Genomic DNA, 56,871 nt, shown 5'->3' with positions numbered 1-56,871 from the left:
CCCGCTCGTCCGCGGCAGGCTCTTCCAGCGTGGCGAACTGGCTGTCGACCAGGCTTGCGGGCATGAAATGGCCCTTGCGATTGGCGACCCGTCGCCAGGCGGTCTCGCGATCGATCTTGAGGTAGAGGAAGACGACCTCCGGACAAAAGCGGCTCAGCCTGTCGCGATAGGTCCGCTTCAGCGCCGAGCATGCCGCCACCGCTTTCCGCCCATCGGCAACGGAACTCGCGATGCGCGCGCCGATGGCGTCGAGCCAGCCCTCGCGCAGCGCATCCGTCAGCGGCTCGCCGCGCGCCATGCGCGCCACATTCTCCGGAGGATGCAGCCGGTCGCCTTCGATGAAGTCGGCGCCGAGAGCCCCGGCAAGCGCTTCGCCGACGGCCGTCTTGCCGCAACCGGCAACGCCCATCACGACGATGGCCGGCGCCGTCCGAAGATCGGTCATGCGAAGCTGCGGTCTTGCGCTTGCCTCATCCACGGTCAGCGGCTTGCCGGCGCGCGCCCGTAGAGCAGAAGCATGGCGACGATGACGACGCCATAGATGATCTGCCGCCCCGCCTCGGGCATCTGCATGACCGAGAGGATGGATTGCAGGAGCGTGATCAGGATCACGCCCGCCACGGTGCCGAGATACGAGCCGCGCCCGCCGAGGATCGACGTGCCACCCAGCACGACGGCGGCGATCGACGGCAGCAGATAGGCGTCGCCCATCGACTGCGCCGCCTTGGACGCATAGCCGGCCAGAAGCACGCCGCCAAAAGCCGACAGGCCGCCGGAGACGGCGAAGGCGATCAGCACGATACGGCGCGTGTCGATGCCGGAAAGATAGGCGGCGCGCTCGCGATTGCCGATGCCGTAGACGGCGCGGCCGAAGCTGGTGCGGGTCAGCACGAAGACCATCGCGGCACCGATCAGCGCCCAGATGATGACGGCGTTGGGAACGCCCGGGATGGTGAAACCGGTTGCCAGATAGCGCATCGCCGCCGTCGCCGAATCCTGTGGCGAGAAACCGCCCGTATAGACCACCATCAGCCCTTGCGCCACGGCATTGGTGGCCAAGGTGATGATCATCGAGGGAATGCGCAGATAGGCGACGCCGATGCCGTTGACGAGGCCGATCGCGACACCGCACAGGACCCCGAAAGGAATGGCCAAAGCGACGCCGACCGATCCGTAGGCGGCGGCCGCGCAGGCCATCATCGCGCCTGTGGCCACGGACCACGGCACGGACAGATCGATCTGGCCGAGCAGGATGACCAGCATCATGCCGGTGGCGATGACACCGAGGAAGGACGCGACCTTCAACTGTTGCAGCAGATATTCCGGCGAAAGGAAGCTGCGCGAATAGAGGCTGCCGAGCAGGAGCAGGATCACAATGCAGGCGAAGGAGGTGACAACAGCCGGATCGGCGCGTCGCAGAAACTTGGGCATGCGGCCGGCGATGCCGCCGATGGTCGTTTCGCTCACAGGAACCACTCCAGCCGGTTGCGCACCCGAAACAGCGCGAAAGCGCCGAGGCTGACCGCGATCAACAGGATAACGCCCTGGAACAGCGGCTGCCAGAGCGGATCGAAGTCGAAGACGAACAAGAGGTCGCCGATGGTGCGGAAGGCGAGCGCGCCGAAGATCGCGCCGATGGCGCTGCCCTTGCCGCCGAACAGCGAAACGCCACCGAGCACGACGGCGGCGATCGAGAACAGCGTGTAGGCGTTGCCGCTCGCATAGGCTGCCTCGCCCGTATAGGTGAAGAAGGTCAGGAACAGACCGCCGATGGCCGCAAGCAGGCCGGCAAGCGTGTAAGCCAGGAACTTTCCCCTGCGAATCGGCACGCCCGACATGTAAGCCGCCGTCTCCGACGAACCGGCCGCATAAGCGGCGCGCCCGAATTCGGAGCGGCTGAACGGCACCCAGACGACGAGCACGATGACGAGCAGCGCCACGAGGCTCGCCGGCACCACGCCGAAGAAACGCCCGGTCAGGAAATCCGCAAGGTCCTCATTGACCGAACCGCCGGGAACCGGCCGCAAAAGCAGCGCCAAGCCGAAAAAGACGGCGCCCGTGGCTATGGTGGCGACAATCGGCTGCAGCCGACCGTAGATGACGATCGCGCCGTTGACGGCGCCGCAGATGAGCCCGGTGCCGAGCACAGCCAGCACGCCAAACGCCGTCTCCAGGCCGGTGCCGATCACCAGCCATGAAGCCATGCAGTTGGTGAGCGTGAAGATCATGCCGACCGACAGGTCGATGCCGGCGGTGATCACCACCAATGTCTGCGCCATGGCGACGAAGGCCAGCAGCACGCCCTTGTTGGCCGCCGTCTGCACGACATTGGCGGTGAAGCCGGCCGGATGGTTGCCGCTGTAGATCGCGAACATGACGATGAAGATGCCGAAGGCCAGCAGCGTTCCGCGCTGCTCGGCCAGCCAGTAACGCCAGTCCTTCACGCGCCTACTCCCTGCCTCGGCCCGGCACCTTCGCCATGGATGTTGAGCGCGCTGGCGATCAGCGCGTGCTCGGTGATCTCGGCGCCGACCAGCTCGCGCTTGACCGCGCCGTCATAGAGCACCAGCACGCGGTCGCAGCAGCCGATCAGCTCGTCATAGTCGGTCGAATAGAACAGGATCGCGGCGCCCGCGTCGGCCAGCTTGCGCATCAGTTGGTAGAGCTCCTGCTTGGTGCCGACATCGATGCCGCGCGTCGGATCGTTGAGCAGGATGATGCGCGGCTGCCGCATCAGCCATTTGGCGATCACCACCTTCTGCTGATTGCCGCCGGAGAGCGCGCCGACAGGGATGTCGAGGCCAGCCGTCTTGATGGCCAAGAGCCCGACCATGTCGTCGATCAGCCGCTGCTCGGCGACGCGATCGATGATGCCGCCTTTCGACAGCCTGTCGAGCGCCGCGAAGGACAGGTTCTCGCGCACCGTCATCGGCAGCATCAGCCCTTCGGTCTTGCGGTCCTCGGGGATCAGCGCCATGCCGATGCGGTCGTGGCTTGCCGCGGTCGGGCTGGCGATCGAAACCGGCTTGCCGTCGATCAGGATCTCGCCTGAAAGGCCGCGCAGCACGCCGAAAAAGGCAAGCAGCAATTCGCGCTGCCCCTGTCCGTCGAGACCGCCGAGACCCACGACTTCCCCTGCCCTGACACTCAACGAGATATTGTCCAGGCGGTCGGCCCAGGAGAGGTTGCGCGCTTCGAGAACCGTCGTCGCGGCCGCATCTGGACCGGGTTTCGGCGGGAAGATATGGCTGTATTCGCGGCCGATCATCAGCTCGACCACTTCATTGTCGCTCTTCGAGCCGGCGGGGTAGCTGGCGACGTTGCGACCGTTTCGGAACACCGTGCAGTGGTCGGCGAGCTCGGCGATCTCGTTCATGCGGTGCGAGATGTAAAGCAGCGCCAGTCCTTCCGAGCGCAGCCGCTTCAGCACCTCGAACACCTTAGCGACGTCGGCCGCCGTCAGCGCCGAGGTTGCCTCGTCGAGGATCAGGATACGCGGTTTCCGGGCCAGCGCCTTGGCGATCTCCACCATCTGCCGGCGCGACAGCGGGAGATCCTTGACCAAGGCGCGCGGATGGATGTCGGAAGCTCCTGCGCGTGCCAGCGCTTCTTCCGCGATGCGCCGCTGCGCCTTGCGGTCGATCATGCCGAAACGCTTCGGCGGATCGGAAATGACGATGTTGTCGGCGACGCTCAGTTCCGGGATGAGCGACAGCTCCTGGAAGATGCAGACGATGCCGGCCTGATTGGCGGCCGCCGGTGAGGCGAAGCTCACCTCACGGCCATCGAGCGTCATCGTGCCTTCGTCGGGCGCCACGACGCCCGCCATGATCTTGATCAGCGTCGATTTGCCGGCGCCGTTCTCGCCCAGAATGGCGTGGATACCGCCGGCGGTGACCGTCAGGTCGGCCTTTTCCAAGGCCCGCACGCCGCCATAGCGCTTGGATATGCCTTCCATGCGGAAGAGCGGAGCCGCGCCGTCCATCAGCCCTCCCCGGCCGTTTCGAGTTGAGAACAAGGGGACGGTGCCGCGAGCTCGCCGCGGCACCGTCCGGTCAGACTATTTGTTTTCCTTGGTCTGGCCCATGATTTCCTGCGCGGTGAAATTGATACCGCAGGTCGGGAAGGAATTGCCGACGAAGAAATTGTCGGACTGGTCCGGGAAGAAATCCTGGCCTGCCTTGAAGTTCGGATCTTCGACGATGGCCAAAGGCAGCTTGACCGATTGCGGCACGACATTGCCTTCGAGTGCCGAGATCGCGGTCTTGATGGCAACCGCCACCTGTGCGGGGCCAGTGCCGGCGGACGAGCATTTCAGCCCATCGGCGGCATGCGCGGCGCAGAACTTGCGGAAGCCGTTTTCCGTTTCGCCGCCGAACGGCACGAAAGGATGCTTCGCGTCGATCATCGCCTGCACGATGCCGGTGTCGCCGCCCTGCCCCGTGATGCCGTCGAACGGTCCGCTGGTGGCGATGGCATCGGCCGTGGCCTTTTGCGCCACGCCGTCATCCCACTTGCCGACGACCTCCGTGACATTCCACTTCTTGCCCGATCCATCCAGCACCTCGTGGATGCCGTTGTGGCGATCGGTGTCGACCGAGGTGCCGGCAACGCCGCGCACCTCGAGCACTTTGCCGCCATTCGGCACATGCGCGACCAGCCATTTGCCCCAGAGCTCGCCCAGGCCCTTCTGGTCGACATTGACGTTGATGGCATCCTTCGTGTCGAGGATGTTGTCGAAGGCGACGAGCACGACGCCGGCTTCCTTGGCGCGCTTGATGACCGGCCCGAAGGCGGTCGGATTCTGGGCGTTGACGACGATCGCGTCAAAGCCCGAATCGATGAAGTTGTTGATCGCCGAAATCTGCGCCGGCACATCCTCACCGGTCGACACGACCTTGAATTCCTTGAGCTTCTTGGCGACATCCGGCTGCGCCGCGTAGGCCTTGGCCGTCTGGATCATCTGGATGCGCCAGGTGTTGGCGATGTAGCCGTTGGCAAGCGCGATGCGGTAAGGACCGTCTTTCTTCGGAAACTTGAAAAACTGCGTGTCGGCCGCCCATGGCGCAAAGCAGTCCGGCTCTGCCGCGGGTCCCTTGACCACTTCAGGTCCGGCAATCGCCGACGAACCCAGCATGACGAATGCAGTGGCGGCAATGACACCGCCAACGAGTGACTTGATCATCGATATTCCTCCCAGTTGCAGTTCTGCTTGTGATAAATCCTGGCGCTCACGGTCGGCACCTCCGCCCACCACACACGCCCACAGGGACGACCACGTCGCCCTGATCCTCCTCTCCCCCTCAGCGTTCCTGGCAATTTAGAAAACTATCATATTATACATAATAAACAAGCAACGACTGTTGCTTATGTATAATAAACAGCCTCTGATCCCACCGAATGTCGATTTTACAGACAAATGGTAGCGCTACCATGATTGACTGTAAAGCGGTGCCTTCGACATTTTTCCAGGCTCTTCAACGCGCGGTGCTCTCGCGCCGCATGAGCTCGAAACCGAGATCGACGATCCGCCGTTCCGGCCGGTTTCCGGCGATCGCCGCAAGCGCCATGGCGACGGCGCGGGTGCCGATTTCATAGCGGTGCGTGCGCACGCTGGTGATCGAGGGAAACGACACCTGCATCATGTCGAGATCGTTGAAGCCGACAATGCCGATCTGTTTTGGCACGTCGATGGAAGCGCGACGGCATTCGAACAGGACGCCGAGCGCGATATCGTCATTGTTGCAGAACACGCCGTCCAGCGTCGGCATCTTGGCCAGCGCGTCGCGGAACAGCTCGCGCCCGAGGCTCACGCTTGACGGCACCGGCGTCGTGGTGACCAGCCGCGGATCGAACAGCCCGGCAGCCTCCATGGCGGCGCGGTAGCCGGCAAGGCGCCGCTGCGAACGCGGATCCATCCTGGCGCCGATGAAGCCGATCTTGCGATAGCCGGCCTGCAGAAGGTGCTCGGTGGCCGTCCTGCCGCCGTCGAGATGCGAGAAGCCGACCATCATATCGACCGGGTCCGGCCCGGTCTCCATAACCTGCACCACCGGGCAGCCGGCATTCTCCAGCAACCGTCGCGCGCCGGGGGTCTGGTCGATGCCGGCCACGATCAGCGCCGCCGGACGTTGCGATCCGAAAACCTGCAGCAGCCGCTCTTCCTCCAGGCCGGAATAATGCGTGTTGCCGATCTGGATGCGGAACGGGCTGTCGGAAAGACTGTCATAGATGCCGCGCACCACTTCGGCGAAGACGTTGTTGGTGAGCGAAGGCACCAGCACGCCGAACACCTCGGCGCGCGCCGAGGCAAGCGCGCGCGCGTTCGGGTCCGGCACGTAGCCGAGTTCGTCGACCGCTGCCTGGATCTCCCGGCGAAGGTCCTGCGACACCCGTCCGGGCTCGCGTAGCGCGCGCGACACCGTGATCGCGCCGACACCCGCCTTGCGTGCCACATCGGCAATGGTCGGACGGCCGCCGCCGCGGCGGGAGCGCGGCTTGGTCAAGGGCGAGCCCCGTGCGGCAAATCCCGCCCGCTGCGCGCCCGCAATGCCATTGACCTTGGTGTCGCCATCTCGCAGTCCGCGTTCACTGGCCTTGGCGTCGCGCAGCCGCGATTTGTTGTCAAGCCGAGCGTATTCCCGGAAATGCCGGCACGCGCCGTCAGGCCACGACGATGACGCTGCGTCTTGCCTTCCAGAACACCAGAAGCATCACCAGGATGTTGAGCAGGTTCCAGGCAATCCCGTTCAGGAAGGCAGCCGAATAGGAACCGGTGAGGTCGTAGATCCAGCCCGACATCCAGCCACCGATAGCCATGCCGAAAATGGTCGCCATGATGACGATGCCCACGCGTTGGCCGGCCTCCTTGGCGGGCATGTATTCCCGCACGATGATCGCGTAGCAAGGCACGATGCCGCCTTGCGACAGGCCAAACACCAGCGAGACGACATAGAGCGAGGCAAGCCCGTCGAAGGGAATGTAAAAGAACAGCGATAGGCATTGCAGAACCGAACCGATCAGCAAGGTCCTAATCCCCCCGATCCGATCGGCGACAAAGCCGGAAGCAAGGCGGCTGACGACGCCGGCGGCCATCATGATCGAAAGCATGTCGGCGCCATGCGCGACGCCATAGCCGAGGTCCAGGCAATAGGCGACGATATGCACCTGCGGCATCGACATCGCTACGCAGCAGCCCAGACCAGCTATCACCAGCAGCATCTGAAGCGCCGCCGGCGACAATGCGATCGGCTGGACCGGGCGCGTGCCTGGCGAGCCTGCGACAACCGCCGGAGCACGCCGGCGCAGCATCAGAACCAGCGGCACCATCGTCGCCAGGCACGCGATGCCGATCGCCAGATAGGTGAAGCGCCAGCCCTCCGCCCGCATCAGCGGCGGTATGATCGCCGGCCAGACCGTTCCGGCGAGATAGCTGCCGGACGCAGCCGTAGCCACCGCAACGCCACGCCGGCGATTGAACCAGTGGGAGATGTCGGCGATCAGCGGTCCGAAAATAGCCGATGTCCCCAACCCGATCAGCAAGCCTTGGGCGAAGGTGAACTGCAGGATTGAACCGGAGAGCGACGCAAGCAGGAAGCCGGCAGCCAGCGCGGTTGAGGAAGCAAGCGCCGGGATCCAGTAACCGACACGATCGATGGCGCGCCCGACCAGCACATTGCCGGCAGCGAAGCCGACCATGGTCGCAGTGTAAGGCATCGAGGCCGCCGCGCGATCGACGCCAAACTCGGCCTGGACCGCCGGCAGAACGACGACCACCGCCCACATGCCGACGCCTCCAATGGTCGCCAGCAATACGGAAATGGCCAGCCTCGTCCAGGCATAAGCACTGTCTATGCCCGGGGGCGCTGCATTGCTGGAGATCGTCTTCAAGGCGTTCCTGTCCGCTGTTCTCGAAGTCGGCGGTTCGCCTCCACTATCGGCGCATTTGCCGGGCCGAGCAGCGCCACGACCGGCCAATCCGTGGCACCAGAACCGGGAACCCCTCTCATTTCCTGGAGTTCTGCCTCAGAGCAATTCCAGGAAAAGTGTCTAACGGTTTTCCGTCCGGAATTGCTGGAGACAAAGAAATGGAGCGGTTCGGCGGCAAACCGGTGAACCGCTCTGGCAAGGAGTTTCGCCATGACCGCAAAGAAGAAATGGTCGGCAGACGTGACCGAGCACAGCGATGCGCTGGATCTCGAGGAGCACGTCTTCGAATCCGACGACGCCAGGAAGATCGCCGCCTCGCTGAAGCGTTCGGCGGAGCACAGCGACCGCCGCAAGGCGGAGCCGTTCCAATCCGCCATGTCGATGCTGAATTTCTACATCAACCGCGCCGGCAGGAACCTGCCCGAGGAGCGCAAGAAGGTGCTGGAAAAGGCAAAGGATGAGCTGCGCGTCGCCTTCGGCCGCGAGAAGCAGGATTAAGGTGGTTGCTCGGAGCGACTAGCACCAGTTCCTTAACACAGGGATCTTAAATGATCGCAGACTTGTCGAGCAACGCCATCAACGTCCGTGGGGGTGGCCAGCGCAAACCCTGGCGATGAGCTGAAGGCTCCCGAACCTCGTCATTCCAGGGCGGAGCAAGGAGCGAAGCGACGCGCGCAGACCTGGAATCCATGCCGTTACCTGGACCGAGGTGTGCAACGGTGCAGAATTCTGGTACCGCCGCGGCACTCCCAAGTCACGGCATGGATCCTCGGGTCTGCGCGCGTCGCTTCGCTCCTTGCTCCGCCCGTGGATGACGACCGCGATAGGCGTCTCGGCCAATCGCCAAGGCATGGAATCTGCCAACGCACACATGGGTAGCGGTCAAAGTTTCTGTGCCGGAAAACTGGCCCAGTACAAGACCTTAGCGAGATTGAATGACTTCGTCGGTATTCGCCAACAACTTGCGGACCGCGTTGCGCGCCGCATCCGGTCTCTTCAGGCGGATATTCCTCTCGATCGCCTCATGCAGCTTCTGGACATGCTGCAGATCGTCCAGCTCTCGTGTCGTGTAGGCGAAGAGATGGTCGAAGGCGGATTCGATCAGCACGCCCAACGGCACCAGGAGGTCGTTGCCCGAGGCCCGCAGGATTGCGAGGTGGAAGCGCGTGTCGGCGCGGGTTCGCTCCTGCAGGTTGGTGGCCTCGCCCATCTCGCGGCAGGCCTGGCTGATCTCGGCCATCTGCTCGTCGGTGCGCCGCATCGCCGCGAAGGCCGTCGCCTCCGGCTCGATGATGTGGCGGAATTCCTGCACCGTCTTCAGGAAAACCTCGCGATCCGGCGACGTCGCGTACCAGGCGAGCACGTCGCGGTCGAGAAGGTTCCAGCGTTCCTTCGGCTCAACCCAGCTGCCGATCTTCGGCCGCGACGCCAGAAGGCTCTTCGCCATCAGCATCTTGATCGCCTCGCGCACCGCGGAGCGGCTGACGTCGAAGGTCTCCGACCATTTCGCTTCATTGGGCAGGATGGTGCCCGGCGGATAGTCGCCGCGCACGATGCGAAGCCCGATCTCGCTGGCCAGAGAGGTGTGCACGCTGGCGCCGGGGATGCGTGGCGCGTCTGCCCGGCGGAAGCCGGCCGGACGCTCCGCGGCCGCCGTCTTCATCGGCTTCTTTTCGTTATTCGGCTTCGCGTCCCGCATAGGTCCACAAAATCCCGTTTTCAGAGCCTGTCAAGCACGGCAAACCCGCTTTGCCACAACCTGCTGAGATGTGCACAGATCACCCCGCTCTTGGCCTCGCCTTAGGCCGTTTTGACGTATTTGCGCCAGCTGTGCTCAGGTCGGAAGCCGAGCACGTCGCGCGCCTTGCGGTTCGAAAGCAGCGTTTCATATTCGCCGAGTTCGGCCTTGACTGGCACCCCCGGATAGAAGCGCTTCAACAGCTCCGCCGTCGGCAGGTCCGACGAGGTATCGTCATTGGCCGCGTTGAACACCTGGTAGCCAAGGCCGTCCTTCTCGATGGCGCGCAGGGTGATCTGGCCGAGGTCGCGCGCGTCGATGTAGCTCCAAGCGATGCGCTTGCGGAAGCCGGGATCGGCGAACCATTTCGGGAATAGCGAATATTCATGCGGTTCGATGACGTTGCCGATGCGCAGCGCATAGATGTCGGCGCCGCTGCGCATCGCGAAGGCTCGCGCCGTCTTCTCGTTGACGATCTTCGACAGCGCGTAGGAGTCCATCGGGTCGACGTCATACTCCTCGTCGAGCGGAAAATGCGTGGGATTGCGCGGCTCGTTGGCAAAGACCAGCCCGTAGGTCGTCTCCGAAGAGGCGATGATGACCTTGCGGATGCCGAGCTTCACCGCCGCTTCGATGACATTGTAGGTTCCCATCGCGTTGATGCGGAACACCTCGTTGTCCGGCGTGATCATGATGCGCGGGATCGCCGCGAAATGCACCACCGCGTCGACCGGCTGGGCCCTCAGCGACGGATCGAATTCGTGCAGGCCCATATAGCTCGACAGCGCGTTGAACACCTGCCCGCTGTCGGTGATGTCGGTGATCAGGGTGCGCACCTTCGGATTGTCGAGCGGCCTGGTGTCGATGTTGAGGACCTGGCAGCCATGTTCGACCAGATACTGAACGACATGCCGGCCGGCCTTGCCGCTGCCGCCGGTGAACATGATCCGCTTCGTCATTTTGCTCTCCACAAGGCTCGGGAATTTAGTGTATTGTCAGACAATAAGGTATTCCGCAATCGCTTGCCAACCGCGATCCGCGGAAACCTTCTCGACAAATGCCCGCCGCGCGGGCGCGCCCAGCACCACGAAAGACGGGGAAGAGACGACATGAGCACCACCGCTGCCCGCGAGAATATCGGTTTCATCGGCCTAGGCCTGATGGGGCACGGCATCGCCAAGAACATCGTCGACAAGGGCTATCCGCTGACCTTCCTTGGCCGCAAGAACCGCAAGCCCGCGGAAGACCTTTTGGGACGCGGCGCCAGGGAAGCGGCCACCTCCAAGGAGGTGGCGGCGGCTTCCGACATCGTCTTCGTCTGCGTCACCGGCTCGCGCGAGGTGGAGGCGATCATCCGCGGCCCCGGCGGGCTGAAGGAAGGCCTGAAGCAAGGCTCGGTGGTCGTTGACTGCTCGACCTCCGACCCGGTCTCAACCGTGGCGCTCGCCGCCGAGCTCAAGGCGCTCGGCGTCGATTACATTGATGCGCCGCTCAGCCGCACGCCGAAGGAAGCCTGGGAAGGCACGCTCGACGCCATGGTCGGCGCGCCGGACGCGGTGTTCGCCAGGCTGAAGCCGGTGATCGAGACCTGGGCCGGCCGCATCGTCCATATCGGCGACACGGGCGACGGCCACCGCATGAAGCTGCTCAACAACTTCGTCTCGCTGGGCTACGCCGCGATCTATTCGGAGGCTCTGGCGCTGGCGCAGAAGGTCGGCATCTCGCCGTCGCGCTTCGACAGCGTCATCCGCAACGGCCGCATGGATTGCGGCTTCTACCAGACCTTCATGCGTTGGACCTTGGAGGGCGACCGCGACGCGCACAAATTCACCATCGCCAATGCCTTCAAGGACCTGACCTATCTGGAATCGATGGCGGGCGCGGCCGGCATCGCCAACCCGCTCGGCAACGCCACCAAGAATTCCTTTGCGACGGCGCATGCCGCCGGTCCCGCCGAGCAATATGTGCCGATGCTTGCCACTCACATCGGCAAGCTCAACGGCGTCGACCTGATGCCTTCGAAGGACGGCGTGAAGCAGAAGATCTGAGACCAATTTCTGAAAAAGTGAGGGGGCGCCTTGTGGGCGCCCCCTCGTTTTTTCGACGGTTCCGATGCAGCCTACTTCTGGATGCAGGTGTCGGCGGTTTCCTTGGTGCATTCGTCGAGGCCGGTGAAGACCGGATCGTCGACCTTCTTGCCGCCGATCAGGTCGAGCATTACCGAAGGCGCCTTGTAGCCCATTTCGAACGGTCGCTGGCCGACCAGCGCGGTCACGAGGCCTTCCTTGGCGATCGCCACCTCGTCGCCGATCGTGTCGGCCGCGCCGATGACGAACTCGTTCTTGGCGATCTTGTCGGCCATCGGCTTGAACAGGTCGCGATAGGGCTGCGGAGCGCCGAACAGCGGCCAGCCGCCCATGATGCCGAAGGCGTCGAGCTTCGGGTTGGCGGCAAGGATGTCGGTCATCGCCTGCACGCCCTTGGCGCCGTCGTCATTGGTGAACACCGGGCAGCCGGGTGCTTCGGTCCAGCCGCCTTCGCCGGCAAGTGCCGCGAGGCCCTCCTTGCCGGTCAGCGCGTCGCGCATGCCTTGCGCGCGGCGCAGGATGTTGTCGGCCGCCGGATTGCCCTCGATGGTGCAGATCGTGCCGCCATTCGGCTTGGCCTTCTTGATGTACTCGCCGATCTTCTTGCCCATCAGGTAGTTGTCGGTGCCGAGATAGGTCTTGCGAAGGGCGGCGTCTTCCTTGGTAAGGTCGGCGTCGACCGTCATGATCGGGATCGACGGATTGGCGCTCTTGATCGTCTGCGCGATCAGCGGCGCGTTCGACGGCGAGATCGCCATCGCGACCGTGTCAGGCTTGCTCAGCATGTCCTGCACGATCTGCGCTTCACCCGCCTCGTCCGAGGTCGATGCCGGGCCGGTATAGAAGCACTCATATTCCGAGCTGGCGTTTTCCTTGTTCCACTTCTCGCAGCCTTGATGGATGGCTTCGAAGAACGGATTATCGAGACCCTTCACGACGATGACGAGCTGTTTCTTGGCCAAAGCCGGCCCGGCGCCCAACGCCATTGCGGCGACGGCGGCAAGCAAAAGTGTTTTCCTCATATCAGTCCTCCCTTGAAACAGACGGACACCGCGTGCCCGCCACACCGATCAGACCGGATGCGCAAGAACGATGTAGAGCATCTTCCCAATGCTCGTGTTCCGGGCCGGACTGATAAGCATTTGCCGATCCGTTTGCGCCAGTACCGGCGCAGCCGAATCCTTGATCGTCAAGCCATTTGCCCCTTCCGCCCTATGCGCGCTCGGTGGGCAAATTATTCCTCCGAGGCTAGCTAATATCGGCTTTTCGCCAACGGTCAATTCCTATTTGTCCTACAAAACCGATTTTTTGTCGAGTCTCGAAATTAATCGTCAGACAATTGATTGACGGCTTTGCCGGCTTTTGCCTAAATGCATGTATCGCGCCGTTCGTGAGGAGATGGACGGGCGGAACGCAAGCGCTGCTGGCAAACCGGCAAACTGCTGCGTCAACATGGGGAGGCTTAAGGCTGGTGTCGGTTCTCGAACTCGCCAACATCTCGAAGCATTTCGGCGCCATCCAGGCGGTCAACGACGTCTCGTTCTCGCTGGAGGCCGGCGAGGTCGTCGGCCTGATGGGCGACAACGGCGCCGGCAAGTCGACGCTGGTCAAGATGATCGCCGGCAATTTCCGCCCAAGCCACGGCACCATGCATCTGGAGGGCAAGGAGATTGTCATGCACAAGCCGGCGGAGGCCCGCCAGCACGGCATCGAGATCGTCCACCAGGACCTTGCGCTGTGCAACAATCTGACGGCCGCGGCAAACGTCTATCTCGGCCGCGAGCTGCGCCGCGGCATCGGCCCGTTCCGCATCCTCGATTATGCGGCGATGTACAGGCGCGCCGGCCAGCTCTTTGCCGAGCTGAAATCCGAGACGCGGCCGCGCGACCTGGTCAAGCAGATGTCGGGCGGCCAGCGCCAGGCGGTGGCGATCGCCCGCACCATGCTGTCGCAGGCCAAGATCGTGCTGATGGACGAGCCGACGGCGGCGATCTCGGTCCGGCAGGTGGCCGAGGTGCTGAACCTCATCCGCCATCTGCGCGATCAGGGCATCGCGGTTGTGCTGATCAGCCACCGCATGCCGGACGTGTTCGACGTCGCCGACCGCGTCATCGTCATGCGGCGCGGCCGCAAGGTCGCCGACAAGAAGATCGCCTCGAGCTCGCCCGAGGAAGTCACCGGGCTGATCACCGGCGCCATCGAACAGGTGGCATGACTCACGGATTTGAACGGGTGGCGTGACGCACGGTGTTCCGCGTCCCACCTCAGGAAAGGTCGACAATGGCAGTCACCCTTGACCAGACGATCGCGCAGAAGCAGCACACTTTCCTGTCGCGGCTCCTCGCCAACCAGACATTCTGGGTGGTGATCGCGGTCATACTCGCCTGCCTGTTCCTGTCCTTCGCGACCGATTCCTTCGCCACCTCGAAGAACCTTTTCAACATCACCCGCAACGTCACCTTCGTCGCCATCGTCGCGCTGGGCATGACCTTCGTCATCATTACCGGCGGCATCGACCTGTCCGTCGGCTCGGTGCTTTGCCTGTGCTCCATGGTGCTCGCCGTCACCATGCATGCCGGCTATTCGATCGAGATCGGCATCCTGGCCACGATCGTCACCGCGCTCGCCATCGGCGCCTTCAACGGCGTGCTCATCGCCTATGTCGGCTTTCCGCCTTTCGTGGTGACGCTCGGCATGCTCTCGGTCGCGCGCAGCCTTGCCATGGTCGCCTCCAACAACACCGTGGTCTTCCAGTTCGGCCCGGACCACCAGAAGCTCCTGGCGTTGGGCGGCGGCGCCTGGGTCTTCGGCATCGCCAATCCGGTTCTCTACATGATCATCCTGGCGCTGATCACCGGCTTCATCTTGCGCTGGACCAAGTTCGGCCGGCACATCTTCGCCATCGGCGGCAATGAGCACGCGGCGACGCTGACCGGCGTTCCCGTCAAGCAGATCAAGGTCGCCGTCTACATGATCTCGGCGCTGTCAGCGGGGCTCGCCGGCATCATCCAGACCGGTTGGCTTGGCGCCGTCACCACCAATCTCGGCACCGGCATGGAGCTGCAGGTCATCGCCGCCACCGTCATCGGCGGCGCCAATCTTGCCGGCGGCGTCGGCACCGCGCTCGGCGCCATCGTCGGCGCGGCTTTGATCGAGGTGATCCGCAACAGCCTCGGCCTGCTTGGCATCAACGCCTTCTGGCAAGGCACCTTCATCGGCGGCGCGATCATCCTGGCGGTGCTGTTCGACCGCATCCGCAATTTCAGGCGCAGCGATTAGCTCCTATCGCCCAGTCTGAAAATCGGTCCGGACGGCCGATGCGAGTCGGCCATCATTCCCGCCCGCCTTGACGCAGCCGCACCCCCGCCGCACTATCCTCCGGCAGGCGAAGGGAGGCCAGTCGCCTGCGGGAGGAACGATACCCATGACGGACGCGATCAGGCTCTACTGGGGCCGGTTCGGGCATGTTTCCGTGCTGAATGTCGCCAACGACTTCGTCACCCATGCCCATGGCGAGGCGCATCTCATCATCTGGCTGGAAGGCACGGCAGGCGAAATGACCATCGGTCGGGAAACGGTGCGGCTTGGGCCCGGCACCGCGGCGGGCATCAACTCGTTCCAGCCGCACAGCCACGCGCTGTCGCATGACGGCAGGCCCGGCCTGTTCCTGGCTTTCTACATCGACCCGGACTGGGCGCGCCGGCGCCGCGACCTGCCCTCATCGGCGCCACTGTTCACGCAGGCCGCGATCACGCTGGAGCCCTGGCTGCACCAGGCGGCGGCCAACCTGCTCGATCATCTCGCCGACAATGAGAGCATCGACGACGTCGCCAATTACGAGATCGAGCGCTTCATCGATTCAGTGCTCGACGCAGCGGATGCTTCGTCGCCGCAGATAGCCCGCGCGCGGATCAATACGATGCTCGACTTCCGTGTCCGCAAGGCGATCCAGCTGATGAAGGCCAATGTCTGCGAGCGCATCTCCTTCGACGATGTCGCCCGTTCGGTCGGGCTCTCCCGGCCGCATTTCTTTGCGCTCTTCAAGGAGCAGACCAACCTGACCCCGAACGTCTACTGGAACACGCTGCGCATGGAGGAAGCCGTGCGCCAGCTGCAGTGGTCGCAGGAGCCGCTGATCTCCGTCGCCTGCAATCTCGGCTTCACCACCCAGGGCAATTTCTCGCGCTTCTTCCGCGACCATGTCGGCGTGCCGCCGACGCTTTACCGCGAAGCCGCTCGGGCGACGGCCTGAAGCGCCTGTTTTTCCGACTGTTTGATACGCCTTCAAGACGCATTGATAAGCGCAAGCTGACCGACAGCCTTAGCCTTCTCCAGATCTTTGGAAGGGAACCCGTCTATGGCGAAAGTCACCATCTCAAGCGTCATCGACGCGCCGATCGAGCAGGTCTGGGCGCGCATCCGCGACTTCAACGGCCTACCTGGTTGGCATCCGCGCATGGTGGAAAGCCACATCGAGGACGGCAAGGACGCCACCACGATCGGCTGCGTGCGCAATTTCAAGCTGGTCAGCGGCGCGACATTGCGTGAAAAACTGCTCGACTTCTCAGACGAGAATTTCCTGGTCAGCTACTCCATCCTCGAAACGCCGCAGCCGCTCACCAATCACAAGGCGACGCTGCAATTGCGGCGCGTCACCGACGGCAACCGCACCTATGCGGAATGGACGGCGAGCTTCGACGCCGCGCCGGAGGAGGCCGACAAGCTGGCCGAGGGCATGGGCGCCAACGTCTTCCAGGGTGGCTTCAACGCCCTGAAGGCCCATTTCGCCGGCAACAGTTGAACCTGGGAGCGCGCCATGTCGCTTGCGCTGCAGACTTTTTCGAGCGTGAAAGACGCCAACACCGCGCTGCAGGCCGCCGGCACACGTTATCTCGGCGGCGGCACGCTGGTGGTCCGGGCCGCCAATGAAGGCGACGTGTCCACCTCCAGCCTGGTCCGCGTCACCGATCCTGGCCTCTCGCAAATCGCTGTTGCCGGCGGCAAGGTCCGGCTCGGCGCCTCCGTCACCATGGCCGCGATTGCCAGCCATCCCGAGCTTGCGGCGCTGGCGCCAGCCGCGCGTGCCGTCGGCGGGCCGGCGATCCGCAACATGGCGACCGTCGGCGGCAATCTGTTCGCCCCTGCCCCCTATGGCGATTTCGCCGTGGCGCTGCTGGCGCAGGACGCGACCGTCGTCACCGAAGACGGCGAGACGCCGATCGAGACCTTCCTGGCAGGCCGCGATACCAACCGCGCCATCGTCACCGCTGTCGGCTTTGCATTGCCCAAGGCCGAGAGCTTCCGTTTCCTAAAAGTGTCGCGCGTCAAACCCAAGGGTGTGTCGGTGCTGAGCATCGCCGCGCTTCTGCAACTTGCGGCCGACGGCACGGTGGTCTCGGCGCGGATCGCGTTGGGCTGCATGGCCGATCGCCCGATCCGCGCCACGGCGGCGGAGAAGGCGCTGCTCGGCTGCAAGCTCACGCCGCGGGAAATCGCGCCGGCGCTTGCCGCCGCGGCCGAAGGCATCGCGCCGATCACCGACCCGATCGCCAGCGCCTGGTATCGCGCCGAAGTCCTGCCGGTCCATCTCGGCCGGCTCTTGTCGAATTAATCCGTGGGGGACGCGCGTCTGTTCGGTTCATCCGGGCAGGCGCGCAGGGAGGAAAAATGGCGAAAGTCCCGGTTCAATTCACGCTCAACGGCGCCGAAAAGGCCGAATTCATCGAGAGCGGCACGACGCTGCTCAACGCGCTCAGGGACAAAATTGGCGACACCTCGCCCAAGGGCGGCTGTCATCAGGGCACCTGCGGCGCCTGCTCCGTCATCATTGACGGCGAGCTGAGGCTATCCTGCCTGACGCTGGCCGAGACCTGCAACGGCGCCGATATCAAGACCACCGCCGGCCTTGCCGAGGGTGGCGTGCTGCATCCGCTGCAGCGCGCCTTCCTCGATGCTTTCGCCACGCAATGCGGCTTCTGCACGCCGGGCATGATCATGGCGGCAAAAGTGCTTCTCGACCGCACGCCGAACCCCAGCCGCGAGGACGTGGTCGAGGCGCTGTCCGGCAACATCTGCCGCTGCACCGGCTATGAGCCGATCATCCAGGCAGTGCTGGTTGCCGCGCGCGCCAACTCGCAGAACGCCGCTTGAGGGAACGAGCCATGGAACTGCGCAAGGATTATTTCGCCGATGTCCGCAAGGACGGTCTCAACGAGATCGGCCAGCCGCGGCCGCGGCTCGATTCTCCGGGACATGTCACCGGCAAGACCGCCTATTTCGCCGACCGGAGCTTCCCGGGCATGCTGCATCTGAAGATGGTGCGCAGCCCGCATCATCATGCCCGCATCCGCTCGATCGACACGTCCGAAGCGGAAAAGCATCCGGGCGTCGTGCGCGTGCTGACCGCCAGGGACGTGCCGCACAACGTCTACACCATCCTGATCCTGATCCAGGTGGGTCCCGAGGACGAGACGGTGCTTGCCGACGGCAAGGTGCGCTGGAAGGGCGAGGCCGTGGTGGCGGTGCTGGCCGAGACCGAGCGCGCTGCGCAGGAAGCCGCCGCCAAGGTCAAGGTCGACTACGAGGTGCTCCCGGCGGTCTTCGACATGGAGGAGGCGCTGAAGCCCGGGGCCCCCTTGGTCAACGAGTATCACGGCCAGAACTATTATCTCTACGACAGCGGCGAATGCCGCAAGGTGCGCTTCGGCGACGTCGAGGCGGGCTTTGCCCAGGCCGACCACATCCTCGAACAGCCCTATCAGTCCTCGCCGATCGAGCACGCGCCGACCGAGACGACCGGCTGCGTTGCGGCGCCCGAGGGCAATGACCGCTTCACCTGCTACACCAACACGCAGGCGATGTTCTTCACCCTCGACAACGCTTCGATCATCCTGCAGATGCCGGGTTCGAAGCTGCATTTCGTCGGCGGCACGGTCGGCGGCGGCTTCGGCGGCAAGGTCGACGTCATCGTCGAGCCGATCGCCATTCTCGGCGCCAAGCTCACGGGACGCCCGGTCTCCTTCGTCTACAGCCGCGAGGAGGAGATGCAGATCTCCTCGCCGCGCGCGGCCGAGAAGATCGTCATCAAGGACGGCGTGATGAAGGACGGCCGCATCGTCGCGCGCAAGGTGACCGGCTACACCGACGCCGGCGCCTATTCGCGCCACTCGCCCTACGGCGCGCAGAAGGGCGCCGCGCACTATCCCGGGCCCTACACGATCCCGAATGTCTGGATCGACACCTACTGCGTCTACACCAACCGCACCCCTTCATCGGCCATGCGCGGCTTCGGCGTCACCATCGGTGACTTCGCGCTGGAAGTGCAGATGGACAGGCTGGCGCGGCTGATCGGCATGGACCCGCTCGAATTCCGCTTCATCAACGCCTATCGCGACGGCGACATGAAGGCGCATCGCCAGCCGACCGAGGGTGCGGCGCTGATCGAATGCATGCAGGAAGCCTCGCGCGCCGCCAACTGGCCGGTGGCGGAGAAATACATGGCGATGTCCTCCTACAGGAAGGAAGCCTGAGATGGCGATCCGGCGTGGACGCGGCGTCGCCGCGATCAACTATCCGACCGGCATGAACCTCGGCGGCGACCCGACCCAGGCGCTGGTCCATTCGACGCCGACCGGCAATTTCATGGTCACGCTTTCCAGCGTCGATCTCGGCCAGGGCATGAAGCAGATCATGGCGCAGATCTGCGCCGAGACGATCGGCGTGCCGACCGACCGCGTCGTCATCGACACCGCCGACACCGACACCGGCCCCCACTGCATGGGCACCTTCGCCTCACGCGGCACGCACCGCGCCGGCAATGCCGTCATCCAGGCCGCCAAGGAAGCCCGCCAGGTGATGCTGGAAGTGGCGGCCGAGGAGCTTGAGGTGAACGCCTCTGACCTCGAGACCGACGGCCAGGGCAACATCCAGGTGAAGGGTGCGCCGCAGAAATCGATCTCGATATTCGATGTCGCGCTGTCGGCGCATTTCAAGCGCGGCCGCTCGATCTCGGGTCGCGGCATGTTCCTGATCCCGCGCTCCTATCCGGAGAAGGAGACCGGCGCGATGAAGCCGTCGACCTGCTATGCCCATGCCTGCACCGTGGCCGAGGTCGAGGTCGACGACGAGACCGGCGAAGTGACGGTCCTCACCGTGAAAAATGTCTTCGAGATCGGCCGCGCGCTCAACCCGAAGATGGTCGAGCAGCAGCTGGTCGGCGGCTCCTGGATGGGCATTAGCCATGCGCTCTACGAGACGACGGAGCCTTATTATCCGAACCGCGACCATGGCGGCACCGACTTCAACCAGTATCTGATGCCCGGTCCCGGCGACCTCGCCGAGACCGAGATCATCGTCTTGGAGCGTCCTTCCGCCGACGGACCGTTCGGCGCCAAGGGTCCGGGCGAGATGTGCGCCAACCCGCAGATCCCGGCCGTCGCCAACGCCGTCTTCGATGCGGTCGGCGTTCGCATCGACACGCTGCCGATCACGCCCGAACGCATCCTGCGCGCACTGAAGGCGCGGGCCGCGAGCTGAGGGACGATGACCAGCGCCGACGCCGTTGAAATCGCGGCATCCCCGGAGGCGATAGCCGAACGCCTTGCCGCCTCGCGCTATTTGGCCGACGACAGCCTCGCGACAGCTATCTTCCTGGCGATCCGGCTCGGCAAGCCGCTGCTGCTCGAAGGCGCGCCGGGCGTCGGCAAGACCGAAGCCGCCAAGGCCGTGGCCGAGCTGCTCGGCCGCGAACTGGTGCGCCTGCAATGCTATGAAGGCATCGACGCCGGGCATGCGCTTTACGAATGGAACTACCAGCGCCAGCTGCTCGCCATCCGCCATGCCGGCGAGCACGAGATCGACATCTATGACGACCGTTTCCTGATCGCCCGGCCGCTGCTGCAGGTGCTGCGCGCGCCGGTCGAGCGTGTATTGCTTGTCGACGAGATCGACCGTTCGGACCACGAGTTCGAGGCGCTGCTTCTGGAATTCCTCTCCGACTTCCAGATCAGCATCCCCGAACGCGGCACGATCCGCGCGGCGACGCAACCGATCGTCATCCTGACTTCGAACCGCACGCGCGAGCTGGCCGAGGCGCTACGCCGGCGCTGCGTCTATCATTGGATCGGCTATCCCGACGCCCGGCGCGAGGCCGAGATCATCATGCTGCGCTCGGGCGATGTCGCCGAGGCGACCGCACGCGCGGTTGCGAACGCCGTGCAGGAAATCCGCGCGCGGCCTCTCGCAAAGCCGCCGGGCATCGCTGAAGCGGTGGAATGGGCGAATGCCGCGACCATCCTCGAAAAGGGCGGCAGCCCGTGGCCGGAGGCCTTTCGGCGGGCCATCGGCGTGCTGATCAAGGACGAGGAGGATTTGTCGGCGATCACGCCGGAACTGGGGAGGATTGTCGAGGAGGCGCTGGCGTGATGGGCGACTTCGACAATCCCTTCTCCCCGTTCACGGGGAGAAGGTGCCCCGAAGGGGCGGATGAGGGGCAGCGCCATTCTGGGCAGAAGTCGGCGCTGCCCCTCACCTGCCTGCCGGCATCCTCTCCCCGTGAACGGGGAGAGGAAAGCTTACCTCGCGCCGCCGCGCCTTTCCTCGGCTTCGCCCGACTGCTGCGCCGCCACGCCTTCCCTATCGCCCCCGAACAAACCACCAGCTTTATGCGAGCGGTGACCCTGCTCGGCCCCCGCTCGATGAGCGACATCCGCGAGGCGGCGCTTGCGACACTTGCGCCCTCGCCCGATCGCCGCGGCGAATTCGAGGCGCATTTCCGCGCCTATTTCTACGGCGACGCCAAGCCCTTGATAGAGGGCGAAGAGGACGACGAGACCCGCGTCAAGGACGATCGCGGCGCGCGCGAGGAAGAAAGACAAACCATTCGCCAGGAAAAAGGCGGCGAGCTGTCCTCGGCGCTCGAGCAGCTGAGCAGCCGCGATTTCCAGCGCGACGCCGATGGCCTCAGCCCGTTCCGCCGCAAGCTCGTATCCGCCCTGCCCGCCCGCCGCTCCTTCCGCACCACCCGCACCCACTCGCGCGGCACGCTCGACCTCAGGCGTTCGCTGAGCGAAATCGTCAGCGCCGATGGCGACATACCCTCGCCGCTGCTGCGCCGCCGGCAGGCCGTGCCGCGCAAACTGCTCCTGCTCATCGATGTCTCCGGCTCGATGAAGCTGCACACGGCCGATTACCTCAAGCTCGCGCACGCCGCCGTGCAGGGCGCGGACCGCGCCGAGGTCTTCACCTTTGGCACGCGGCTCACCCGTATCACCTTGACCCTGCGCATCCGCGACCGCGAGCAGGCGCTCGCCCGCGCAGCGGCTCTGGTCGACGATTGGGACGGCGGCACTCGCATGGGGCCGACGCTGCTCGCTTTCCTATCCGTGCCGCGCTTCTCCGCCTTCGCGCGCGGCGCCTGCGTCGTCATCCTGTCCGATGGGCTGGAACGCGGCAGCCATGCCGACCTGGAGATCGCAATGCGCCGCCTCAGCGCCCGCGCCTTCCGCCTGTCGCTGGCGACACCGCTCGCCGGCGATCCGCGCTTTCGCCCGGCAACGACGGCACTGCGCGCCATCCTGCCTCTGTTGGATGATCTGGTCGACGGCTCGTCGATCGGACCCCTGACCGATTTCATCCTGTCGCTCGCCCGCCCCGCCCCGGCTGCCGAGACTATCTGGAAAAAGGTATTGTGATGCAGAAAGCCATCGACGCGCATTTTCACGTCTGGCGCCAAAAGGACCAGCCCTGGCTGGCCGGCCCGATGGTGCCGCGCATCTTCGGCCCCTACGAGCCGATCCGCCGCGACTATCCGATCACGGAATTCCTTGAGGACCAGAAAGGCTCGGGCGTCGAGAAGGCCGTCTATGTCCAGACCAACTGGGCCAAGGAGGATTTCGAGAAGGAAGTCGCCTTCCTGCAGAAGACGGCGCAAGAAACCGGTTGGCCACACGCCATCGTCGGCTATGCCGACATGACGGTCGATGACGTTCGCCCGCAGATCGACCGATTGATGAAATACAAGCTGCTGCGCGGCGTGCGCATGCAGCTGCACTGGCACGAGACTCCCGCCTTCCGCTTCGCCGCCTCGGCCGATCAGGTGATCGACCCGAAAGTGCGGAAGAACGTGGCGCGGCTGAAGGATTACGGCCTTTCCTTCGACCTGCAGCTTTTTCCCGCGCAGATGAAGGACGGCCTGACGCTGGTCGGCGAGAACCCTCAGACGAATTTCATCCTCACCCATGCCGGCATGCTGACCGGCATGGAGCCGGAAACGACCGAAGCATGGAAGGCCGGCCTGCGGATTCTCGCGATGGCGCCCAATGTCTACGCCAAGCTGTCGGGGCTTGGCACCTTCGTTCACCGCAACGACCCGGAGCTTATCGCCTACATCGTCGACAACGCGATCGATATCCTCGGCAGCGACCGGCTGATGTTCGGCTCCAACTTCCCGATCGAGAAGCTCTGGACCAGCCATGCCGAGCTTATCAACGCGCACCGCGCAGCGGTGGCGAGGCATGGTGCAAAGGCCGAGGCGGACATCTTCTGGAATACGGCGGAAAAGGTCTATCGGCCGGTGTAGCGCGACCTCCCCTTCTCCCCTTGCGGGAGAAGGTGGCTCGGCGCGCAGCGCCGAGACGGATGAGGGGTGATGGAAGGAATGAGGCGCCGCAAAAATCAAATGCTTTCAGCATTTTAGATCATCAGCGCCTCACTCCGCTGGAACACCCCTCATCCGTCCGAGCTGCGCTCCGCCACCTTCTCCCACAAGGGGAGAAGGGAAAGTCGGCGCCTCACTTCACCTCGAATTGCGGGTCGACCGGTATCTGCATCGCCGTCACCAGATGGTTCGTCTGCCCGGCGAGCCCGATGATCGACACCAGCTCGCCATGCTGCGCATCGGTCATGCCTTTGGCCCGCGCGGCGGCGGTGTGCGAATGGATGCAGTAGGAGCAGCCATTGGCGGTCGAGACGGCGATATAGATCATTTCCTTGGTCAGCGGATCGATGGCGCTGTCGGCGACCATCACCGCCTTGAGCTGCTCCCACACCCGCTTCAGCGCCGCCGGATCATTGGCCAGCCCGCGCCAGAAATTGTTGACGAAATCGGACTTCCGCGTCGCGCGGATATCGTCGAACACGGCCTTCACCGCCGGGATTTGCTCGGCCTCGGCGTCGCTGAGGAGTTTCGTGGTGGCCATGGTTCGGTCCTTTCGTTTGAGTCGTTGGGGGAATTCGTTGAATCAAGCGTTGCGCATAGACGGCTAACCCGTTTTTCCAGCTCAATTTTTAGGGCGCGAAAGCACGGGACCGCAGCGGTTGGTCGAAGCACCTCAACGTCGTCATTTTAGGGCGGAGCAAGGAGCGAAGCGACGCGGCAGACCCTAGAATCCATTCCGTGACCTTGGCCAAGGAATACAGCGGCGCAGAAATCTGCACCTGAGCAGCGCTCGAAGGTAACGGCATGGATCCTCGGGTCTGCGCGCGTCGCTTCGCTCCTTGCTCCGCCCGTGGATGACGACATGACGGACGACTCGGCCAATCTCCATGGGTATCGATCCAACCGTGCGATCATCCGTCGTCGCCACACACCCTAGTGCACCGCCGCATACATAATCTTCTCCTCCGTCGCCTCCGCCGGCGAGAACTCCTCGACGATGCGGCCCTGGCGGCAGACCAGGATGCGGTCCGACAGGTTCATGATCTCCGGCAGGTAGGACGAGATGACGACGACGGCGAGGCCCTCGTCGGCCAGCCGGTTGATGATCTGGTGGATCTCGGCGATGGCGCCGACATCGACGCCGCGCGTCGGCTCGTCGAAGATGACGATGCGCGGCTGCTGCACCAGCCCCTTGCCGATCACCACTTTCTGCTGGTTGCCGCCGGAGAGCTCGACCACGCGCGCATTGTCGTTGATCGCCTTGATGTTGAGCGTTTTGGTCCATTCGGCCGAGAGCTGCCGCATTTCCTGCTGGTTGATTACCCAGGCCTTTTCGCGGCCGGCGGCGAGCAACCCGCCGAACAGGTTCTCGGCGATGCCCATCGTCTCGAAGATGCCTTCGCTCTTGCGGTCCTCGGTGACGTAGACGATGCCGTCGGCCACCGCTTCACTCGGCACCAGATAGCGCACCGGCTTGTCATCGAGCTCGATCGCGCCGCCGCGCAAAAAATCGCGCTTGTAGATGCCCGACACGATCTTGAACGTCTCGGTGCGGCCCGAGCCGATGAGGCCGAACACGCCGGTGATCTGGCCTTCGAAGATCGAGAAGGAATTATTGCGCACGATGTTGCTCATCGAGATGTCCTGCACCGAGAGCGCTTTCTTGCCGGCCTTGCGCAGCTTCGCCTCGTCGCGCTGGCGGTAGATCTGCCCCGTCAGCGAACGTCCGACCATGGCGGCGACGATCCTGTCGCGGTCGAAGGCGGAGGTGTCATCGGTAATCACCAGTTCGCCGTCGCGCAAAATGGTGATGCGGTCGGCGATCATCAGCGCTTCTTCCAGCGCATGGCTGATGAAGACGATGGAGACGCCGCGCGCCTTGAGCCTCCGGATCAGCGCGAAGAAATGGCGCTTCTCCTCCGGCGTCAGGGTCGCGGTGGGCTCGTCGAAGATGATGATCTCTGCATTGTGGTGGACGGCGCGCGCGATCTCCACCATCTGTCGCTTGGCGGCGCCAAGTGTGGCCACCATCGCATTGGGATCGACCGGAAAATTCAGCGACTGCAGGAACTGCTGCGCCGAGATGTATGTGCCGCGCAGCCGGTTGAGGAATTTTTCAGTGCCGAGATAGAGGTTCTGCGCTACCGTCATCGACGGCACCAGACTGGTCTCCTGGAACACCATGGCGATGCCGGCTCCAAGTGCTGCATGCGGCGAGGCGTAAGCCGTCTCGACGCCATTGTGGAACATCTTGCCCGACGTCGCATCGACGACGCCGGCGATGATCTTGGTCAGCGTCGACTTGCCCGCGCCGTTCTCGCCGAGCAGCGCATGGATCTCGCCCTTCCTCAGGTCGAACGTGACGTTCTTCACCGCCGGTACGCCGCGATAGGTCTTGGTGACGTTTTCCAGTCGGACGATCGGTTCCATCAGAAACCTCCCGTATCGAGCGCCAGCACGCAGTCGCCGCCTTTCGAGGCGACGAAAAGGCGGCCATCCCGTTCGGCCACGCTGCAGATGCCGTGGCGCGTGCCATTGGCGCGGCTGTGCAGGCTGAATTGCGGCTGCAGGGCCGGGTCGAGCTTCACGACGAGCCCGTAAGAGCGGTTGGGCGACCACGGCTTGTGGATGCCCATGGTGCGGATGCCGCCGCATTGCAGCGGCTCGAGGAAGCTGCGGCTGGAGGCGAGCGCCGGCGCGATCCAATAGGCCGGCGGCACCTGGTCGATCATGTCCTGGCGATAATGCGTTTCCTGCAGCACGAATTCGATCAGCCGGTTGCGCGGCGCGAACAGCGTCAGCCAGGCGCCACCATCGCCGGCCGGCGACAGCCGCGCGGGGTAGCCGGGCAGATGCGTCAGCACCGTCGACCGGTTGCCGTTCGAGCCGTCGAAGCGCACAAGCTGGTGACGCCAGCTTTCGCTCACCAGCACATCGGCGCCGATCGGATGCAGCCCATAGGGAAAGGCGATGTCGCCGGCGATCCGCTGGAAACCGATACCCCCTGGCCCGCAGCGCCACAGCGACCCGGACGCGCCCTTCTTCATCAGGTCGGCCGCCCATTGCGGAGGCAGGTGCTGTGCCGAACCATTGGCCAGCCACAGCGTGCCGTCACCGGCATAGGCCAGCGCGGTGATGCACCTTAATTCGGCTGGCAGCGAAACCTCCTTGCCGGCAATGAGCAGCTTGCCGTTTTCCAATCCGACAGTCAGGTCTCCCTCTGGCGACAGTGCCAGCGCGGTGACGGGAGACTGAAAGGCCTCGACCACGACGGGCTGGGAGCCGGCCGCGATCGCAAAGACGGCGTTGCCGCTGGAGACGAGCAGCCGGCCGTCGGCCGTCAGCAGATTGTCCGGTTCTGCCAGTTCGGCGAAGGCCGGCGCGTCGTCCAGCCGCGTGTTGGGACGGAAGGCGCCGTCGAGCGGCGGAATGGTGACCGCCTTGCCGCGAAAGACATCCAGGATCGGGTCGAGGATCATGGCTTTGCTCCCCAATAGGAAGCGGGGCTGGTCCAGTTCGGGTCGGCGCCCGAAATCTTGTAGCGGCCGATGCGGTTGTTGAGGATGCCGCCGACGAACAGATAGCCCTTGTGCTCGCGCATCGACGTGACCATCGGATGCGCGTTGCCGGAAAGATCGCCGAGCGTCTCGACGATGCCGCCCTTCTCGTTGAACTTCACCACGCCGCCTGTGTTGATGTTGGGGAACAGCCATTCGTCCTGCGGCAGGCGCCGCGTCATGCGCTTGCGCATGTCTGGGTGGCGCAGCGACAGGTCGAAGCTCGGCGTGCGCATGCCGAGCCAGGCCATCCAGTAATTGCCGTCGGAGGCGCGATTGATGTTATCGGGATAGCCTGGCATGTCGCGGATGACGCATTCGGCGGTGCCGGCCTTCGGCCCTTCCAGCCAGTAGCGATGCACGCGGCAGGCCCAGCTTTCGGCGAAGAACAGCGACTTGCCGTCATGCGCCATGCAGACGCCGTTGGTGTAGCGGTAACCGTCGAGCAGCGTCTTGGTCGAGCCGTCCTTCGGATCGTAGACCAGCAGGCGTCCGGTGGCGCGGTTCTCGATCGAGTCCAATGCCCAGTCATGCGCGTCATAGCGCTTGGTCGAATCCGTGAAATAGATGCGGCCGTCCGGCGCGATGTCGCAGTCGTTCGGGTCGCGCAGGCGCGCATCGTCGACGATCGAGGTCCAGGAGCGCGACGTTTCGGCCGAAAGGCGCTTCACCTCGCGCTCCGGCGAGACCGAATAGAGCCCCATGGCGCCGACGCAGCTGATCAGATTGCCTTGCTTGTCGAAAGCAAGCCCCAGTGGAAAGCCGCCGATATGGGCAAACACCTCCGACTTGACATAGTCCGGCGCGAAGAAGCGGACGATCTCGCCATGGCGGGTGCCGCAATAGAGATGGTCGTCACGATCGAGGATGACGTCCTCCGGCCCTTCCAATTCACCCAACCCGATATGGTCCGCTGCCGACAGCCGGTTGTCGAGCTCGTAGGGCGTGCCGGAGCCGGGCGCGGCCGATTGCGTCTCGCCCATCTTGAGATAGACCGGCGCGACATAGACCTCGTTCAGCACCTTGTGGCGGTTCTTCAGCCAGCGGATGTCGATGGTGACGGCGACCGCGAGCAGAATGCCGAGCACCATCTGGTTGGTGCCGGTGCCGTAGCCGAGCCGGATCAAGCCATTGGTCATGGTGAGCACGATGATGGCGCCCATCAGGCCCTTGACCACCGAGCCGCGTCCACCGCCGAGGCTGACGCCCCCGACCACCGCCGCCGTCAGCGCCATGATCTCGAGATTGAGGCCGGTGCCCGGGCCCGCCCCGCTCAGCCGGCAGGCGATGAGAAACCCGCCGATCGACGAGCAGAAGCCGGAAAAGACATAGGTCATGAAGACGGTGCGGCGCACGCGGATGCCGGCATTGTGCGCCGAACGCCGCGAGCCGCCTACCGCCAGCACATGCCAGCCTGGCCGCGATCGCGTCAGCGCGATATGCGTGACGATGGCGAGGATGACGGCCAGCCAGACCGAGACCGAAAGGCCCCAGAATGTCCCGTCGCCGATAAAATCGAGCACGTCGGAGGCGGCCTGGGAAAGCTGCACGTCGGCGGCATAGGTGCTGACCAGTATGTCGAACAGCGCGCGCCCGAAGATGAAGGTGACCAGCGTGGTGAGAAAGGCGCGCAGCCTGAGATACCCTACGAGGTAGCCGTTGATGGCGCCGAAGACGAGGCCGGTGGCGAGCGCCGCGGCCAGGGACAGCCAGATCGACTGCTCGAGGATGAAGAAGACATAGACGGCGGAAAAGCAGGACAAAGCGAAGATCGAGCCGACCGAGAGGTCGATGCCGCCGCCCAGCATCACCACCGTCATGCCGATGACCACCAGCGAGAATTCGCCGAGCTGGCGTGTCGATTCCTGCAGCGAGTTGAGCTTGAAGAAACCCGGAATGATCGAGCCGAAGACGCCGAGCGTCGCCACCAGCGCCAGGAACGGTATGGCGTTGTCGGTCCAGCGCTTGGTCAGTATCTCGCCGACCAAATGATCGGGCACGAGATTGTAGCGCCAGGCCTGGAGGCGTTCACGAAAAGTCATCGGCGGCTGCTGTCATTCAGACGGGAAAAGAGGTGGCCGGAACGATCCGGCCACCTCGTGGATGCGTTCGGGAGCCGCGCCTTATTTCGCCGCCGCTTCCGCCTGCAGCGCCTTCAGGTCCCAGCAGCTGTCGGGCTTGAGATCCGCCTTCGTCGTCGCCTTCTCCAGCGTGTAAATATAGGTGTGCGAGGTGCCGGCCGGCTGGCCGCTCTGCAGCAGGAACTTGATGATGGCGTTCATGTCGCCCGACTGGCGGGCGAGGTCGGTCATCACCACGGCGCCATAGGTGCCGTCCTGGAGCTTGTCGCAGTCGGCCGTCTTCTCGCCGCCGCCGGTGGTGACCAGGAACACCTTGCCGTCGAGCTTGGCGTCGCGGATTGCGGCGGATGCCCCGGTGGCGTCGCCATCCCAGAAGTCGATGATCGAGCAGATGTCGGGGTGCTGCTGCAGCATCGTCGTTGTCACGTTGCGCGACGTGGTCGCGTCCCAATTGGAATCCGGCTTGGCGACGACCTGGAAGTCGGGATGCTTCTCCAGCACCTTCATGATGCCGGCATACTGGTAGAGGCTGGACGAGTTCGCCTGGTCGCCCTGCACAAGACCGATCTTCTTGGACGAATTCTCGCCGCAGCCCTTGATGGCCGCTTCCGCTTCGAGCTGGCCGAGCTTGTCCCAGTCGCTGCCGACGAAGGCATCGGCCGGGAAGTTGGCGGGATTGTCGACCAGGATCACATAAGTGCCGGCAGCCTGCGCCTTCTTCATCAGCTTCGAATAGGAGTTGAGGTCCGGCGCATGGATGATCAGAACATCCGGCCGGGTGTCGGAAGCGATGGCGTCGGTGATCGCCTGCGCGCCGGCATCGACCACCCAGTTCGGATCGCGGGTCTCGAACGTGCCGCCCCAGGCCTCGACTTCCTTCTTCAGGTAGTGCGCCCAGCCTTGCGCCAGGTCGAAGCCCATCGCCAGCGGAACCAGCATGACGCGCTTGCCGTTGAGCGCCTTGGCATAGGCGGCGGGACCTGGATCGTCGGCGGCGAAGCTCGGCGCCGCGAAGGCGGTAACGGCGAGCGCCGTGGCGGCGGCCATCAATGTTCTAAGTAGTCTCATGTCACACCTCTGGTTCGGTTTTCATTGCCGGGCGATCGTCGCGATCGCTCCGGGTACCCCAAAGCAAGATGGGCTGGCCCATCTGCTCTAAATATCGCCCTGTTGCGCGGTCTGCTCGTCGCGCGGGTTGATGATGCCGTCGACGATGATGGCTCCGAGCAGGATCGCCGCCTTGATCAGGTTCTGGTAGAGCAGCGGAATGTCGATGATGGTCATGGCGTTGAGCAGGATGCCGATCAGTGCTGCTCCCACCAGTACGTTGCGCACCCCGCCCCTGCCGCCCGAAAGGCCGATGCCGCCGATCACCGCCACCAGCACGATGTCGTAGAGCAGGGTCGAATTGACGACGCGCGTGTTGATCGAATGCAGGCTGGCCGCCGTGAGCAGGCCGGCGATCAGCGCCACGACCGCCGAAAGCGCGTAGCGCAGCACCAGCATGGGGCGCACCGGAATGCCGATGTTGCGCGCCGCGACCGGGTTGTCGCCGGCGAAATAGATGAAGCGGCCCCATTTGGTGTAGCGCAGGAACAGGAAGACCAGGAACGCCAGTCCGGCAAAGACGAAGACCTCGACCGGGATGTCGAGGAAGCGCAGGCCACCGAGCAGCTCCACCCAATGGCCCTGCGGCACCGGAACGGCATCCTGCGTGATCAGTTGCGAGCGCACATAGCCGAAGACGAAGGAGCCCGTGGCCAAAGTGACGAAGATCGCCGGAACGTCGGCATAGGCGACCAGAAAGCCGTTGAGCAGGCCGATGGCTAGAACGCCCGCCAGCACATAGGCGAAGGCCAGCCCGTCCGAGGTGCCGGTGTTGAGCAGTTGCAGGTACCAGGCGACCGACATCGCCATGATCGCCACTGCCGACAGGTCGATGCCGCGCCCGATAATGACGACCGCCATGCCGAGCGCCAGAATGCCGAGCACCGAGACGGAGCGGACGATGGCCACCAGATTGTCGGCGGTCAGGAACCCGGGCAGGCCGAGCGCAGCGGCGGCGAACAAAAGGATGGCGATGGCAAAGACAATGCCTTCCTGATTGAGGCGCCTCCAGTTCGGCCAGCCGATCGCGTTCATCGCTTTTGTCTTTCGCCCCGATGGCAAGGCCCTGCAAGCCGCCATCCCGCACGAAAGCTAATCGGCCCGACAGCGGCTCGTCAAATGAATCCGCGTTCAAGAACCGCCCCTCTCCGACTATTTTCCGAGTGGACGCATCGATTGCCGTAACTGGCGCAATAGGCGGAAACTCTTGGGCTTTTTGGCTGTTCGTTGCCCCAATCGCGCGGCCCGCGGAAGAACCCGTTCGAAGGCGACGCGGCCGGCGGAATTTGAGTCCGCGAAATCCCCGCGGCGCGACCTCAATCGTTCGTCGAATGCCCCGAAACCTCGGCGCCGGCATTGGCCGGCAGCACCAGGAAACGCATCGCCGCGGCAAGACCAAGCAGGCCGATCGCGACGAAGGTGATTCTGAAGTCGACGACATCTGGCAAGGCTTCGCCCCTGACGATCTGCGACAGGTTGAGGATCGCCGCCGCGATCGCCACGCCGAACAGCATCGAGATCTGCTGCAGCATGCTCGAGAGCGTCGCCGCCGAGCTGCGCTGCGGCGCGCCGATATCGGCGAAGGCAAGCGTGTTGAGCGCCGTGAACTGCATCGAGCGCGTGAGACCGGCAACCAGCATCAGCGCCACCACCAGCACCTGCGGCGTCTGCGGCGAGATCGCGCCGCAAGCCATGATCGCCGCCGATGCGATCGCCCCGTTCACCACCATCACGGTGCGGAAGCCGAAGCGCCTGAGTGTCGGCGTCGTGACCGTCTTCATGCCGAGATTGCCGAGGAAATACGCCAGCACCAGCAGTCCGGCATCGACCGGACGCAGGCCGAAGCCGACCTGGAACAGCAGCGGCAGCAGGAAGGGCGTGGCGTTGATGGCGACACGGAAGACCGTGCCCGCGGCAAGTGTCGAGATCGCGAAGGTCAGCACCTTGAAAGCCGAAAGGTCGAGCAGCGGATGCCGGGCCTGCAAAAGGTGGCGAACGGCGAACCAGCCGATCACGATGCCGATGCCGATTGAGCCTATCGTCGGCAGCAGGCCGTCCTGCGGATGTGCCAGGCGCTCGAGCCCGTAGAGCATCACTGCAAGGCCGAGCGAGGTGAGGAAAAAGCCCGGCCAATCGAATGGCTTCGCCTCGGAATCGCGGTCGCCCGGCACGAAGCGGGCAACGAGCGCAAGTCCGGCCAGCCCCAGCGGCGCGTTGATGAAGAAGTTCCAGTGCCAGGAGAGATAGGTGGTGATGAAGCCGCCAAGCACCGGCCCGACCACCGGCGCGAACAAAGCCGGCCAGGTTATCAGCGCCGTCGCGGCGATCAATTCGGACTTCTCGGCGTTGCGCAACACCAGGATGCGGCCGACCGGCGTCATCAGCGCGCTGCCAAGACCCTGCACGATGCGGGCGGCGACGAACTGGGTCAGGCTCTGCGAAAAGCCACAGGCGACCGAGGCCAGCGTGAACAGCGCGATCGCCAGGAGGAAAATATTGCGCGCGCCAAAACGGTCGGCAAGCCAGGCCGACAGCGGCACGAACACCGCCATGGTCAGCATATAGGCGGTGATGCCGATGCTCATCGCCACCGCCGGCACGCCGAAGGACTGCCCCATCTGCGGCAGCGAGGTCGAGATGATCGTCGAATCGAGCAGTTGCATGAAGAAGGCGACCGCCACGATCAGCGCGACACGACGTGACTGACGCGCGGGATTTGCGGGGGACACGGCTGCGTTGTCGGGAATGCTGGTCATGACGCGGTGGTTGAACAGCATAAGCCCGGTCCAGTCCAGAGCTTATCCAACAAACTTTCGTGTCGCCTCTCCGCCTGTTATGGAAGAGCGCGGGCCGGCCGAGGGAAACGCATGAAGCCTATCTACATCGACTACCTCAACGCTCTCGACATCGAAGCGCTTGCCATGACCGACGCCGAGATCATCGGCGCCGTCGAGGCCGGACTCGTCGCGCAGGGCAAGGGCCAGACCGTTATCGAGCCGCGCGTCCATCTCGAGCCGGATCCCTCCTTCCACGGCCACTTCAACGTGCTGCGCGGCTATGTGGCGCCGCTCGACGCCGCCGGCGTGAAGATCGTCGGCGACTATGTCGACAATTACATGCAGGGCCTGCCGTCGGAATTCGGCATCCTCAATCTTTTCGATCCGCGCACCGGCACGCCGCGCGCCATTCTCGACGCCACCGTCATCACCGACATGCGCACGGGCGCGGTCACCGCCATCGGCGCCAAGCATCTGGCGAAGAAGTCGTCCAAGGTGCTCGCCCATATCGGCGCGCGCGGCACCGCCTATTGGAACGTACGGCTGCTCGACCACCTCTTCGACTTCGACGAGATCCGCGTCCATTCGCGCAGGCCCGAAAGCCGTGACGCCTTCGCCGCGAAGCTCGCCGCCGACCTCGGCAAGCCGGTCCTGGCCGTGGCCAACTGGAAAAGCTGCGTCGAAGGCGCCGACATCGTCGTTGAGGCCTCGCGGCTGCCGGAGCCGCAGCCGCTGCTCAAGACCGAATGGATCAAGCGCGGCGCGCTGGTCGTGCCCTTCGGCACGATGAGCGCGGTCGAGCTGTCGCTCACCGACATCATGCAGAAGATCGTCGTCGACGACTGGGGCCAGTGCAAGGGCGGCAAGTTCGGCTCGCTGCGCGCCCATGTCGAGACGGGACGGCTGAGCGAGGCGACTTTGCATGCCGAGCTCGGCCAGATCGCCGCCGGCCTGAAGCCGGGCCGGCAAAGCGATGGCGAGACGATCCTGTTCTGGCATCGCGGCCTCTCGCTCTCCGACATCGCGCTCGGCAAGGCCATGCTCGCCAAGGCCGGCGAAAACGGCATCGGCCAGAGGCTGCGCTTCGCATGACCCCGCTCGTTCTCACCGGCGCCGGCGTCAGCATCGAGGATGTGGTTGCCGCCGCGCGCAATGCCTGCAAGGTCGAGGTCACCCCTTCCGTCCTCGAAAAGCTCACCAAGGCGCGCCAAGTCCTCGATGCCGCCGCGGCCGGCGGCCAGCAGATCTACGGGCTGAACACCGGACTCGGCGCCAATCTTGTCACCGCGGTCGAAGGCGACGCGAGCGCTTTCCAGCGCCAGCTTCTCGACGGGCGTGGCGCCGCAGTCGGGGAAGCGTTGCCGATACAGACCGTGCGAGCGGTGATGTTTGCCCGCATCGCCATGCTTTCGGCCGGTGGCTCCGGTCTCTCGCCGCATGTGTTCACGGCACTCGTCGAAGCCCTCAATGCCGGCGTCCATCCGGTCATGCCGTCGCTGGGCTCGATCGGCGCCGGTGACCTGGTGATGATGACGGCGATCGCGCACACACTGATCGGTGAAGGCGACGCCGACTACCAGAGCCGTCGCATGCCCTCTGCCAAGGCGCTGATGATGGCGCGTCTGGCGCCGGTCAGTCTGGCGCCGAAGGACGGTCTGTCGCTAATCAATGCCTCGGCGGTTTCGGCTGGCGCCGGTGCGCTGGCGCTTGTCGACGTCCTGTCGGCGATGGAACAGCAGCAACAGGCCGGCGCGCTGACCATGGAGGCGCTCGGCGCAAACCGCACCATTCTGGACCCGCGCCTGCATGTAGCCCGCCCTGCGGCATGCCAGGCGCTGGCCGCAAAGACGCTGCGAGAGCTGCTCGCGCGCGACCATGAACCGGCGCCGACCACCATTCAGGATCCGCTCTCGATCCGCTGCATGCCCTCGATTCACGGCGCGCTGATCCAGGCGATCGATCACGCCAGGCTGGCGGTCGAGATCGAGTTGAACGCGGCCGCCGACAACCCGCTGGTGCTTGCGGAGGACGCGCTCGTGCTGTCGACCGGCAATTTCCATACCTCGTCGCTGGCGCTCGCTTTCGAGACGCTTGGCCTAGCGATTGCGCAATGCGCGGCAGCCTGCGCCGCCCGTTTCATCCAGCTCACCGGCTCCAGCCGCCACGGCCTGCCAAAATATCTGTCGCCGATCGGCGGCGCATCAGCTGGCTTCGTGCCGTTGCAGAAAACGGTCACGGCAATCCTCGCCGCCATCCGCCAGAAGGCCAATCCAGCAATGCTCGACTTCCTGCCGGTGTCAGAGGGCGTCGAGGATCACGCCACCCAGACACCACTCACCATCGCCAAATGTGGCGAGATGATCGTGCTGTGGCGGCGTCTGATCGCCTTGGAGCTGATGGCGGCGGCCCAGGCCGTGGACCTGCGCGAAGGGTTGGTGCTGGCGCCGGCAACCGGGGTGATCCACGCAGCGGTCCGCTCTCATGTCGCGACGCTCAAGGAAGACCGGCCTCTGGGGACCAGTGCCAACACACTCTACGCCGCGCTCGCCGACGGAACGTGGCGAGCCTAAAAGCATGTCTCCCGACAAGTGGGCCCTGTTTCGGGATAAAGACATGCTTAAAATTAGAAACTTAAAGCAGGACCTATCGCCGCCCGTTCAGGTCTTTCCGTCCACCTTCTTCATGAAGAGGGTGAGCTCGTCCGGATCCATGTGCACGATGTGCCTGTCTTCCGGATAGGCGCCGCTGTTGACGTCGGCGACATATTCGGAAAACGCCGCGATGCGCTCCTGCTGCAGCCGGTCATATTCGGCTGCGAAGTTGCGGTAGACCTTCGAGTGGCGCGGCATGTGACCGCGATTGGCGCCGAGAATATCCTCGGCGAACAGATATTGCGCGTCGCAGCCGGTGCCCGCGCCCATCGACAGCATGATCAACGAAGTGCGCTCGGAGATCGCCTTCGCCACCTCCACCGGCACGACCTCGATTTCGGCGCCGATGGCGCCGGCGGCTTCCAACTGCTTCACCGCCTCGAACACCTGCATGGCCGTATCCGCGGTCTTGCCGACGGCCTTGAAGCCGCCGGTCCAGGTCGCGCGGGAAGGAATGAGGCCGACATGGCCGATTACCGGAATGGCGTCGTCGGCCATGCGTTTGATCGTGGCATAGCCGGCGCTGCAATAGACCGCGTCGGCGCCGGCCTTGTAGAGCCTGAAAGCCCAACGCAGGAAATCGTCGGGGGTGCCGATTTCGAAGAAGTTCTCGCCGGGCATGGTGAAGAGGCTGGGCGCCGCATCGCGATACTGCGGATTGAGCACCAGCTCCGGCGTCACCGAGACGATGTCCACCCCTGCCCGCTCAGCGGCCTCGGCCTCTTCCAGCGTCAGAACGCGCAGCATGGTCAGCTGCCGCTTGCCCTTCATCGCGCGCAGATCGGCGACGGTCGGTCTCTTTCGGCTCATCGGACTTCGGTTCCCTCTATGTGTTGCGGTGCGTTGCTGTCAGCCGATATCGATCATCACCTTACCGCCCTCGACCTTGACCGGATAGGTTCTGAGGTTGACGCAGACCGGCGCGCCCTTGGCCTCGCCGGTCTTGTAGTTGAAACGGCCATTGTGCTTGGGGCATTCGATGATGTCGTCCATTACCAGCCCGTCCGCGAGATGCGCCTTCTCATGCGTGCAGAAACCGTCGGTGGCGAAGAAGGCGTCCTCCGGCGAGCGGTAGATCGCGAAGCTGCGGCCGCCATGGTCGAAGCGGATCACGTCCTCCTCGTCCACGTCATTGACCGCGCATGCTTCGACCCAGTCCGCCATCGTCTATCTCCGAATTGCCGTAGCGCCTATTCGGCGGCCGCGGCCGTTATGTCGAGATCGTGGAACTCGCCGCGATAAGGCTTGGCCGTCGGCGGCAATTCCCGCTTGAGGTAAAAGTCCTCGTATTTCAGTTGTCGGAGCAGCACCGGCCAGACCTCGCGATAGGCGTGCCACATCGACGGGTTCGCCGCCGGCAGATCGTGCTTGATCAGCTCATGCAGCTTCGGCAGCGCATGGTAGGGCACCATCGGGAACATATGGTGCTCCACATGGTAGTTCATGTTCCAGTAGATGAACCGGCTGACCGGGTTCATGTAGACGGTGCGCGTGTTGAGCCGATGGTCGGTGACGTTGTCGGCGAGCCCGATATGCTGCAGCAGCCCCGTCAGCACCATGTGCCAGGTGCCATAGAGGCGCGGCAGGCCGATCAGCACCAGCGGTATCCATGATTTAAGCGCGATGGCGACAGCGATCGTCGCGGCGTAAACCACCATGTGCCAGCGCGCTGCGATCACCGCTTTGTGCTGCTCCATCTCCGGAATGTAGCTCTTCTCGTCCTCCGACAATAAGCCGAAGGCCTGCCGCACCAGCGTCGGCAGCGAATAGCGGAAGTCGAGGATACCGGTGAAGGCCAAAGCCGCCTTGACGAGGTCCGGCGGACGCATCACCGCGATCTCGGCGTCACGGCCGACGATGATCGTATCGGTGTGATGGCGGGCATGGCTCCATCGCCACTGCACCGGATTGCGCATCAGCATGAAGGAGGCGATGTGATAGACGACGTCGTTCATCCAGCGGGTGCGGAAGGCGGTGCCGTGGCCACATTCGTGCCAGCGCGAGTCGCTCGACGAGCCATAAAGCACGCCATAGACGAACAGGAACGGCACCACCCACCACGTGCCCCAGAACCAGACGATGCCGGCGGCCGAGCCCAGGATCGCGACGATCCAGATGATGGTATCGCGGATCGCCGGCCCGTCCGAGCGCTGCATCAATTCCTTCATGGTCTTGCGCGCCACATCGGTGTGATACCACTCGGCCGAGGCGAGCCCGGTCTCGATCGCCCGGCGCGTACTCTCGCCGACAAGGCTGTAGTCGCGCTTGGTGCCGGAGGCCGTCGTCATCATCCCTCCCCGCAATCACAGCCCGTTCGCGCGGAATTTGCCGTCGAGGAATGTCTTGGCGCGCGGCACGTCGTCCTCGGTCAGATGCTCGATGATCACCGGGATGTTCGGATGCTTCTCGCTGAGCCGCTTGAGATAGAGGTCGTAGTTCAGCGCGCCCAGCCCCGGCGCCGGTAGCTCGATCTCGCCGACGCCGCGGAAGGTCAGTCCCTCATGCGCGTCCGCGTCGCCGATATCGGCATGCTTTTCCGTCTTGTCGCTGCCCGAACGCTTCACGTCCTTGGCATGCGCGATTTTGATCTTGTCGGTCAGCGTGTCGAACACCTGGTTGAGCACCTGGTCCATGCGGTCGATATTGTGCGCCTCGAAATAGTTTGTCGGATCCATCAGCAGGCCAAGGCCTGGATGATCGACTTGCGCGAACATTTTCACCGTCTCCTCGACCGAGCCGACGACGTTGTTGACATAGGTCTCGAGCAGGAACACCGCGCCGTGGTCGTAAGCCGTCCGGGCGAGATCCGAGATCACCTTGCGGCATTCCTCGAAGCCTTCCTCGGTCTTGTTCTTGGGGTGATGCACCCAGTCGGACTCGGTGTTGTAGGTGCCGGTCTCCGAGATCACATAGGGGGAACCGAAGTCGCGCGCGTTGCGGATGATCTCCTTGAGATAGGCAAGCCGCCTGTCCCGCTCTTCCTTGTCCGGATGGATGATGTTGGTGTAGCCGGACACGCAGCAGACCGGCAGATTGTGGTCGCGAAACGTGTCGCGCACCGTCCTCGCCTTGTCCTTCGTGATCTGCCCGGCCGACAGGTCGATGTCCTTGAAATGCAGGTCGAGCTGCACGGTGTTGAAGCCGAGCGCGCGGATGCGCCTTGCCGTTTCCTCCAGCTCGTAGGGGAAATAGCCTGTGAAGATACCTGCCTGCATCATGAGGTGAAGTCCTCCGGGTAAGCGATTCAGTTGCCGCGTCTTTCGGCTGGCTCAGTCGACGCGGATTTCGGACAGCTTGACGGTACGGCCCAGGGCCATTGACCGGTAGCCGGCCTCGACCAGCGCCATGGTTCTGACGTTGTCGGCAACGGACAGCGCCGGCGGCGTGCCGGTCTTCAAGGCATATTGCAGTTGCTCCATGACGCCGATGAAGGCGTGCGGGAACCACATCGTCTCCCAGCGTGGGCTGATCCATTTGCCGCCCGTCGTCTCGGTCGAGGCATAGGCCAGCGTTGAGGCGACACCCTTCGGCCAGCCGATAGTGCCCTTGGCAACGCCCTTGGTGCCGTCGACGCGCCAGTTGATGTGCTGGTCGTCGTCGTAGCCTTCCTGGCGTGGACCGGACCAGACATCCTCCAGCGATACCGCGAGCACGCCGGAAGGAAAGCGCAACGTCGACACGGTGATGCCGTCGGTATGCTCGAACTGTGTGCGCGGGTCCTCGCGCGTCAGCGTGGTGATCTCGTCCGGATCGCCGAACAGGAAGCGCAGCACGTCCAGATGATGCACGCTCATATTGGCGAGCGTCAGCCGGTCGTAACCGGTTAGGAAGGTCTGCCAATGCGGGATCGCGTGCATGTCGATCTCGGCAAAGACGATCTCGCCAAGCGCTCCGCTGTCGATGATCTGCTTCAGAACGCGCATCGACTGGTCGTAGCGCATGTTCTGGTTGACCGAGAGGACCTTGCCGGAGGCAGCCGCCTCGTCGCGCAGCCTCACCGCTTCCTCGACCGAAAGCGCCAGCGGCTTCTGCGCCAAGACCGCCTTGATGTGCTTTTGCTTCAGCGCATGGCGGATCAGCGCCGGCTGCTGGTCGGGAGGAAAGGCGAGGTCGACGATCTCGACACGATCATCCTCGATCAATTGCTCCGGCGTGTCGTGGACGGTCGGGATATGCCAGCGATCCGCGACCTTCGCGGCATTCGCCTTGGTGCGGGAGGCGATCGCCACCACCGGAAAGCCGGCCTGCGCATAGGCGGCAAGATGGCATTCGGCCATGATCATGCCGGCGCCGATGCAGCCGATCCGGTAGTCGTTGACCCGGACCTTTACGTCCGGCTCGAAACCCGTGCTCGCCATCCATTCCTCCCGTCGAGGACTGGATATAACGCGATGGTCCAGGCCTCAGCCAAGGCCAGCGCCATCATTTCCCATCAGCGACAGCGATCGGCATGCACGCGCTCGTTGGGCTGGAATGACAAAGGCCGCGCCAGCCGGCGCGGCCTCGAAGATCGCCTGGCGGTCGCTACTGGACGGTTGCGACTTCAGCGGCGGCATTGTCGACGAAGCTCTTGTCGACCCATTTGCCGTAGTCGATGGAACCTTTCAGGAGCCCGGCGCCGGCCATGAATTTCTCCTCGCCTTTCAAGGCGGCGATCGCATCGTCGGTGAGCCTCGGGTCCTGGTGGAACAGGCCGTCGGCATACGTCTTGCGCACCGATTTCTCAGACGACTTGGTCGCCTCGACGAAGGTCTTGATGGTCTCCTCGGGATGAGCATCGGCCCAGCGCGAAATCTCGATATCAACCTTCAGCAGCCGCTTGACCAGATCGGGATACTTCGCCGCGAAGGCGCCGTTGACCGAGATGACGTTCGGCACGTTCCATTCAGGATGCGTGCCGGTGTCGAACAGCACCCTCGCCTCGCCGGTGTCGACCAGCTTGGCGGCGGTCGAGTCGGTCTCGACGATGGCGTCGATGTCGCCGCGCAGCAGTGCCGGTCCGGACGCCTCGAAGGGCAGGTTCAGACCTTCGACGTCGGCGGTCGTCAGGCCGACGCTGTTCAGCGCCTTGCTGAAATTCGAATGCCTGACAGTGCCGGTGAGATAGGCGACCTTCTTGCCTTTGAGATCCTGCAGCGTCTTCAGCGGCGAATCGTTCTTGACGATGACATAGGAGCCACCCGATTTCAGATAGCTCGACAGTCCGATCAGCTTGACGTCGGCGCCCGAGGCCGCGACGCGAAGCGCAGGATTGTTGCCGGTATAGGTGAACTCGATCGCGCCTGTCGCCAGTGCCGTCGTCGCTTCGGAACCGCCGTTGAAGGTCACCAGCTCGACCTTGATGCCGTCCTTGGCGAATTCCTTGTCCCACCATCCGTCCTTCTGGGCGAGGATGAACTTCAAGTGCCCAGGCGCGGTGCTGCCGATGCGGATCACCTCGGGCTTGTCCTGAGCGAAGGCAGGCGCGCCGCCAAGACCGATGGCGACGGCAACGACGCCTTTAAGGAGCAGCCGGCGAAATGCGTTGAATGCGGTGGTCATGGTGAATCCTTCCCGATTGAATGGCTTAAACGAGCGAGTTTTCGGACTGGCCTTTCCAGGCGGTCGCCCAGCGCTCGAACCAGACGAGCAGATAGTTGACGGTCAGCCCGATGACCGTGAGCGTCAGGATGCCGGCATACATGTCGGCCGTTTCCATCATCAGCTGCGAATTCTGGATCAAGAAGCCGAGGCCGGACTTGGCGGCCAGCATCTCGGCCCCGATCACCGCGAACAGCGATGATTTCACCGCCAGCCGCGCGCCGGCGACGATCGAGGGAATGGCCGCCGGCAGAATGACTTTCCGGAACAGGTCGAAATCGGATGTGCCCATCGAGCGCGCCGCCTTGATCAGCAGCGGATCGACCGATTTGACGCCGCTGATCGTGTTGACCAGCAGGAAGAACACCGAGGAGTAGAAGGTGATCGCCACCTTCGATTCCTCGCCGATGCCGAGCAGTAGGATGAACACCGGCAGCAGCGCGAACTGCGAGGTGTTGCGCAAGGTCTGCACCAGGAGGTCGGACACCTTTTCGAACAGCGAATAGCGCCCCATCAGGAGACCGAGCGGAATCGCCACCACCACGCCAAGCGCAAAGCCGATCGCCGCGCGCTGCAGGCTGATGCCGATATGGTCGATCAGCACGCCCGAGGCGAGCAGGTCCCACCAGGCGACCAGCACCTCGCTCAGCGGCGGAAAGAAGATGCGGTTCAGCCAGCCGAGCCGCGGCGCGATCTCCCAGGCAAGGATGAACAGGCCAAGCAGCGGCAGGCCGTAGAGGAAAGTGCCGAGCCCGGCCGCGCCCCTGCGGCGCCCGATGCCGCGGGCCTCGCTGCGAGCCGTGACGGCCGGAGCCTTGGCCGATGCCTTGCCGGCTCCGGCAAGGGCGCGAAAGCCCGCAACGGGACCAAGCTTTTCGGTCAGATAGGCCATGGCTCGAACTCCTCAGTGGCTATAGGCCGGCGACAGCGTCCAGTCCTTCTGCGCCTTGTTGACCTCGTCGCGCAGGACCTCCCAGACACGCGCCCGGTAGTCGTTGAAGGTGGTGCTGGCACGGATGTCGCCACCGCGCGGGCGCGGCAAATCGATATCGATGATCTCCTTCACCGTGCCCGGGCGCGCCGTCATCACGACCACGCGGTCGGCGAGGAAGATCGCTTCGTCGATCGAATGGGTGACGAAGATCACTGTCGTCCTGATCTCGCCCCAGATCCTGAGCAGTTCGCCCTGCAGGAGCTCGCGCGTCTGCTGGTCGAGCGCGGCGAACGGCTCGTCCATCAACAGCACCTCCGGATCGCTCGCCAGGGCGCGCGCGATCGCCACGCGTTGCTGCATGCCGCCGGAAAGCTGGTTGGGGAAACGGTCCTCGAAGCCGGCCAGCCCGAACAGCGACAGCAGGCGGCGCGCGGTGGCGGTTCGCTCCGCCTTGCCGACGCCGCGCACCTCCAAGGCATATTCGATGTTGGCCAGCGCGGTACGCCAGGGAAACAAGGCATATTGCTGGAACACATAGCCGGTTTTGGGGTCCGGTTTGGTGATGCGCCTGCCGTCGAGCTGAACGCCGCCGCTCGTCGCCTGCGTCAAACCGCCAATAATATCGAGCAGCACCGATTTGCCCGAGCCGCTTGGCCCGACAAGCGTGATGAACTCGCCCCTGCGGATGGAAAGATCGACACCGTCGAGCACGGTCACGCGGTCGGTCGCCTCACCATCGACGGTGACGAACTGGCCCGGCTTGAGCTGGAAGGTTTTCCTGATATCGCTGACGACGATGCGGTCCATGGTTGTCGCCTCTATTGCGCCACGCGGATACGATGCGTCGGGTCGAATTCCGAGCCGCCGGCCTTGCCGCGCTTCCACCCGAGCGCGCGGGCGTATGAACCGAACAGACGGCGCTCCTCGACCTCCGCTTCGGTGATGCCGGTCGGCCCTTCGGCGGCCTCGGCCACATAGAGCGCGTCGGTCGGGCAGTAGATCTCGCAGAGGAAGCAGGTCTGGCAGTCGTCCTGGCGGGCAATCACCGGCACGCCATCCGTGGCGTCGAAGACATTGGTAGGGCACACCTTGACGCAGATGTCGCATTCGACGCAGCGGGTGGCCGAGACGATCTCGATCATGACGCCAGCTCCGCGAGCCGCTCGGGCGCGCCCGCAATGCGGAAATCATCGACGCCAGTAATGACCAGCCGATGCGCGAGTGCCGTGTTCTTGCCTGGCAAATCGGTGCGGCGGTGCATGCCGCGGCTTTCGGCGCGGCGCAGTGCCGCTGCAACCGACCAGCGCCCTGTGGCGGCGATCGACGCCGCCTCCCGGCTGCGGAGACGGTCCATCCCCTCGCCCTGCAGATGGGCACGCACATCGCGCCAGACACTTTCCAGCCGCTCGGCGCTCTTTTCGAGACGCTCGCCGGTGCGGAAGAAATTCCCGTCCAGTGGCGTGACCTCGCCGCGCACCGCTTCGATGACCTCGGCCGCCGCGATGTCGGCGCGCGCCACTGCCGACGGACGCAGTCCGGCCTGGCCCAGGGGCCGCGCCTCCCGGCGGAAGGCCTTGCCGGTCCAGCGCTTGGCATGGACGGACGCGCCCTTGCCGGCCCACCAGCCGCTGGCCAGCGCCCAGGAGGAATTGACGGCGCCACCGCCAGAAACCGCGCCGGTCATGATCTCCCGGCTGGCGGCGTCGCCCGCGACATAGAGCCCAGGCACGCCGGTGGCGCAATCGTCGGAGACGATGTCGATGCCTCCGGTGCCGCGCACCGTGCCTTCGGCGCGCAACGTGATACGGAACAGTTCGGCGAAGGGATTGATGCCGGCCCGGTCATAGGGCACGAAGCAGTTCGGCTGTCCCTGCCGCAGCCAGCCCTGCAGCGCCGGCTCGGCCTGGTCGAGCCGCGCATAGACCGGTCCTTCGATCAGCGCGCGCGCCACCTCGTTCTCGCGCTCGCCGATGCCGTTGCGCAATGGCTCGCCGGTTGGCCCGACGATCGGCGACCCGTCCTCGCGATAAAACGACGCCCAGCGAAATGGCAGGCCCTTGTTCAGCGAGGAACCATGGGGAGCCAGCGTGTACTTGCCCGTGAATTCCATGCCGGACAGGCTGGCGCCGGCTTCCGCCGCCATCAGGTAGCCGTCGCCGGTCAGGCCGGTGCCGCCGAGTATCCGCTCGCGAAAGGCACAGCCGCCGGTTGCCAGCACCACGGCGTTGGCATCGACGCGCCAGTCGTGGCCCGCTTGCCGGGCAAGACCAGCCGCGCCGACGATGGCATCGCCATCCGAGAGCAACTCGAGCGCCGGGTGATGGTCCAGCACGGTGACGCCGGCCATCAGCACACGCCGGCGCATGAAGCGCATGTAGTCGGGACCGCGCAAATTGGCGATGTAGAGCCGCCCGTCATCCTCGCTTGGGAACGGATATCCCCATTCCGAAAGCTTCAGGAGGTTTTGATAGGCCGTATCGACGCAGCGCAGCATCCAGCGCTGGTCGGCCAGTTCGCCGGTGCGCTGCCAGCGTCGCTCCACCACCGCATGCCGATTCTCGCCCGGCGGCACGCACCACGTTCCAGTGTTCGATGGCGCGGTGGCGCCGCTGGTGCCGAGATAGCCTTTGTCGGCGAGCACCACCTTGGCGCCGCTTTCAGCCGCCGCGACCGCCGCCCACGCTGCCGAAGGCCCGCCGCCAAGCACCAGCACGTCGGCCTGCAGATGCAGGCTGTCGGAAGCGGATCGTTGTGGCTGGGGCATGGCTACGCGGCAATGAGGCAATGAGGCAATGAATGCGGGATCTGCTTCAGGCGGCGCGAGCAGCGCCGGAGAACCACGCCGGCTCATTGCCGGCGCTCCACTTGATGTTGCAACCGATCGACGGCACCTGGCTCGCGGCGGGCCTGCCGCCCTCAAGCACCGTGTCCACCGCCGCGCGCAGATCGGCGCCCGTCACCGGCTTGCCATTGCCCGGCCGCGCGTCATCGAACTGGCCGTGATAGGCAAGCCTGCGGTCGGACCCGAACAGGAAGAAATCAGGCGTGCAGGCCGCGCCGTAGGCCTTCGCCGTCTGCTGCGATGCGTCCTTGAGGTAGGGGAAGGAATAGCCGAATTTTTCGACCTCCTCGCCGATGCGGGCCAGCGTCTCCTCGGGATGCGCCTCATGGTCGTTGGCGTTGATCGCCACAACCTGCAGGCCCTTGGCGGCATAGTCCCTGGCGAAAGCCGCGAACGCCTCGCGGATCAGCACGACGAAGGGACAGCGATTGGAAATGAAGGCGACAAGCAGCGCCGGCTTGGCATCGAAATCGCCGAGGCGGTGCAGGACGCCCTGTGCGTCGGGCAGGATGAAATCGGCGGCCCGTGTGCCGAGCTCGATGGGGTTGGATTCGGTTTTCGGCATGGAAGCTCTCCCGGTCTCGCTCAGGGACAAACGACGGCGCCAAGCGGCCGCAGTTAGTCTATGAATTTAGTAGAATTATAGGCGGTTATGCCGCTTCGGGGTCAACCGTGAGTGGTAGAATTTCCTGCCAATATTCGGGTAACGGCGGCAAACCTGTTCGGTCGCAGCGCCTGCCGGAGAAAAACACCCGATGGCACTGTCCTTGCGGCGCGGAGCGCCAGGCGCGGCGCCATCAACGCGGGCCGCTGGCAATATGCCGTGCCGGCTTCAAGCCGCGATCAGCACTGTGCTGTCCGGCGACCAGCTAAGCACGACCGGCTGACCTTCGGCCAACCTTTCGGCCCCGGTGTTCTGGACGATCACCTTCAGCGTCTGGCCATCGCGGTCGACGAAATAGGTGCTGTTGTTGCCGGCGAAGATGCGCTTCGAGACCTGTCCAGTGAGCATGTTGGCACCGGCTGGATCGGGCTTTGCCGCACCGGTCGAAATCCGGATGCGTTCCGGCCGGACCGCGCAACTTGCCTTGGCGCCGGCCGGCACCGAGGCACCTGTCGAAGCCGCGATCGTCGTGCCGTCGGGCAGCTTGATCCCGAAGCCGGTCGCATCGCCGCGAAAGATGTTGGCGTCGCCGAGGAAGGTCGCGGCGAACTCGCTTTGCGGCCTGTCGTAGATCTCTTCCGGCGGCCCCTCCTGCACCAGCCGGCCGTCGCGCAGGATGCCGATGCGGTCGCTCATCGTCAGCGCCTCTTCCTGGTCGTGGGTGACGAAGATGGTGGTGATGCCGATCTCGCGCTGGATGCGCTTCAGCTCGATCTGCATGTCGACGCGCAGCGCCTTGTCGAGCGCGCCGAGCGGCTCGTCGAGCAACAGCACGCGCGGCTTGGTGACGATGGCGCGCGCCAGCGCCACGCGCTGCCGCTGGCCGCCGGAGAGCTGGTGCGGCTTGCGCCCGCCGAGCTTGCCGAGCTGCACGAGATCCAGCGCGCGCTGCACTTCCGTGGCGATCGTCGCCTTCGGCTCGCCACGCACCGAGAGACCGAAGGCGACATTGTCGGCAACGCTCATATTCGGGAACAGCGCATAGTTCTGGAAAACCATGCCGATGCGGCGCTTCTCGACCGGCACGCGCTCGACGCTTTCGCCGCCGATGGCGATGCGGCCAGCATCTGGAAAATCGAAGCCGGCGATCTGGCGCAGCAGCGTGGTCTTGCCGCTGCCGGACGGCCCGAGCAGCGCATAGAAGCCGCCATCGGCGAAATCGATCGAGACATCGTCCAGCGCCTTGTGCGCGCCGAAACTGCGGGAGACGTTCGCGACCTGGACGCCAGCCATTATTTCTCTCCGCCGAATTTGAAGAAACGCGCCGTGAGCAGCATCAGCGCCATCGACACGACGATGATGATCGTCGAGACCGCGTTGATCTCAGGGGTAAAACCCTTGCGGATCGCGGCGTAGATTTCGACCGGCAGCGTCGTCTGGCCAGGCGTCGACAGGAAATACGAAACCACGAACTGGTCGAACGACACGGCGAAGGCGAACAGCCCGCCGGCGATCACGCCAGGCATGATCCAGGGCAAGGTCACGCGCATGGTCACCTGCCACTGATTGGCGCCGAGCGAGCGCGCCGCCTCCTCCAGCTCTGGCGCGAAGGTCTGCAGCCGCGCCGAGACGACGACGATGACATAAGGCAGCGCCAACGCGACATGGCCGAGCAGGATCGCGACAAGCCCGCGGCCGATGCCGACGCCGAAGAAGAAGATCAGCATCGCCGTGCCGGTGATCAGCCATGGAATGGCGATCGGCGGAAAGAGCAGCGCCTGCAGGAGTTTCTTGCCGCGGAACTCGTAACGGTAGAGCGCCAGCGAGGCCATCGAGCCCAGCACCGTCGAGATCAAAGTGGTGATGATCGCGATCTCGATGCTGTTCCAGGTCGCCGCGATCAGCTGATCGTTCTGCCAGAGCGAGGCGTACCAGTCCGTCGTCCACTCGAACGGTAATTGGTAAAAGGGCGAGGCGTTGAAGGACATCGCCGCCATGATGATGATCGGCAGATAGAGGAAGCCGAGCAAAAGCACGATGTAGAAGCGCCCGACCCATTCGAGGATGCGCGTCGTCGCCATCACGCAGCCCTCCGCAGCACAGGCGCGGCCAGCGCCAGGATGATCAGCACGACGGCGAGCAGGATGAAGGAGAGCGCCGCGCCCAGCGGCCAGTTGAAGACGGCGACGAACTGATCCTCGATGACCGTGCCGTAGAAAGTGCCGGTGCGGCCGCCGAGGATGCGCGGCTCCATGAAGGAGCCGACCACCGGCACGAAAATCAGCGCGGCACCGGCGATAAGCCCCGGCATCGACAGCGGGATGATCACCCGCCACAGCACCTGCCGCCGCGATGCGCCGAGCGAGCGGCCGGCCTCGACCAGCGAGTCGTCGATCGCCTGCAGCGTGAGATAGCAGGTCAGCACCATGTAGGGCACATAGGAGTGCACCAGGCCGATGATGACGGCGGGATAGGAATACATGAGATCGATGTTGATCTTGAACGGCAGCACGGCGTTGAGCGCCGTGTCGAGGATGCCGCCTTCGCGCAGCACCATCGCCCAGGAGAAGATGCGCACAAGGCCGTTCGACCAGAAGGGCAGGATGACGAGCAGGAAGATCGCCTCGCGGCTGCGCCCCTTCAGCACCTTGGCCAGCACATAGGCCGCCGGATAACCGACAACGACGCACCACAGCGTCACTTCGAGGCCGAGCCGCAGCGAGGCCAACAGAAGCGTCGAATAGAGGCTCTGCGAGAAGAAGGCGGCGTAATTGCCGAGCGTGAACGACCATTCCTTTCCGGCCAGCGGCAGGTCGGTCATGAAGGAGAAGAAGACCATGGCCGACAGCGGCAGGAAGATCGCCACTGTCAGCCACAGATAGGCGGGAAGGAGAAGCGGCAGGGCCGGCTTCAGTCCGCGGCGCGAACCGATCGCAAGCTGGTCAGCCATCCCGCCTCTCCTCCCCGAAAGACTCGATTACTTCACGTTGACCTTCAGCTCCTGCCACAGCGCCAGATACTTCTCGCGCTGCTCGTCGGTGACCGGCGCCTGGAACTGGATGCGCTTGGCGACATCCGGGCTGCCCATGACCTTGCGGTTGAAGGCATCCTCCGGCAGCGCGTCGACCGCCTTGGTGTTGGCCGAAACCGGCGCGCCGACCTTGGTGACCCATTCGACGTAGAACTTCGGATCGATCATGTAGTTGATGAAGGCCTCGGCGCCGGCAACGTTTTTCGAGCCGACGGGAATCGAGAAGGCGTCGAGCCAGGCGACGGCACCCTCTTGCGGGATGACGAGGGAGACCGGCAGCTTGAAATGCGTCTTGGCGCGATCGGCCGAGCCGCTCCAATAGGTGCCGATGTCGATCTGGTTGGAAGCGACCATCTGGTTCCAGTCGTTCTCCGAGCTCCAGAAGGTCTTGATTTGCGGCATCAGCGAGGTGAGCTTCGCCTTGACCGCATCCATATCCTTGATGTCGTTGATGTTCTGACCCGACGCGATCGCGCCGAACTGCACCGCCTCGACCGCGTCGTCGCGGATGATGACGCGGCCCTTATGCGCCGGGTCCCACATCTCGGCGATCGACGTCGGCGGCTTGTCGAAGGACTTGTCGTTGATGGCCAGCGCGGTCAGGCCCCACACCCACGGCACGCCATAGACCTTGCCGTCATGGTTGAGCATCGGCGAGCCGGCCTTGTCCTTGGCGATATCGGCATAGTTGGAGAGCTTCGAGACGTCGATCGGCTGGATCAGCTTGCCGGCCATCGCCTGGTCGTTGAAGGCGGCGTTGATCATGACGACGTCGTAGAGGCCGGGATTGGTGCGGATCTTGGTCAGCATCTCCTGTTCGGAGTTGAAGAAGTCGTTGACCACCTTGAAGCCGGTCGCCTTCTCGAAATTGGCGACCGCCCACGGCTCGTCGGCGCCGTAACCTTTCCAGTTGAGCACATGCACTTCCTCAGCGGCCTGTGCTGCCAGCGTGAATGCGGAGACGAAGACGGCGGTGGCCGTCAGAAAAGCGGTCAGTCTGGGCATGCGCATGTTCTTTTCCTCTCATTGTTCGCCCGATTGACGGGCTTGTTAAGTTGCAGTCGCTTCCGCCCGGCCAGGCGCGGTCATCGCTTCGCCGCGCTCGGTCAGGAACTCCTGGATCTCCATGTCGATCGGCGCCGAGGACCCGCCATGGCGGGTGACCGAAAGCGCGGCGGCCGCATTGGCGTAGCGAGCCGCCTCGCAAGGCGACATGCCGCGCGAAAGGCCACTGACGAAGGCGCCGATATGCGTGTCGCCGGCCCCGTTGGTGTCGACGGCTTCGACGTCAAATCCGGGAACCGCGCGGGTGCCGCCATCGGCCATGCGCACCAGGCAGCCATGCGCGCCGGCGCGGATGACGACGCCTTCGGCGCTGGGGCAATGCTCGGCCAGCAATCGTATGGCGACGGTCTGGGCGTCGCCGGCGCCGGCAATCTCTGCGGCCTCATTGGTGTTGCAGCTCAGCCAGGTTGCGCGCGCCAGCACCCTGTCCAGGATCCGGCGCGGAATATCGGCGATCACCGGCGTCGGATCGAAGAGGAAAGGAATGCCGTCCGGCAGCGCCTCGATCCAGTCGGCCAGCGCATCCCGGCTGCCGGGATAGCTCAGCGTATAGCCCGAGGTGAAAACCCAATCGCCCGAAAGGATTTGGACCGGCTTCATCATGTCCGGCGTCAGCCGGCTCTCGGCGCCCGGCCAGGAAACGAAGGTGCGCTCCGCGTCCCCGCTAATCATGGCCACGCAATTGCCGCTGTCCATCGACGGCGACGGCGGCGTCAGCGTCTCGATGCCTTCGGCGGCGAAGGCGGCGCGCAGGAAGTCTCCGTCCGGCCCGGTGCCGAGCTGGCCGCCGAACACCACCTTCATGCCGGTGCGGCTTGCCGCGACCATCATGTTGAAACCGCCGCCGGCGACGCGGGCGTAAGCTGACGCGGTCTTTTCCGTGCCGACGGCCGGCAACGCATCGATGCGGTAGACGTAATCCACCACCGCGCTGCCGACATGGACGAGCCGACCGCTCACGCCGCGTCCTCCTCGCCCGCGCCGGTCTTGGCCGTCCGGGCCGCGACCAGATCCGCAGCCAGCGCGCGGACCTCCGCGATCTCGATGCCTTTCAGCTCGGCGATGCGGTCCCGCGGCAGCTTCGACAGACCGGCGCAGGCGCCGGCCATGCCGGCGGCAATCGCCCCGATCGTGTCGGTGTCGCCGCCGAGATTGGCGGCAATGACGGCAGCCCGCCAGGCATCGCCTTGCGCGACCTCCAGCACCGCGAAGGCAGCCGGCACCGATTCCTGGCTGGCGACGCCGGTGCCGATCAAATCGACGATCAGCTTGATCGCTTCCTTCTCCGCCTTGCCGCGGACAAGCTCCTGCGCCCAGACAATGCGCGCGGCGATATCGCCGCCGGTGACCCAGTGGCCAAGCGTGGCGCCAAGCCTTGCCGCCGCGACGGCATGGCCGCAAGCGGCGCGCCAGTCACCGCCCGAGACGCCGAGACTGACAGCGGCGGCAACGGCGCTTGCGGAAGCTATTGCGATGGAGGTGTTGTGCGTGGCGCGGCAGGTTTCCGCCACCTTGGCGACCAGCGCGCCAAGCGGCTCCGGCGGCATCATGATGCCGACCGGCGCGATACGCATCGCCGCGCCATTGGTATCGCCGCCGCGCCCGGCCTCTTCGGCCGGCACGCCGCTGTTGATAGCGTCGATGGCGCGCTTGGTCGATGGTCCGAGCAGGTCGTAGCTGCCGCGCGCCTTGACGTCGCGCTCCCAGTTGAGCAGCGCGTTGACCCAGCGCGCATGGTCGAAGCGGTCGCCGGATTCGACCAGGATGCGGCCAAGCAGCAGTGCCTGCTCGGTGTCGTCGGTGATCGCGCCGGCCGGCAGCCCTTTCGACACCGGGTGATCGGCGGCGGGCGCGACGAAATCCTCGACATGGCCGTAAAGCTCGGCGATGCGGACCGGCGACAGAAGCTGCGTCGGCATGCCCAGCGCATCGCCCAGCGCCCCGCCGACCAGCGCGCCCATTGCCCTGTCGCCAATTGTTCGATCGCTCGCCTCCCCTGCCATGCTCAGAACTCCAGATGCAGCGCGAAATGCGCCGGGTTGAGCAGGCTGGTGACGAATTCGATGGCGCGTCCGTCGGCGGCGCGCGTCAGACGGCGTGTACGCAGGAACGGCGTGCCCGGCGCGCAGGCCAGGATCGCGGCGTCGGCAGCGCTCAGCATCTCGATATCGACCCATTCCTCGCCATGGTCGGGCACGAGCCCCGCCCCGCGCAGCGTTTGGTGGAGCGTGCCTTCGCGCAGGCCGCGCAAGGGAATGTCTTCCAGTTCGGGCGACAGCGGCAGCCGGCTGCGCTCGATCGAGATGGCATGGCCGTCATCGGCATTGGTGCGGGCGCGGTCGACGGCGATGAAAGATGGGCTCTCGACCCCGAGCCTGGTCGCCAGCTCGGCGTCCTCGATGATCTCGAGCCGCAAGGTACGGGTCTCGGCATTGGCGCCGGCATTGGCAAGCGCGCGCGACCAGCCGATCGCGTCGTCGACCGGCATGCCGTCGAAGGTGACGAAGGAGCCGATGCCGACCTTGGTAGTGATGAGTCCCCGGCTCGACAGTTCTTCCAGTCCCTTGCGGACCGTGTTGCGGCTGACGGAGAAGCGCTGGACGAGCTCGTTCTCGCTCTGCAGGCGGTCGCCGAAGCCGAGCACACCGGAGCGTATCTCATGCTCCAGAACCGTCGCGATCTGCTCGGGCTTGCCCGTGCCGGGTGAGAGTTGCATCGCGCGACGGGCCATATCGATACCTGTTCAATGAACCTGTATAATCCTGTTCATTAGTGGATATGAAATGAAGCGTCAACGGCTAGTTCCTTCTCCCCGTCACTATACGGGGAGAAGGTGGCGGCAGCCGGATAAGGGGCAGCCCTGCCTCAGACAATTGGCGCGTCGACAGCAATCACAGATCAAACGAAGAAAAACTCCTCCACCCGCTGCTTGGCTTGCCGCAGCACCGGCAGGATGTCGCGCTCCATCGCCTCGACCGAGAAACGCGCCGACTGCGTCGAGACGTTGATGGCCGCGACGGTGCGGCCGGCGCGATCGACGATCGGCACCGCGATGGAGCGCAGGCCGAGCTCCAGTTCCTCGTCGACGATGGCGAAACCGTCAGCCCTCGCTTTGTCGATGGCCTTGCCGAGCGCGGCGCGGCCGGTGATCGTCTTCGGCGTTCGCCGCTCGATCCTCGCTTGCGTCAGGAAGGCCTTCAAATCGTCCGCAGGCAGCCCGGAAAGCAGGACGCGCCCCATCGAGGTGCAGTAGGCCGGCAGCCTGGTGCCGACATCGAGCGCAACGCTCAAGATTCGCCGTCCAGGGATGCGCGCGACATAAACGACGTCCTCGCCCGACAGCACCGCCGCGTTGCAGGCTTCGTCGAATTTCCCCGCCACCTCGCGCATGATGGGTGCGGCGAAGGTCCAGAGCGAAGCGCCGCCGAGCCATGTCCGCGCGACGGTCAAGAGACGCGGCGACAGCGAAAACAGCCGGCCGGACTGCGTGGCGTAGCCTGTGGCGACCAATGTCAGCAGAAAGCGGCGGGCGCCCGCGCGCGTAAGATCCGCCTCCTCGGCCATCTCGGTCAGCGTCATGCCAGCCGGATGGCGCGCGAGGATTTCCATCACCGCCAGGCCGCGTTCCAGCGAACCGACATGATCGCGTGAGATGGATTCCTCTTCCACGAACCTCTCCAGGCCAGCGTTGACTCAATCCATAGGTTAGGGCTAGAAGTATCTCATATAAAACATATGTTCGCAATGCGAACTTTTGCATCGAAGGAGCCTTGCGATGGTCAAGTTCCTGGCGCTGAAAGAGGCAGTCGCGGAGAACCTGCATGACGGCGATACCGTCGCCTTCGAGGGCTTCACCCATCTCATCCCCACCGCCGCCGCGCATGAGGCGATCCGCCAGGGCTTTCGCGACCTCACTCTTATCCGCATGACGCCCGACCTGATCTACGACCAGATGATCGGCATGGGCATGGCCAGAAAGATCATCTTCTCCTATGTCGGCAATCCGGGCGTCGGCCTGTTGCGGCGCGCCCGCGATGCCATCGAGAACGGCTTTCCGCGCGCTATCGAAGTCGAGGAGCACAGCCATGCCGGCATGGCCAACGCCTATGAGGCGGGCGCCGCCGGCCTGCCCTGCGCGGTGTTCCGCGGCTATCGCGGCGCCGGTCTCGCTTCGGTCAATCCGAACATCAAATCGGTCACCTGCCCCTTCACCGGCGAGGTGCTGGCCGCCGTCCCGGCGATCCGGCCGGACGTCACCTTCATCCACGCGCAGAAGGCGGACCGGAAAGGCAATGTTCTGGTCGAGGGCATCATCGGCATCCAGAAGGAAGCGGTGCTGGCGGCCAAGCGCGCGGTCGTGACGGTCGAGGAAGTGGTCGACAATTTCGACGACCTCCACCCCAACCTCACCGTATTGCCAAGCTGGACGATCGCGGCAATTTCCGTCGTTCCGGGCGGCTCGCATCCCTCCTACACGCATGGCTATTACGAGCGCGACAACGCAGCCTATCTCGAATGGGACGAGATCGCCGCCGACCGCGACCGCTTCCAGGCGTGGATGCAGAAGAACGTCATCGAGAGCAGCGCCGACGACTTTGCCGGCCGCGTCGAGCATCTGAGGAAAGCGGCATGAGCGACGCTGACAATCTGGGCTTCACCCCAAACGAGATGATGACGATCGCCGCCAGCCGCGCGTTGAAAAGCGACGATGTCTGCTTCGTTGGCATTGGCGCGCCGTCGGCCGCCTGCAACGTCGCGCGGCTGACGCACGCGCCCGACATCACGCTGATCTATGAGAGCGGCACCATCGGCACCGCGCCCGACGTTCTGCCGCTGTCGATCGGCGACGGCGAATTGTGCGAGACGGCGGTCACCACCGTCGCGGTGCCGGAGATGTTCCGCTACTGGCTGCAGGGCGGCCGCATCTCGATCGGCTTCCTGGGCGCCGCCCAGCTCGACAAGTTCGGCAACATCAACACCACCGTCATCGGCGACTATGCGCATCCCAAGACCCGCCTGCCCGGCGGCGGCGGCGCGCCGGAGATCGCCACCTCATCGCGACAGGTCTACATCACCATGGCGCAGTCGAAGCGCGGCATGGTCGAGAAGATCGACTTCTTCACCTCCTTCGGCCATGGCGAAGGCGGCGACCACCGCAAGCGGCTCGGCATCGACACCGCCGGCCCGACGCTTTTGATCACCGATCTGGCGATCTGGAAGCCGGACCCGGTGACCAAGGAATTCACCGTCGTCTCGCTGCATCCCGGCGTGACGCGCGCACAGGTGCAGGAGACTTGTGGCTGGGTCGTAAAATTCGCGGAGGCCCTTGACGAGACGCCGGCGCCGACGGAACTCGAGTTGAAGACATTGCGCGACCTGCAGGCCCGCACCAAGGCGGCGCATCAAGGAACCGCCAAAGGGAAAGCTGCATAGATGGCTGAAGCCTTCATCTGCGATTACATCCGCACGCCCATCGGCCGCTTCGGCGGCTCGCTGTCCTCCGTGCGCGCCGACGATCTCGGCGCCATCCCGTTGCGGGCGCTCGTTGAGCGCAACAATGGTCTCGACTGGACCGCCATCGACGACGTCGTCTATGGCTGCGCCAACCAGGCCGGCGAGGACAACCGCAATGTCGCGCGCATGGCGCTGCTGCTTGCCGGCCTCCCGCAGGACATTCCCGGTTCGACGGTCAATCGCCTGTGCGGTTCGGGCATGGATGCCGTCACCATCGCCGCGCGCGCCGTCAAATCAGGCGAGGCGGAGCTGATGGTCGCCGGCGGCGTCGAATCGATGAGCCGCGCGCCCTTCGTCATGCCGAAGGCCGACACGGCCTTCTCGCGCAATGCCGAGATCTACGACACCACCATAGGCTGGCGCTTCGTCAACCCGCTGATGAAGAAGCAGTATGGCGTCGATTCCATGCCGGAGACCGGTGAGAACGTCGCCGAGGATTTTTCCGTCAGCAGGGCAGACCAGGACGCCTTCGCCGTCCGCAGCCAGAACAAGGCGGTGGCCGCTCAAGAGAATGGCCGGCTGGCGAAGGAGATCACGCCAGTGATCATCCCGCAGAGGAAGGGCGAGCCGGTCGTTGTCGTCAATGATGAACATCCCCGCGCCGGCACGACCATAGAGACGCTGGCCAAGCTGCCGACGCCGTTCCGCCAGGGCGGCACGGTGACCGCCGGCAATGCTTCCGGCGTCAATGACGGCGCGGCCGCCCTGATCATCGCCTCGGAAGCGGCAGCAAGGAAGCATGGGCTGACCCCGATCGCCCGCATCCTTGGCGGCGCCGTCGCAGGCGTTTCGCCGCGCATCATGGGCATCGGACCGGCGCCGGCCACGAAGAAGCTCTGCGCCCGCTTCGGCCTGACGCCCGAACAGTTCGACGTCATCGAATTGAACGAAGCCTTCGCCTCCCAGGGCATTGCCGTGCTCCGCCAACTCGGAATTTCCGAGACGGCGGAGCATGTGAACCCCAATGGCGGCGCCATCGCGCTCGGTCATCCGCTCGGCATGTCCGGCGCCCGCATCACCGGCACGGCGGCGCTGGAACTGCACGAACGTGGCGGCAAGCTGGCCTTGGCCACCATGTGTATCGGCGTCGGCCAGGGTATCGCGATCGCGCTGGAGCGGGTTTGACCGCTCAGGCAGATCAATAAGGCAGACCGACGTAGTTTTCGGCCAGCGCCGTGGAAGCGGCCTTGGAGTGCACGAGGTAATCGAGCTCGGTTTCCTGGATGCGCTGGCCGAACTCCCCCGTCTCGGGGAAGCGATGCAGCATCGTCGTCATCCACCAGGAAAAGCGCACCGCTTTCCACACCCGCGCCAGCGCCTTGGCCGAATAGGCGTCGAGCCCGGCCTCTGACCTGTCGCGGTAGAACTCACGAAGCCCGGCAAAGAGATAGCGCACGTCGCTGGCAGCGAGGTTCAGGCCCTTGGCGCCGGTCGGCGGCACGATATGGGCGGCATCACCGACCAGGAACAGCTTTCCGAAGCGCATCGGCTCGGCCACGAAGGAACGCAGCGGCGCGATCGACTTTTCGAAGGACGGCCCGGTGGTGACCGCGGCCGCAATCTGCGCCGGCAGGCGGCTGCGCAGCTCATCCCAGAAGCGGTCGTCCGACCAGTCCTCGACATGTTCGTCAACTGGAACCTGCACATAATAGCGGCTGCGCTGCGGCGAGCGCATCGAGCAGAGCGCGAAGCCCCGCTCGTGATTGGCATAGACCAGT

General features: G+C 64.5%; 55 protein-coding genes (2 of these 55 cut by a window edge). 18 read left to right on the top strand and 37 right to left on the bottom strand.

Going from position 1 to position 56,871, the window contains the following annotated elements:
• From EJ069_RS02965 to EJ069_RS02935, 7 genes are all read right to left on the bottom strand, one after another.
• Window positions 1-445 carry the 5' portion of a gluconokinase gene (locus EJ069_RS02965; RefSeq protein ID WP_245456425.1) on the bottom strand. Its footprint begins 59 nt before the window's first position, so only the first 445 of its 504 coding nucleotides appear in the window; it begins with the start codon at window positions 443-445; its stop codon lies off the left edge, out of view.
• A 35-nt stretch (window positions 446-480) separates the two neighbouring features.
• Complete coding sequence (locus EJ069_RS02960) at window positions 481-1,467, bottom strand: ABC transporter permease (RefSeq protein WP_126060007.1); 987 nt, start codon at window positions 1,465-1,467, stop codon at window positions 481-483.
• Window positions 1,464-2,444 (bottom strand): ABC transporter permease, encoded by a 981-nt coding sequence (locus EJ069_RS02955; RefSeq protein ID WP_126060006.1) that lies wholly within the window; start codon window positions 2,442-2,444, stop codon window positions 1,464-1,466. Before EJ069_RS02955 ends, EJ069_RS02960 begins: the two co-directional genes overlap by 4 nt.
• A complete protein-coding gene (locus EJ069_RS02950; RefSeq protein ID WP_126060005.1) occupies window positions 2,441-3,985 on the bottom strand; it encodes a sugar ABC transporter ATP-binding protein in 1,545 nt (514 codons plus the stop codon). The genes EJ069_RS02955 and EJ069_RS02950 overlap by 4 nt, the downstream gene beginning before the upstream one ends.
• Window positions 3,986-4,060: 75 nt before the next feature.
• Window positions 4,061-5,185, bottom strand: coding sequence for a sugar ABC transporter substrate-binding protein (locus EJ069_RS02945; protein WP_126060004.1), 1,125 nt, complete (start codon window positions 5,183-5,185; stop codon window positions 4,061-4,063).
• A gap of 292 nt (window positions 5,186-5,477) precedes the next feature.
• Window positions 5,478-6,506 carry a LacI family DNA-binding transcriptional regulator gene (locus tag EJ069_RS02940; RefSeq protein WP_126060003.1) on the bottom strand — a complete coding sequence of 343 codons (1,029 nt, stop codon included), beginning with the start codon at window positions 6,504-6,506 and terminating at the stop codon, window positions 5,478-5,480.
• Between the two features lie 157 nt (window positions 6,507-6,663).
• Window positions 6,664-7,890, bottom strand: coding sequence for an MFS transporter (locus tag EJ069_RS02935; protein ID WP_126060002.1), 1,227 nt, complete (start codon window positions 7,888-7,890; stop codon window positions 6,664-6,666).
• A gap of 249 nt (window positions 7,891-8,139) precedes the next feature.
• On the opposite strand from EJ069_RS02935, the gene EJ069_RS02930 reads away from it, so the two are divergent.
• Entirely contained in the window at window positions 8,140-8,427 is a 288-nt protein-coding gene (locus EJ069_RS02930) for a DUF3175 domain-containing protein (protein WP_126060001.1), read from the top strand.
• A 424-nt stretch (window positions 8,428-8,851) separates the two neighbouring features.
• Here EJ069_RS02930 and EJ069_RS02925 read toward each other — a convergent pair whose 3' ends face one another.
• Both EJ069_RS02925 and EJ069_RS02920 read right to left on the bottom strand, forming a co-directional pair.
• Window positions 8,852-9,592 (bottom strand): FadR/GntR family transcriptional regulator, encoded by a 741-nt coding sequence (locus EJ069_RS02925; protein ID WP_245456424.1) that lies wholly within the window; start codon window positions 9,590-9,592, stop codon window positions 8,852-8,854.
• A 137-nt stretch (window positions 9,593-9,729) separates the two neighbouring features.
• Complete coding sequence (locus EJ069_RS02920) at window positions 9,730-10,626, bottom strand: NAD(P)-dependent oxidoreductase (protein ID WP_126059999.1); 897 nt, start codon at window positions 10,624-10,626, stop codon at window positions 9,730-9,732.
• Here EJ069_RS02920 and EJ069_RS02915 point away from each other — a divergent pair.
• Window positions 10,552-11,715, top strand: a complete 1,164-nt coding sequence (locus tag EJ069_RS02915) for an NAD(P)-dependent oxidoreductase (protein ID WP_348639356.1) — start codon at window positions 10,552-10,554, stop codon at window positions 11,713-11,715. The genes EJ069_RS02920 and EJ069_RS02915 overlap by 75 nt on opposite strands.
• A 71-nt stretch (window positions 11,716-11,786) precedes the next feature.
• On the opposite strand, the gene EJ069_RS02910 is transcribed toward EJ069_RS02915, so the two are convergent.
• A complete protein-coding gene (locus EJ069_RS02910) occupies window positions 11,787-12,776 on the bottom strand; it encodes a sugar-binding protein (protein WP_042637229.1) in 990 nt (329 codons plus the stop codon).
• Window positions 12,777-13,174: 398 nt separating this feature from the next.
• On the opposite strand from EJ069_RS02910, the gene EJ069_RS02905 reads away from it, so the two are divergent.
• From EJ069_RS02905 to EJ069_RS02855, 11 genes are all read left to right on the top strand, one after another.
• Window positions 13,175-13,969: an ATP-binding cassette domain-containing protein gene (locus EJ069_RS02905; protein WP_245456745.1), complete on the top strand. Its 795-nt coding sequence runs from the start codon at window positions 13,175-13,177 to the stop codon at window positions 13,967-13,969.
• Between the two features lie 65 nt (window positions 13,970-14,034).
• Entirely contained in the window at window positions 14,035-15,033 is a 999-nt protein-coding gene (locus EJ069_RS02900) for an ABC transporter permease (RefSeq protein WP_042637227.1), read from the top strand.
• Window positions 15,034-15,178: 145 nt separating this feature from the next.
• On the top strand, window positions 15,179-16,006 hold the full coding sequence (locus EJ069_RS02895) for an AraC family transcriptional regulator (protein ID WP_126059997.1): 828 nt from the start codon (window positions 15,179-15,181) through the stop codon (window positions 16,004-16,006).
• 105 nt (window positions 16,007-16,111) lie between these two features.
• Window positions 16,112-16,555 carry an SRPBCC family protein gene (locus tag EJ069_RS02890; protein WP_126059996.1) on the top strand — a complete coding sequence of 148 codons (444 nt, stop codon included), beginning with the start codon at window positions 16,112-16,114 and terminating at the stop codon, window positions 16,553-16,555.
• A gap of 15 nt (window positions 16,556-16,570) precedes the next feature.
• Window positions 16,571-17,365, top strand: a complete 795-nt coding sequence (locus EJ069_RS02885; protein WP_126059995.1) for an FAD binding domain-containing protein — start codon at window positions 16,571-16,573, stop codon at window positions 17,363-17,365.
• Window positions 17,366-17,421: 56 nt separating this feature from the next.
• Complete coding sequence (locus tag EJ069_RS02880; protein WP_126059994.1) at window positions 17,422-17,904, top strand: (2Fe-2S)-binding protein; 483 nt, start codon at window positions 17,422-17,424, stop codon at window positions 17,902-17,904.
• Between the two features lie 11 nt (window positions 17,905-17,915).
• Window positions 17,916-19,283: a xanthine dehydrogenase family protein molybdopterin-binding subunit gene (locus tag EJ069_RS33685; RefSeq protein WP_126059993.1), complete on the top strand. Its 1,368-nt coding sequence runs from the start codon at window positions 17,916-17,918 to the stop codon at window positions 19,281-19,283.
• Between the two features lies 1 nt (window position 19,284).
• Entirely contained in the window at window positions 19,285-20,289 is a 1,005-nt protein-coding gene (locus EJ069_RS33680) for a molybdopterin cofactor-binding domain-containing protein (RefSeq protein ID WP_126059992.1), read from the top strand.
• A 6-nt stretch (window positions 20,290-20,295) separates the two neighbouring features.
• Window positions 20,296-21,177 (top strand): MoxR family ATPase, encoded by an 882-nt coding sequence (locus tag EJ069_RS02865; protein ID WP_126059991.1) that lies wholly within the window; start codon window positions 20,296-20,298, stop codon window positions 21,175-21,177.
• Window positions 21,174-22,445, top strand: a complete 1,272-nt coding sequence (locus tag EJ069_RS02860; RefSeq protein ID WP_245456423.1) for a VWA domain-containing protein — start codon at window positions 21,174-21,176, stop codon at window positions 22,443-22,445. Before EJ069_RS02865 ends, EJ069_RS02860 begins: the two co-directional genes overlap by 4 nt.
• Window positions 22,445-23,332: an amidohydrolase gene (locus EJ069_RS02855; protein ID WP_189476142.1), complete on the top strand. Its 888-nt coding sequence runs from the start codon at window positions 22,445-22,447 to the stop codon at window positions 23,330-23,332. The genes EJ069_RS02860 and EJ069_RS02855 overlap by 1 nt, the downstream gene beginning before the upstream one ends.
• 211 nt (window positions 23,333-23,543) lie before the next feature.
• Here the strand turns inward: EJ069_RS02855 and EJ069_RS02850 are convergent, their stop codons facing one another.
• The 7 genes from EJ069_RS02850 to EJ069_RS02820 all read right to left on the bottom strand — a co-directional run bounded on the left by EJ069_RS02850 (window position 23,544) and on the right by EJ069_RS02820 (window position 32,911).
• Window positions 23,544-23,951: a carboxymuconolactone decarboxylase family protein gene (locus EJ069_RS02850; protein WP_126059989.1), complete on the bottom strand. Its 408-nt coding sequence runs from the start codon at window positions 23,949-23,951 to the stop codon at window positions 23,544-23,546.
• Between the two features lie 392 nt (window positions 23,952-24,343).
• Window positions 24,344-25,840, bottom strand: a complete 1,497-nt coding sequence (locus EJ069_RS02845; RefSeq protein WP_126059988.1) for a sugar ABC transporter ATP-binding protein — start codon at window positions 25,838-25,840, stop codon at window positions 24,344-24,346.
• The gene (locus EJ069_RS02840; RefSeq protein WP_126059987.1) at window positions 25,840-26,889 is read right to left on the bottom strand and encodes a hypothetical protein; all 1,050 of its coding nucleotides are present in this window, start codon (window positions 26,887-26,889) and stop codon (window positions 25,840-25,842) included. Before EJ069_RS02840 ends, EJ069_RS02845 begins: the two co-directional genes overlap by 1 nt.
• Window positions 26,886-29,009, bottom strand: coding sequence for an SMP-30/gluconolactonase/LRE family protein (locus EJ069_RS02835; RefSeq protein ID WP_126059986.1), 2,124 nt, complete (start codon window positions 29,007-29,009; stop codon window positions 26,886-26,888). Before EJ069_RS02835 ends, EJ069_RS02840 begins: the two co-directional genes overlap by 4 nt.
• 81 nt (window positions 29,010-29,090) lie before the next feature.
• Window positions 29,091-30,116, bottom strand: a complete 1,026-nt coding sequence (locus tag EJ069_RS02830; RefSeq protein WP_126059985.1) for a sugar ABC transporter substrate-binding protein — start codon at window positions 30,114-30,116, stop codon at window positions 29,091-29,093.
• An 87-nt stretch (window positions 30,117-30,203) separates the two neighbouring features.
• Window positions 30,204-31,190, bottom strand: coding sequence for an ABC transporter permease (locus tag EJ069_RS02825; protein ID WP_126059984.1), 987 nt, complete (start codon window positions 31,188-31,190; stop codon window positions 30,204-30,206).
• A 281-nt stretch (window positions 31,191-31,471) separates the two neighbouring features.
• Window positions 31,472-32,911, bottom strand: a complete 1,440-nt coding sequence (locus EJ069_RS02820; protein ID WP_126064611.1) for a DHA2 family efflux MFS transporter permease subunit — start codon at window positions 32,909-32,911, stop codon at window positions 31,472-31,474.
• 111 nt (window positions 32,912-33,022) lie between these two features.
• Here EJ069_RS02820 and EJ069_RS02815 point away from each other — a divergent pair, with 111 nt between their 5' ends.
• Entirely contained in the window at window positions 33,023-34,024 is a 1,002-nt protein-coding gene (locus tag EJ069_RS02815; RefSeq protein WP_126059983.1) for an ornithine cyclodeaminase family protein, read from the top strand.
• Entirely contained in the window at window positions 34,021-35,502 is a 1,482-nt protein-coding gene (gene hutH / locus EJ069_RS02810) for a histidine ammonia-lyase (protein WP_126059982.1), read from the top strand. The genes EJ069_RS02815 and hutH overlap by 4 nt, the downstream gene beginning before the upstream one ends.
• A gap of 87 nt (window positions 35,503-35,589) precedes the next feature.
• On the opposite strand, the gene EJ069_RS02805 is transcribed toward hutH, so the two are convergent.
• From EJ069_RS02805 to EJ069_RS02715, 19 genes are all read right to left on the bottom strand, one after another.
• Window positions 35,590-36,393 carry a 3-methyl-2-oxobutanoate hydroxymethyltransferase gene (locus EJ069_RS02805; protein ID WP_126059981.1) on the bottom strand — a complete coding sequence of 268 codons (804 nt, stop codon included), beginning with the start codon at window positions 36,391-36,393 and terminating at the stop codon, window positions 35,590-35,592.
• A gap of 39 nt (window positions 36,394-36,432) precedes the next feature.
• Window positions 36,433-36,747, bottom strand: coding sequence for a MocE family 2Fe-2S type ferredoxin (locus EJ069_RS02800; RefSeq protein WP_126059980.1), 315 nt, complete (start codon window positions 36,745-36,747; stop codon window positions 36,433-36,435).
• A gap of 26 nt (window positions 36,748-36,773) precedes the next feature.
• Entirely contained in the window at window positions 36,774-37,871 is a 1,098-nt protein-coding gene (locus EJ069_RS02795) for a fatty acid desaturase family protein (RefSeq protein WP_126059979.1), read from the bottom strand.
• A 15-nt stretch (window positions 37,872-37,886) separates the two neighbouring features.
• Window positions 37,887-38,801: a sugar phosphate isomerase/epimerase gene (locus EJ069_RS02790; protein ID WP_126059978.1), complete on the bottom strand. Its 915-nt coding sequence runs from the start codon at window positions 38,799-38,801 to the stop codon at window positions 37,887-37,889.
• 51 nt (window positions 38,802-38,852) lie between these two features.
• Window positions 38,853-39,941 carry a Gfo/Idh/MocA family oxidoreductase gene (locus EJ069_RS02785; protein ID WP_126059977.1) on the bottom strand — a complete coding sequence of 363 codons (1,089 nt, stop codon included), beginning with the start codon at window positions 39,939-39,941 and terminating at the stop codon, window positions 38,853-38,855.
• 166 nt (window positions 39,942-40,107) lie between these two features.
• Window positions 40,108-41,124, bottom strand: a complete 1,017-nt coding sequence (locus tag EJ069_RS02780) for an aliphatic sulfonate ABC transporter substrate-binding protein (RefSeq protein ID WP_126059976.1) — start codon at window positions 41,122-41,124, stop codon at window positions 40,108-40,110.
• A gap of 25 nt (window positions 41,125-41,149) precedes the next feature.
• Window positions 41,150-42,055 (bottom strand): ABC transporter permease, encoded by a 906-nt coding sequence (locus EJ069_RS02775; protein WP_126059975.1) that lies wholly within the window; start codon window positions 42,053-42,055, stop codon window positions 41,150-41,152.
• A gap of 12 nt (window positions 42,056-42,067) precedes the next feature.
• Complete coding sequence (locus tag EJ069_RS02770; protein WP_126059974.1) at window positions 42,068-42,904, bottom strand: ABC transporter ATP-binding protein; 837 nt, start codon at window positions 42,902-42,904, stop codon at window positions 42,068-42,070.
• Between the two features lie 11 nt (window positions 42,905-42,915).
• Window positions 42,916-43,239, bottom strand: a complete 324-nt coding sequence (locus EJ069_RS02765; RefSeq protein ID WP_126059973.1) for a ferredoxin family protein — start codon at window positions 43,237-43,239, stop codon at window positions 42,916-42,918.
• Window positions 43,236-44,861: an FAD-binding protein gene (locus EJ069_RS02760; RefSeq protein ID WP_126059972.1), complete on the bottom strand. Its 1,626-nt coding sequence runs from the start codon at window positions 44,859-44,861 to the stop codon at window positions 43,236-43,238. Before EJ069_RS02760 ends, EJ069_RS02765 begins: the two co-directional genes overlap by 4 nt.
• Before the next feature lie 46 nt (window positions 44,862-44,907).
• A complete protein-coding gene (locus tag EJ069_RS02755; RefSeq protein WP_126059971.1) occupies window positions 44,908-45,504 on the bottom strand; it encodes a thioredoxin family protein in 597 nt (198 codons plus the stop codon).
• A 267-nt stretch (window positions 45,505-45,771) separates the two neighbouring features.
• On the bottom strand, window positions 45,772-46,836 hold the full coding sequence (locus EJ069_RS02750; RefSeq protein ID WP_126059970.1) for an ABC transporter ATP-binding protein: 1,065 nt from the start codon (window positions 46,834-46,836) through the stop codon (window positions 45,772-45,774).
• Entirely contained in the window at window positions 46,836-47,624 is a 789-nt protein-coding gene (locus EJ069_RS02745) for an ABC transporter permease (protein WP_126059969.1), read from the bottom strand. Before EJ069_RS02745 ends, EJ069_RS02750 begins: the two co-directional genes overlap by 1 nt.
• Window positions 47,624-48,493: an ABC transporter permease gene (locus EJ069_RS02740; protein WP_126059968.1), complete on the bottom strand. Its 870-nt coding sequence runs from the start codon at window positions 48,491-48,493 to the stop codon at window positions 47,624-47,626. Before EJ069_RS02740 ends, EJ069_RS02745 begins: the two co-directional genes overlap by 1 nt.
• Before the next feature lie 27 nt (window positions 48,494-48,520).
• Complete coding sequence (locus tag EJ069_RS02735; RefSeq protein ID WP_126059967.1) at window positions 48,521-49,585, bottom strand: ABC transporter substrate-binding protein; 1,065 nt, start codon at window positions 49,583-49,585, stop codon at window positions 48,521-48,523.
• 39 nt (window positions 49,586-49,624) lie between these two features.
• Complete coding sequence (locus tag EJ069_RS02730; RefSeq protein ID WP_126059966.1) at window positions 49,625-50,599, bottom strand: PfkB family carbohydrate kinase; 975 nt, start codon at window positions 50,597-50,599, stop codon at window positions 49,625-49,627.
• A complete protein-coding gene (locus EJ069_RS02725) occupies window positions 50,596-51,642 on the bottom strand; it encodes an ADP-ribosylglycohydrolase family protein (RefSeq protein WP_126059965.1) in 1,047 nt (348 codons plus the stop codon). Before EJ069_RS02725 ends, EJ069_RS02730 begins: the two co-directional genes overlap by 4 nt.
• Before the next feature lie 2 nt (window positions 51,643-51,644).
• The gene (locus tag EJ069_RS02720; RefSeq protein ID WP_126059964.1) at window positions 51,645-52,370 is read right to left on the bottom strand and encodes a GntR family transcriptional regulator; all 726 of its coding nucleotides are present in this window, start codon (window positions 52,368-52,370) and stop codon (window positions 51,645-51,647) included.
• Window positions 52,371-52,537: 167 nt separating this feature from the next.
• Window positions 52,538-53,308, bottom strand: a complete 771-nt coding sequence (locus EJ069_RS02715) for an IclR family transcriptional regulator C-terminal domain-containing protein (RefSeq protein ID WP_126059963.1) — start codon at window positions 53,306-53,308, stop codon at window positions 52,538-52,540.
• 106 nt (window positions 53,309-53,414) lie between these two features.
• Between EJ069_RS02715 and EJ069_RS02710 the strand changes: the two genes are divergently transcribed.
• From EJ069_RS02710 to pcaF, 3 genes are read left to right on the top strand one after another with little or no spacing between them, the layout of a single operon-like run.
• A complete protein-coding gene (locus EJ069_RS02710) occupies window positions 53,415-54,272 on the top strand; it encodes a CoA transferase subunit A (protein WP_126059962.1) in 858 nt (285 codons plus the stop codon).
• A complete protein-coding gene (locus EJ069_RS02705) occupies window positions 54,269-55,072 on the top strand; it encodes a CoA-transferase subunit beta (RefSeq protein ID WP_042647559.1) in 804 nt (267 codons plus the stop codon). The genes EJ069_RS02710 and EJ069_RS02705 overlap by 4 nt, the downstream gene beginning before the upstream one ends.
• Window positions 55,073-56,278 (top strand): 3-oxoadipyl-CoA thiolase, encoded by a 1,206-nt coding sequence (gene pcaF / locus EJ069_RS02700; protein WP_126059961.1) that lies wholly within the window; start codon window positions 55,073-55,075, stop codon window positions 56,276-56,278.
• A gap of 13 nt (window positions 56,279-56,291) precedes the next feature.
• Here the strand turns inward: pcaF and pobA are convergent, their stop codons facing one another.
• Window positions 56,292-56,871, bottom strand: partial view of a 4-hydroxybenzoate 3-monooxygenase gene (gene pobA / locus EJ069_RS02695; protein WP_126059960.1) — the 3' portion only. The gene runs 593 nt beyond the window's last position; 580 of the gene's 1,173 nt are visible here — the last part of the coding sequence; its start codon lies off the right edge, out of view; the stop codon is at window positions 56,292-56,294.

The sequence above is a fragment of the Mesorhizobium sp. M2A.F.Ca.ET.043.05.1.1 genome (assembly GCF_003952445.1).
In the GTDB taxonomy this organism is placed as follows: domain Bacteria; phylum Pseudomonadota; class Alphaproteobacteria; order Rhizobiales; family Rhizobiaceae; genus Mesorhizobium.
This window is presented reverse-complemented; position numbering and strand designations above follow the sequence as displayed.

Coding starts and splice junctions, on each gene's coding strand:
- EJ069_RS02950 (WP_126060005.1), bottom strand. CDS start 3,985: ATGGACGGCGCGGCTCCGCTCTTCCGCATGGAAGGCATATCCAAGCGC.
- EJ069_RS02945 (WP_126060004.1), bottom strand. CDS start 5,185: ATGATCAAGTCACTCGTTGGCGGTGTCATTGCCGCCACTGCATTCGTC.
- EJ069_RS02930 (WP_126060001.1), top strand. CDS start 8,140: ATGACCGCAAAGAAGAAATGGTCGGCAGACGTGACCGAGCACAGCGAT.
- EJ069_RS02925 (WP_245456424.1), bottom strand. CDS start 9,592: ATGAAGACGGCGGCCGCGGAGCGTCCGGCCGGCTTCCGCCGGGCAGAC.
- EJ069_RS02915 (WP_348639356.1), top strand. CDS start 10,552: ATGTTCGACCAGATACTGAACGACATGCCGGCCGGCCTTGCCGCTGCC.
- EJ069_RS02920 (WP_126059999.1), bottom strand. CDS start 10,626: ATGACGAAGCGGATCATGTTCACCGGCGGCAGCGGCAAGGCCGGCCGG.
- EJ069_RS02910 (WP_042637229.1), bottom strand. CDS start 12,776: ATGAGGAAAACACTTTTGCTTGCCGCCGTCGCCGCAATGGCGTTGGGC.
- EJ069_RS02900 (WP_042637227.1), top strand. CDS start 14,035: ATGGCAGTCACCCTTGACCAGACGATCGCGCAGAAGCAGCACACTTTC.
- EJ069_RS02895 (WP_126059997.1), top strand. CDS start 15,179: ATGACGGACGCGATCAGGCTCTACTGGGGCCGGTTCGGGCATGTTTCC.
- EJ069_RS02890 (WP_126059996.1), top strand. CDS start 16,112: ATGGCGAAAGTCACCATCTCAAGCGTCATCGACGCGCCGATCGAGCAG.
- EJ069_RS02885 (WP_126059995.1), top strand. CDS start 16,571: ATGTCGCTTGCGCTGCAGACTTTTTCGAGCGTGAAAGACGCCAACACC.
- EJ069_RS02880 (WP_126059994.1), top strand. CDS start 17,422: ATGGCGAAAGTCCCGGTTCAATTCACGCTCAACGGCGCCGAAAAGGCC.
- EJ069_RS33685 (WP_126059993.1), top strand. CDS start 17,916: ATGGAACTGCGCAAGGATTATTTCGCCGATGTCCGCAAGGACGGTCTC.
- EJ069_RS33680 (WP_126059992.1), top strand. CDS start 19,285: ATGGCGATCCGGCGTGGACGCGGCGTCGCCGCGATCAACTATCCGACC.
- EJ069_RS02865 (WP_126059991.1), top strand. CDS start 20,296: ATGACCAGCGCCGACGCCGTTGAAATCGCGGCATCCCCGGAGGCGATA.
- EJ069_RS02855 (WP_189476142.1), top strand. CDS start 22,445: ATGCAGAAAGCCATCGACGCGCATTTTCACGTCTGGCGCCAAAAGGAC.
- EJ069_RS02850 (WP_126059989.1), bottom strand. CDS start 23,951: ATGGCCACCACGAAACTCCTCAGCGACGCCGAGGCCGAGCAAATCCCG.
- EJ069_RS02845 (WP_126059988.1), bottom strand. CDS start 25,840: ATGGAACCGATCGTCCGACTGGAAAACGTCACCAAGACCTATCGCGGC.
- EJ069_RS02840 (WP_126059987.1), bottom strand. CDS start 26,889: ATGATCCTCGACCCGATCCTGGATGTCTTTCGCGGCAAGGCGGTCACC.
- EJ069_RS02835 (WP_126059986.1), bottom strand. CDS start 29,009: ATGACTTTTCGTGAACGCCTCCAGGCCTGGCGCTACAATCTCGTGCCC.
- EJ069_RS02830 (WP_126059985.1), bottom strand. CDS start 30,116: ATGAGACTACTTAGAACATTGATGGCCGCCGCCACGGCGCTCGCCGTT.
- EJ069_RS02825 (WP_126059984.1), bottom strand. CDS start 31,190: ATGAACGCGATCGGCTGGCCGAACTGGAGGCGCCTCAATCAGGAAGGC.
- EJ069_RS02820 (WP_126064611.1), bottom strand. CDS start 32,911: ATGACCAGCATTCCCGACAACGCAGCCGTGTCCCCCGCAAATCCCGCG.
- EJ069_RS02815 (WP_126059983.1), top strand. CDS start 33,023: ATGAAGCCTATCTACATCGACTACCTCAACGCTCTCGACATCGAAGCG.
- hutH (WP_126059982.1), top strand. CDS start 34,021: ATGACCCCGCTCGTTCTCACCGGCGCCGGCGTCAGCATCGAGGATGTG.
- EJ069_RS02805 (WP_126059981.1), bottom strand. CDS start 36,393: ATGAGCCGAAAGAGACCGACCGTCGCCGATCTGCGCGCGATGAAGGGC.
- EJ069_RS02800 (WP_126059980.1), bottom strand. CDS start 36,747: ATGGCGGACTGGGTCGAAGCATGCGCGGTCAATGACGTGGACGAGGAG.
- EJ069_RS02795 (WP_126059979.1), bottom strand. CDS start 37,871: ATGACGACGGCCTCCGGCACCAAGCGCGACTACAGCCTTGTCGGCGAG.
- EJ069_RS02790 (WP_126059978.1), bottom strand. CDS start 38,801: ATGATGCAGGCAGGTATCTTCACAGGCTATTTCCCCTACGAGCTGGAG.
- EJ069_RS02785 (WP_126059977.1), bottom strand. CDS start 39,941: ATGGCGAGCACGGGTTTCGAGCCGGACGTAAAGGTCCGGGTCAACGAC.
- EJ069_RS02780 (WP_126059976.1), bottom strand. CDS start 41,124: ATGACCACCGCATTCAACGCATTTCGCCGGCTGCTCCTTAAAGGCGTC.
- EJ069_RS02775 (WP_126059975.1), bottom strand. CDS start 42,055: ATGGCCTATCTGACCGAAAAGCTTGGTCCCGTTGCGGGCTTTCGCGCC.
- EJ069_RS02770 (WP_126059974.1), bottom strand. CDS start 42,904: ATGGACCGCATCGTCGTCAGCGATATCAGGAAAACCTTCCAGCTCAAG.
- EJ069_RS02765 (WP_126059973.1), bottom strand. CDS start 43,239: ATGATCGAGATCGTCTCGGCCACCCGCTGCGTCGAATGCGACATCTGC.
- EJ069_RS02760 (WP_126059972.1), bottom strand. CDS start 44,861: ATGCCCCAGCCACAACGATCCGCTTCCGACAGCCTGCATCTGCAGGCC.
- EJ069_RS02755 (WP_126059971.1), bottom strand. CDS start 45,504: ATGCCGAAAACCGAATCCAACCCCATCGAGCTCGGCACACGGGCCGCC.
- EJ069_RS02750 (WP_126059970.1), bottom strand. CDS start 46,836: ATGGCTGGCGTCCAGGTCGCGAACGTCTCCCGCAGTTTCGGCGCGCAC.
- EJ069_RS02745 (WP_126059969.1), bottom strand. CDS start 47,624: ATGGCGACGACGCGCATCCTCGAATGGGTCGGGCGCTTCTACATCGTG.
- EJ069_RS02740 (WP_126059968.1), bottom strand. CDS start 48,493: ATGGCTGACCAGCTTGCGATCGGTTCGCGCCGCGGACTGAAGCCGGCC.
- EJ069_RS02735 (WP_126059967.1), bottom strand. CDS start 49,585: ATGCGCATGCCCAGACTGACCGCTTTTCTGACGGCCACCGCCGTCTTC.
- EJ069_RS02725 (WP_126059965.1), bottom strand. CDS start 51,642: ATGGCAGGGGAGGCGAGCGATCGAACAATTGGCGACAGGGCAATGGGC.
- EJ069_RS02720 (WP_126059964.1), bottom strand. CDS start 52,370: ATGGCCCGTCGCGCGATGCAACTCTCACCCGGCACGGGCAAGCCCGAG.
- EJ069_RS02710 (WP_126059962.1), top strand. CDS start 53,415: ATGGTCAAGTTCCTGGCGCTGAAAGAGGCAGTCGCGGAGAACCTGCAT.
- EJ069_RS02705 (WP_042647559.1), top strand. CDS start 54,269: ATGAGCGACGCTGACAATCTGGGCTTCACCCCAAACGAGATGATGACG.
- pcaF (WP_126059961.1), top strand. CDS start 55,073: ATGGCTGAAGCCTTCATCTGCGATTACATCCGCACGCCCATCGGCCGC.